Origin of the sequence: Lacipirellula sp. (genome assembly GCF_965279485.1) — a bacterium.
Classification (GTDB): Bacteria; Planctomycetota; Planctomycetia; order Pirellulales; family Lacipirellulaceae; genus Lacipirellula.
Genome location: NZ_CBDIIC010000002.1, coordinates 2877397 through 2932153, shown reverse-complemented (window position 1 = coordinate 2932153; position 54757 = coordinate 2877397). Strand labels below are relative to the sequence as shown.

General features: G+C 62.3%; 61 protein-coding genes (2 of these 61 running past the window's edge). 50 read left to right on the top strand and 11 right to left on the bottom strand.

The genetic code is table 11. The features are described 5' to 3' along the window. The 3 genes from rpsG to fusA form a co-directional block, all read left to right on the top strand. Nucleotides 1–354: the 3' portion of a 30S ribosomal protein S7 gene (gene rpsG, locus ACQY7R_RS19410; protein ID WP_152101586.1), read on the top strand. It extends 117 nt beyond the left edge of the window; only the last 354 of its 471 coding nucleotides appear in the window; its start codon lies beyond the left edge, outside the window; it ends in the stop codon at nt 352–354. Between the two features lie 105 nt (nt 355–459). Further along, on the top strand, nt 460–729 hold the full coding sequence (locus tag ACQY7R_RS19405; protein WP_428307208.1) for a hypothetical protein: 270 nt from the start codon (nt 460–462) through the stop codon (nt 727–729). Nucleotides 730–844: 115 nt separating this feature from the next. Then, nucleotides 845–2989: an elongation factor G gene (gene fusA, locus ACQY7R_RS19400; RefSeq protein WP_428307207.1), complete on the top strand. Its 2145-nt coding sequence runs from the start codon at nt 845–847 to the stop codon at nt 2987–2989. 664 nt (nt 2990–3653) lie between these two features. On the opposite strand, the gene ACQY7R_RS19395 is transcribed toward fusA, so the two are convergent. The 3 genes from ACQY7R_RS19395 to ACQY7R_RS19385 form a co-directional block, all read right to left on the bottom strand. After that, nucleotides 3654–5099, bottom strand: a complete 1446-nt coding sequence (locus ACQY7R_RS19395; protein WP_428307206.1) for a hypothetical protein — start codon at nt 5097–5099, stop codon at nt 3654–3656. 76 nt (nt 5100–5175) lie between these two features. Beyond that, nucleotides 5176–6063 carry an ABC transporter ATP-binding protein gene (locus ACQY7R_RS19390; RefSeq protein ID WP_428307205.1) on the bottom strand — a complete coding sequence of 296 codons (888 nt, stop codon included), beginning with the start codon at nt 6061–6063 and terminating at the stop codon, nt 5176–5178. A gap of 23 nt (nt 6064–6086) precedes the next feature. Next, nucleotides 6087–6518: a GntR family transcriptional regulator gene (locus ACQY7R_RS19385; RefSeq protein WP_428307204.1), complete on the bottom strand. Its 432-nt coding sequence runs from the start codon at nt 6516–6518 to the stop codon at nt 6087–6089. Between the two features lie 434 nt (nt 6519–6952). On the opposite strand from ACQY7R_RS19385, the gene rpsJ reads away from it, so the two are divergent. The 45 genes from rpsJ (at nt 6953) to ACQY7R_RS19160 (ending at nt 41579) form a co-directional block, all read left to right on the top strand. Further along, nucleotides 6953–7273, top strand: a complete 321-nt coding sequence (gene rpsJ / locus ACQY7R_RS19380; RefSeq protein WP_261344412.1) for a 30S ribosomal protein S10 — start codon at nt 6953–6955, stop codon at nt 7271–7273. Nucleotides 7274–7507: 234 nt separating this feature from the next. Further along, nucleotides 7508–8161 carry a 50S ribosomal protein L3 gene (gene rplC, locus ACQY7R_RS19375; protein WP_428308910.1) on the top strand — a complete coding sequence of 218 codons (654 nt, stop codon included), beginning with the start codon at nt 7508–7510 and terminating at the stop codon, nt 8159–8161. 92 nt (nt 8162–8253) lie between these two features. Beyond that, on the top strand, nt 8254–8904 hold the full coding sequence (gene rplD / locus ACQY7R_RS19370; protein WP_428307203.1) for a 50S ribosomal protein L4: 651 nt from the start codon (nt 8254–8256) through the stop codon (nt 8902–8904). A gap of 78 nt (nt 8905–8982) precedes the next feature. Then, entirely contained in the window at nt 8983–9297 is a 315-nt protein-coding gene (gene rplW, locus ACQY7R_RS19365; RefSeq protein WP_428307202.1) for a 50S ribosomal protein L23, read from the top strand. 105 nt (nt 9298–9402) lie between these two features. After that, nucleotides 9403–10266: a 50S ribosomal protein L2 gene (gene rplB / locus ACQY7R_RS19360; RefSeq protein ID WP_428307201.1), complete on the top strand. Its 864-nt coding sequence runs from the start codon at nt 9403–9405 to the stop codon at nt 10264–10266. 98 nt (nt 10267–10364) lie between these two features. After that, nucleotides 10365–10634, top strand: a complete 270-nt coding sequence (gene rpsS / locus ACQY7R_RS19355) for a 30S ribosomal protein S19 (protein WP_428307200.1) — start codon at nt 10365–10367, stop codon at nt 10632–10634. A gap of 18 nt (nt 10635–10652) precedes the next feature. Then, entirely contained in the window at nt 10653–10979 is a 327-nt protein-coding gene (gene rplV / locus ACQY7R_RS19350) for a 50S ribosomal protein L22 (RefSeq protein ID WP_152101575.1), read from the top strand. A gap of 91 nt (nt 10980–11070) precedes the next feature. After that, nucleotides 11071–11766, top strand: coding sequence for a 30S ribosomal protein S3 (gene rpsC, locus ACQY7R_RS19345; RefSeq protein ID WP_152101574.1), 696 nt, complete (start codon nt 11071–11073; stop codon nt 11764–11766). Next, on the top strand, nt 11705–12115 hold the full coding sequence (gene rplP, locus ACQY7R_RS19340) for a 50S ribosomal protein L16 (RefSeq protein WP_152101573.1): 411 nt from the start codon (nt 11705–11707) through the stop codon (nt 12113–12115). Before rpsC ends, rplP begins: the two co-directional genes overlap by 62 nt. A 92-nt stretch (nt 12116–12207) precedes the next feature. After that, nucleotides 12208–12414 carry a 50S ribosomal protein L29 gene (rpmC, locus tag ACQY7R_RS19335; RefSeq protein ID WP_152101572.1) on the top strand — a complete coding sequence of 69 codons (207 nt, stop codon included), beginning with the start codon at nt 12208–12210 and terminating at the stop codon, nt 12412–12414. Between the two features lie 95 nt (nt 12415–12509). Further along, nucleotides 12510–12815, top strand: a complete 306-nt coding sequence (gene rpsQ / locus ACQY7R_RS19330) for a 30S ribosomal protein S17 (RefSeq protein ID WP_152101571.1) — start codon at nt 12510–12512, stop codon at nt 12813–12815. Between the two features lie 89 nt (nt 12816–12904). Next, nucleotides 12905–13273 (top strand): 50S ribosomal protein L14, encoded by a 369-nt coding sequence (gene rplN / locus ACQY7R_RS19325; RefSeq protein WP_152101570.1) that lies wholly within the window; start codon nt 12905–12907, stop codon nt 13271–13273. Between the two features lie 122 nt (nt 13274–13395). Further along, entirely contained in the window at nt 13396–13743 is a 348-nt protein-coding gene (gene rplX / locus ACQY7R_RS19320) for a 50S ribosomal protein L24 (protein WP_428307199.1), read from the top strand. A gap of 70 nt (nt 13744–13813) precedes the next feature. After that, a complete protein-coding gene (gene rplE / locus ACQY7R_RS19315) occupies nt 13814–14419 on the top strand; it encodes a 50S ribosomal protein L5 (protein WP_428307198.1) in 606 nt (201 codons plus the stop codon). A gap of 50 nt (nt 14420–14469) precedes the next feature. Then, a complete protein-coding gene (locus tag ACQY7R_RS19310) occupies nt 14470–14655 on the top strand; it encodes a type Z 30S ribosomal protein S14 (RefSeq protein ID WP_152101567.1) in 186 nt (61 codons plus the stop codon). Between the two features lie 141 nt (nt 14656–14796). Next, entirely contained in the window at nt 14797–15198 is a 402-nt protein-coding gene (rpsH, locus tag ACQY7R_RS19305) for a 30S ribosomal protein S8 (protein WP_428307197.1), read from the top strand. 114 nt (nt 15199–15312) lie between these two features. After that, nucleotides 15313–15855 (top strand): 50S ribosomal protein L6, encoded by a 543-nt coding sequence (gene rplF / locus ACQY7R_RS19300; protein ID WP_152101565.1) that lies wholly within the window; start codon nt 15313–15315, stop codon nt 15853–15855. 71 nt (nt 15856–15926) lie between these two features. Further along, on the top strand, nt 15927–16295 hold the full coding sequence (gene rplR, locus ACQY7R_RS19295) for a 50S ribosomal protein L18 (protein ID WP_428307196.1): 369 nt from the start codon (nt 15927–15929) through the stop codon (nt 16293–16295). 96 nt (nt 16296–16391) lie between these two features. Continuing rightward, on the top strand, nt 16392–16940 hold the full coding sequence (gene rpsE, locus ACQY7R_RS19290) for a 30S ribosomal protein S5 (protein WP_428307195.1): 549 nt from the start codon (nt 16392–16394) through the stop codon (nt 16938–16940). 84 nt (nt 16941–17024) lie between these two features. Further along, the gene (rplO, locus tag ACQY7R_RS19285) at nt 17025–17546 is read left to right on the top strand and encodes a 50S ribosomal protein L15 (protein ID WP_152101563.1); all 522 of its coding nucleotides are present in this window, start codon (nt 17025–17027) and stop codon (nt 17544–17546) included. A 183-nt stretch (nt 17547–17729) separates the two neighbouring features. Then, complete coding sequence (gene secY / locus ACQY7R_RS19280; protein WP_428307194.1) at nt 17730–19091, top strand: preprotein translocase subunit SecY; 1362 nt, start codon at nt 17730–17732, stop codon at nt 19089–19091. A 140-nt stretch (nt 19092–19231) separates the two neighbouring features. Then, entirely contained in the window at nt 19232–19792 is a 561-nt protein-coding gene (locus ACQY7R_RS19275) for an adenylate kinase (RefSeq protein WP_428307193.1), read from the top strand. Nucleotides 19793–19833: 41 nt separating this feature from the next. Continuing rightward, nucleotides 19834–20628, top strand: coding sequence for a type I methionyl aminopeptidase (map, locus tag ACQY7R_RS19270; RefSeq protein ID WP_428307192.1), 795 nt, complete (start codon nt 19834–19836; stop codon nt 20626–20628). Between the two features lie 54 nt (nt 20629–20682). After that, nucleotides 20683–20880 carry a 50S ribosomal protein L36 gene (gene rpmJ, locus ACQY7R_RS19265; protein WP_428307191.1) on the top strand — a complete coding sequence of 66 codons (198 nt, stop codon included), beginning with the start codon at nt 20683–20685 and terminating at the stop codon, nt 20878–20880. 122 nt (nt 20881–21002) lie between these two features. Further along, the gene (gene rpsM, locus ACQY7R_RS19260) at nt 21003–21386 is read left to right on the top strand and encodes a 30S ribosomal protein S13 (protein ID WP_152101559.1); all 384 of its coding nucleotides are present in this window, start codon (nt 21003–21005) and stop codon (nt 21384–21386) included. 85 nt (nt 21387–21471) lie between these two features. Beyond that, complete coding sequence (rpsK, locus tag ACQY7R_RS19255; RefSeq protein ID WP_428307190.1) at nt 21472–21873, top strand: 30S ribosomal protein S11; 402 nt, start codon at nt 21472–21474, stop codon at nt 21871–21873. An 89-nt stretch (nt 21874–21962) separates the two neighbouring features. After that, nucleotides 21963–22589, top strand: a complete 627-nt coding sequence (rpsD, locus tag ACQY7R_RS19250; protein WP_152101557.1) for a 30S ribosomal protein S4 — start codon at nt 21963–21965, stop codon at nt 22587–22589. A gap of 86 nt (nt 22590–22675) precedes the next feature. Further along, a complete protein-coding gene (locus ACQY7R_RS19245) occupies nt 22676–23668 on the top strand; it encodes a DNA-directed RNA polymerase subunit alpha (protein WP_428307189.1) in 993 nt (330 codons plus the stop codon). A 74-nt stretch (nt 23669–23742) separates the two neighbouring features. Beyond that, complete coding sequence (locus tag ACQY7R_RS19240) at nt 23743–24318, top strand: bL17 family ribosomal protein (protein WP_428307188.1); 576 nt, start codon at nt 23743–23745, stop codon at nt 24316–24318. 99 nt (nt 24319–24417) lie between these two features. Further along, a complete protein-coding gene (locus ACQY7R_RS19235) occupies nt 24418–24999 on the top strand; it encodes a hypothetical protein (RefSeq protein ID WP_428307187.1) in 582 nt (193 codons plus the stop codon). Between the two features lie 264 nt (nt 25000–25263). Next, nucleotides 25264–26076, top strand: a complete 813-nt coding sequence (locus ACQY7R_RS19230; protein ID WP_428307186.1) for a hypothetical protein — start codon at nt 25264–25266, stop codon at nt 26074–26076. Nucleotides 26077–26602: 526 nt separating this feature from the next. Beyond that, complete coding sequence (gene fba / locus ACQY7R_RS19225; RefSeq protein WP_428307185.1) at nt 26603–27640, top strand: class II fructose-bisphosphate aldolase; 1038 nt, start codon at nt 26603–26605, stop codon at nt 27638–27640. Nucleotides 27641–27753: 113 nt separating this feature from the next. Then, the gene (locus ACQY7R_RS19220; protein ID WP_428307184.1) at nt 27754–28314 is read left to right on the top strand and encodes a Uma2 family endonuclease; all 561 of its coding nucleotides are present in this window, start codon (nt 27754–27756) and stop codon (nt 28312–28314) included. 46 nt (nt 28315–28360) lie between these two features. Then, entirely contained in the window at nt 28361–29197 is an 837-nt protein-coding gene (locus tag ACQY7R_RS19215; RefSeq protein WP_428307183.1) for a DUF3891 family protein, read from the top strand. A gap of 152 nt (nt 29198–29349) precedes the next feature. Next, nucleotides 29350–30168, top strand: coding sequence for an EF-hand domain-containing protein (locus ACQY7R_RS19210; protein ID WP_428307182.1), 819 nt, complete (start codon nt 29350–29352; stop codon nt 30166–30168). 362 nt (nt 30169–30530) lie between these two features. Further along, nucleotides 30531–31523, top strand: a complete 993-nt coding sequence (locus ACQY7R_RS19205) for a hypothetical protein (RefSeq protein ID WP_428307181.1) — start codon at nt 30531–30533, stop codon at nt 31521–31523. Nucleotides 31524–31642: 119 nt separating this feature from the next. Then, nucleotides 31643–31900 (top strand): 50S ribosomal protein L27, encoded by a 258-nt coding sequence (gene rpmA / locus ACQY7R_RS19200; RefSeq protein ID WP_428307180.1) that lies wholly within the window; start codon nt 31643–31645, stop codon nt 31898–31900. Between the two features lie 84 nt (nt 31901–31984). Beyond that, nucleotides 31985–33004 carry a GTPase ObgE gene (gene obgE / locus ACQY7R_RS19195; RefSeq protein ID WP_428307179.1) on the top strand — a complete coding sequence of 340 codons (1020 nt, stop codon included), beginning with the start codon at nt 31985–31987 and terminating at the stop codon, nt 33002–33004. Nucleotides 33005–33034: 30 nt separating this feature from the next. Beyond that, nucleotides 33035–33889: a type III pantothenate kinase gene (locus ACQY7R_RS19190; protein WP_428307178.1), complete on the top strand. Its 855-nt coding sequence runs from the start codon at nt 33035–33037 to the stop codon at nt 33887–33889. Continuing rightward, nucleotides 33886–35049: a GTPase gene (locus ACQY7R_RS19185; protein ID WP_428307177.1), complete on the top strand. Its 1164-nt coding sequence runs from the start codon at nt 33886–33888 to the stop codon at nt 35047–35049. Before ACQY7R_RS19190 ends, ACQY7R_RS19185 begins: the two co-directional genes overlap by 4 nt. Nucleotides 35050–35339: 290 nt before the next feature. Then, nucleotides 35340–37631 carry a hypothetical protein gene (locus tag ACQY7R_RS19180; RefSeq protein WP_428307176.1) on the top strand — a complete coding sequence of 764 codons (2292 nt, stop codon included), beginning with the start codon at nt 35340–35342 and terminating at the stop codon, nt 37629–37631. A gap of 106 nt (nt 37632–37737) precedes the next feature. Further along, nucleotides 37738–38301 (top strand): hypothetical protein, encoded by a 564-nt coding sequence (locus tag ACQY7R_RS19175; RefSeq protein WP_428307175.1) that lies wholly within the window; start codon nt 37738–37740, stop codon nt 38299–38301. A 301-nt stretch (nt 38302–38602) separates the two neighbouring features. Further along, a complete protein-coding gene (gene tpx / locus ACQY7R_RS19170) occupies nt 38603–39121 on the top strand; it encodes a thiol peroxidase (RefSeq protein WP_428308909.1) in 519 nt (172 codons plus the stop codon). A gap of 122 nt (nt 39122–39243) precedes the next feature. Further along, complete coding sequence (locus tag ACQY7R_RS19165; protein ID WP_428307174.1) at nt 39244–39846, top strand: peroxiredoxin; 603 nt, start codon at nt 39244–39246, stop codon at nt 39844–39846. A 95-nt stretch (nt 39847–39941) separates the two neighbouring features. After that, entirely contained in the window at nt 39942–41579 is a 1638-nt protein-coding gene (locus tag ACQY7R_RS19160) for a cytochrome-c peroxidase (protein WP_428307173.1), read from the top strand. Between the two features lie 114 nt (nt 41580–41693). Here the strand turns inward: ACQY7R_RS19160 and ACQY7R_RS19155 are convergent, their stop codons facing one another. Next, nucleotides 41694–42161, bottom strand: coding sequence for an FxsA family protein (locus ACQY7R_RS19155; protein WP_428307172.1), 468 nt, complete (start codon nt 42159–42161; stop codon nt 41694–41696). A gap of 225 nt (nt 42162–42386) precedes the next feature. On the opposite strand from ACQY7R_RS19155, the gene ACQY7R_RS19150 reads away from it, so the two are divergent. Then, nucleotides 42387–43526 (top strand): PA0069 family radical SAM protein, encoded by a 1140-nt coding sequence (locus ACQY7R_RS19150; RefSeq protein WP_428307171.1) that lies wholly within the window; start codon nt 42387–42389, stop codon nt 43524–43526. Between the two features lie 117 nt (nt 43527–43643). Here ACQY7R_RS19150 and ACQY7R_RS19145 read toward each other — a convergent pair whose 3' ends face one another. Continuing rightward, entirely contained in the window at nt 43644–44561 is a 918-nt protein-coding gene (locus tag ACQY7R_RS19145) for a M48 family metalloprotease (protein ID WP_428307170.1), read from the bottom strand. A 93-nt stretch (nt 44562–44654) separates the two neighbouring features. On the opposite strand from ACQY7R_RS19145, the gene ACQY7R_RS19140 reads away from it, so the two are divergent. Further along, nucleotides 44655–44936 carry a SelT/SelW/SelH family protein gene (locus tag ACQY7R_RS19140; RefSeq protein ID WP_428307169.1) on the top strand — a complete coding sequence of 94 codons (282 nt, stop codon included), beginning with the start codon at nt 44655–44657 and terminating at the stop codon, nt 44934–44936. A gap of 146 nt (nt 44937–45082) precedes the next feature. Here ACQY7R_RS19140 and ACQY7R_RS19135 read toward each other — a convergent pair whose 3' ends face one another. From ACQY7R_RS19135 to ACQY7R_RS19110, 6 genes are all read right to left on the bottom strand, one after another. Continuing rightward, nucleotides 45083–46381, bottom strand: coding sequence for an aminotransferase class V-fold PLP-dependent enzyme (locus ACQY7R_RS19135; protein ID WP_428307168.1), 1299 nt, complete (start codon nt 46379–46381; stop codon nt 45083–45085). 149 nt (nt 46382–46530) lie between these two features. Next, entirely contained in the window at nt 46531–46923 is a 393-nt protein-coding gene (gene sufU / locus ACQY7R_RS19130) for a Fe-S cluster assembly sulfur transfer protein SufU (protein ID WP_428307167.1), read from the bottom strand. Nucleotides 46924–47166: 243 nt separating this feature from the next. Further along, nucleotides 47167–48795 carry a phytoene desaturase family protein gene (locus ACQY7R_RS19125; protein ID WP_428307166.1) on the bottom strand — a complete coding sequence of 543 codons (1629 nt, stop codon included), beginning with the start codon at nt 48793–48795 and terminating at the stop codon, nt 47167–47169. A gap of 252 nt (nt 48796–49047) precedes the next feature. Continuing rightward, on the bottom strand, nt 49048–49536 hold the full coding sequence (locus tag ACQY7R_RS19120; protein ID WP_428307165.1) for a SixA phosphatase family protein: 489 nt from the start codon (nt 49534–49536) through the stop codon (nt 49048–49050). Between the two features lie 54 nt (nt 49537–49590). Then, nucleotides 49591–50790: a hypothetical protein gene (locus ACQY7R_RS19115; protein ID WP_428307164.1), complete on the bottom strand. Its 1200-nt coding sequence runs from the start codon at nt 50788–50790 to the stop codon at nt 49591–49593. A 423-nt stretch (nt 50791–51213) separates the two neighbouring features. Further along, nucleotides 51214–54757, bottom strand: the 3' portion of a protein-coding gene (locus ACQY7R_RS19110; protein WP_428307163.1) for a M56 family metallopeptidase. It continues 3452 nt past the right edge of the window; 3544 of the gene's 6996 nt are visible here — the last part of the coding sequence; its start codon lies beyond the right edge, outside the window; it ends in the stop codon at nt 51214–51216.

Sequence of the window (54757 nt, the reverse complement as noted above, 5' to 3'; positions counted from 1 at the left end):
GCCGTGTTCTACGATGCGATGGACCTGATCAAGGAGCGTCTGCCGGAAGCCGAGCCGATCGAAGTCTTCCAGCAAGCTCTGGAAAACGTGAAGCCGTCGATCGAAGTTCGCTCGAAGCGCGTCGGCGGCGCCGCCTACCAGGTGCCGATGCAGGTCAACCGCGTTCGTCAGCAATCGCTGGCGATTCGCTGGGTGCTCATCGCCATCCGCGAGAAGAAGGGCCGCGCCACCGCCCAGAAGCTGGCCGACGAATTGGTCGCCGCGTACAACCGCGAAGGCGCCGCCGTCAGCCGCCGCGAAAACGTCCACCGTATGGCCGACGCGAATAAGGCGTTCGCCCACTTCGGCTGGTAAGCGTTCATCGAGAACCAGGGGCTGAGGACGACGGCGCTGCGAGCGCCCTCGTCCGCGGCCCCTGGTTTTTTTATGCGCTATTAAAACAGCCAGCGAATTACGCGAATGAGCGCGAACAAGAAACACGCATTTGATCAGTGGGATGTCATTGGAGTTGTATACGAGGGTGATGGAATTGCGATCGGCGGTTTAAATCCGTGGGAGCATGAGTGGCGGGCATTGGGATACGAAGCGCTAGAGCTTGCTCATCCCAGCTATCCGCAGCAGCGTCATCGCATGTTTGTGTACGAAATTGAACACGAGAAAACCAAGGTCACGTTTGCGGCGGGGGAGCTTTCGGCGAATGTCTGGGGTTTTTATGTGCCGCGAGAATAGCCCTTCGTAGCAGTTGGCCATATTTGCGTGATTTGCGAGCGCATTCTCCTCGTAGATCTAACCCAATTCCCCCTTGGCGTCCTTGGCGTCCTTGGCGGTTAACTCCTAAACAGCCATGGCGACAGATCTCTCCAAAATTCGCAATATCGGCATCATCGCCCACATTGACGCCGGCAAAACGACGGTGACCGAGCGGATGCTGTTCGCTTCGGGCACGAAGCACCGCGCCGGCGAGGTCGATCGCGGCACGACGACCACTGACGATGACGCCGAAGAGGCTGAGCGCGGCATCACTATTTACAGCGCGTGCGTCGCGTTCCCGTGGAAGGTCGCGTCGAACCCCGGCATGCCGGTGAAGCAGGTCGAGGTCAACCTGATCGACACCCCGGGCCACGTCGACTTCACCGCCGAGGTCGAGCGCAGCCTGCGCGTGCTCGACGGCGCCGTGATCGTCTTCAGCGCCCGCGAAGGCGTTGAGGCGCAAAGCGAAACGGTCTGGCGGCAGGCCGACAAGTACCATGTGCCGCGGATCGCGTTTATCAACAAGCTCGATCGCGAAGGCGCCAACTTCGATACGCTCGTCGAGGAAATCCGCGACCGCCTCGGCGCCAACCCCGTCGCGCTGCAGATTCCGATGGGCCTCGGCCCCGCGCACGTCGCCAATCCGTTCAGCGGCGTGATCGATCTCATTCGCATGAAAGCCCTTACCTTTCCTGAGGGGAAGGAAGGCCGCAAGATCATCGAAGCGGAGATTCCCGCCGAGTTCGCCGTCGATGCGGCCCTTTGGCGCGATGATCTGCTGGAGAAGCTCTACAACTACAGCAACGAACTGATGGAGCTCGCACTCAGCGGCGAGCCAATTCCCGATCCGCTAATCCACAAAGTCGTCCGCGAGGCGACAGTTCAACAGCAGATTCAGCCGATCCTGTGCGGCTCAGCCCTGCACGGCATCGGGGTCCAGCCGTTGCTCGACGGCGTGGCGGCGTACCTGCCGAACCCGCTCGACATGCCGCCGGTCGAAGGCGTCGATCCAACGCAAAAGTCGCACGGTAAAAGCAAGAAGGCGAAGGAAGGCGAACCGGAGCTGGCGAAGATCAAGCGGAAGCCCGATCCGAAGGAGCCGTTCTGCGGCCTCGTCTTTAAGATTTTGCCGTACAAAACGGGCGACCTTTCGTGGGTTCGCGTTTACTCGGGCACGCTCGAAGGGAACAGCCGCGTGCTCAACCCCGGCAAGAATGCCAAGGAAAACGTCGCCCAGCTGTGGCGAATCCACGCCAGCAAGAAGGACGAGCAGCTCGAATCGGCCACGGCCGGCGACATCGTCGGCGTGATCGGACTCCGCGATTCGGTGACCGGCGACACGCTCTGCGACACCCGCGAGCCGATTTTGCTCGAGTCGATCGAGTTTCCGCAGACGGTTATCTCGATGGCGATCGAGCCAGAGAGCACGGCTGACAAAAAGAAGCTGTCGGAAACGCTCGACATGCTGCGTAAGCAAGATCCGACGTTCACGGCGAGCGAAAACGAAGAGACGGGCCAAACGCTCATCAGCGGCATGGGCGAGCTCCACCTTGAAGTGATTCAGCACCGCCTGCAGCGGGACTTTAAACTGAATGTAAAAGTTCACAATCCGCGCGTCAGCTACCGCGAGACGATTCGCACGGCGGCCGAAGCGGAAGGGGAATGCCGCCGGCTCATCAACGGCGTGCAGCATACGGGCGTCGTTCGCGTGAAGGTCGAACCGGCGCCGAACGCTGCCGAAATCGTTGTGCGGGCCGCGCCCGACCATGGCCTGCCGGGCGAGTACCTGGCGGTCGTGATGGAAGAACTCGAAAATGCCGCTCAGGGGGGCGGCGCGTTCGGCTTCCCGCTGATGTGGCTCAAGGTGACGCTGCTGGGCGGCGACGTCCACGAAACTGAAAGCAGTGAAATCGCCTTCCGCACCGCAGCCAACTTGGCGTTCGACGCGGCGGTGCGCGAAGCGGGCACGGTGCTGCTTGAGCCGATCATGAAGCTCGAAATCAGCACGCCCGACGAACATGTCGGCGACTTGGTGAGCGACCTACAGCAACGGCGGGCGATCATCAACCACACGCAATCGCGCGGGCATCTCACGGTGTTGCACGCCGAGGCGCCGCTCGAAAAGCTGTTCGGCTATTCGAGTGCGATGCGCAGCCTCAGTCAGGGACGAGCGAGCTGCTCGATGACGCCGAGCACGTATGCCGCGGCGCCGGACGAAGTGCTGAAGCGGTTTCTGTAGGTCGGCGCTTATCCCAACGGCTGTGCCGCGTCCCTAGCCCCGGGCTCTGCCCGGGGGTGGTGTTGCGCGTCGAGGCGACGTCGATCGTGATCGATGCCGACCCCCGGGCGGAGCCCGGGGCTAGGAGTAGGCGGGATTGTTCGCCGTTCTCCGTAGTGTAAACGAACTACGGAAAACGCTTGCTGCGAATGCGGCGAAACGAAACCGTGGACATTGCGGCCAAATCGCCCCGGAAATCAGCGAAAAAACGCCGTTCCGCAAACGCTTGCCGCGAGTCTGTGAGCTAGGCGCTAATTCGCGCGAAAGAAACCTGCATCCATCCAGAATCGCGGTCCCGTATGTCTGGTGTCGGCGAGTGCAGGACACCTCACTCGCAAGCCATCCTCGGGCACGGCTCTGCGACGCGACTCTATGCCGTTGGGACTCGACCCGCCAACGGTACAGCAGAGCCGTGCCTCTCTTTTTGTTGATAACTGACGACGCTTGAGCGTCGTCAACGAGATCGGTTAGAGCGAGCTTCGGTGAAACGCGGCGTCCGTCTGGCTGGGCCGTTCGTGGGAATGTAGAAGAGACTTAGCGAAGTATCAGGCTTGTTGCATCAGCCGCCGGATCCTTCGCATCGCTTAGCTGGGCGCTCCTAACGCCGGGTCCGCCGAAGCTCGCTCTAACCGAGCTCCATCTCACGCCAGCTGCGGCGTGCGTCGATGATCGCCCCTATCCCCAGGGCTGCAGCGATCGCCGCCATGAAGACTGCTCCGCCATTGCCTTCGCTCGGTAGTAGCTCCGACCAGTACCAAGGGAGTGCTACGGCGACGCAATAGACGGCAATTCCCGTCACAAGCAGCGAGACGAAATTAAGCCAAAACGCCATGGCCGCAGCAAATCCGAAAGCGAACAGCAATCCTGACAGGGAAATGAACCCGTAGGTCGCAATCGTCGCCGGTGACGCCGGCAGTGCAGTGCGCCAAGGAAGGAAGTACGTCGCGGCGAGAACTGTGGCGTGCGCGGAGATCCAAATCAGGGCCGATAGTCGCAACGTGTTGAACAGCAATGCATCGGCGTAGGTTTGGTTCGACATCGGCAGCATTCGCTCGAACGTCATGTGCGGTCGTCGCTTAACGACTTGCACCACTGGCATGATTGCCGCGATAAGCGTCGCAACTGGTAGAATCTTGAGCAATTCCACCCAGGACGCAGGTTCGAGAGTGAATGACGATTCCATTCGTCGCCACCACATGCCCGCAAACACCAGCGTCGTGACGATCGGCAGCAGTAGGTCCTTGGGAGCTGGAATCGGGGGCGTCATCGCGACGCGAAGTTTACCCGCATCGTTAGCCTGCTCGATTCGGCGCAAGCGTCGGTCCATTTGCGACGAAGTCCAACTGAGTTCCCCGGTCGTTGGGTAGCGGCGCCACTGGTCCAGATTGGCTCCGAGAGACCGTGCCGTGCAAATATTGTTGGCATCCCATGGGGCTGGGGACGACGCGGAGTGAGCCGAGTCCACGCGACCGTTGGACGATTGGAACAGCTTGTAGGCAGTGACTATCCAGCAACCGACAGTGAGCGCGACGTACAGCGGCAAACGAAAGCCTTCGGCGAGTAACCAAGGTTGCCAACGGCTCCAGTCAACTTTCTCCACCGCGTCCGGCATGAGTAGTGAAGGCAGCATGCAAGTGATCGGGATGGCGACTGCCGCAACCCAAGGAGCTTCAAAAATCGTGCAACCCAACGCTAGCGTTGCCCAAAGCAGCCAAGGCGAAACGGATAAGCCGTAGGCCATGGCCCAGGGAACAATCCCCATCGAGACGAAGGCGATGCCATACCAGATTGCCATATGGGCGGCGCGAAAATCGGGCGTTAGCGCCGCGCGCGGATGATCGAACTGGAAGCGGAGGTGACTGCGGCCGGCTGCGTAGGGAAGAATGCACAAGAGCTGAAGTTGAAAAAGCGCGGATGTGGGAAGCCCGCCGTTGGCGATTCTGGGGTTGCAAACGAGATAGATGAGGCTCGCAAGAAAGCCGGCGCCGACGGTCGAGACAACGATCCAGGTCGTTGCTTTTGGCCTTGTAACATAGGTGACGGCGACTTGTTGGAGTTGGTTTAGCGTCATGACGTCACGACTACGGTTGTCGTTCGTGAATTGAGTTGGATTGTTGAGGGTCGCGTCGGCTGCTTGTTACCTCCCATCACGCCGTGTGCATCTCGACGAAGATTTCCTCCAGGTTGAGATCGTGCACCGATACGTCCGCGTTCCAACGGCTCCGCATGTCGTCGACCAGTCGCTCGTCGAAATCATCGACGCTCACCGTCGCAATGGCGCCGGCGATCTCGCAGCGGAGTGAGCCGGGGACGGCGAAGGTCCGCGGCAGGTCGTGCGATGCGGCGATGCGGAGCCGCTTCACGCGGTCCTTTAGTTCATCGAGTTCGCCGTAGTAGGCGATGCGGCCTTCCTTGAGGATCGCCACGCGGTTGGCGACGCGTTCGAGGTCGCTCGTGATGTGCGTGCTGAACAATACCGTGCGGTCTGGCGACTCGACGACTTCGAGGATCGTCCGCAGGAACTCGCGGCGGGCGGCGGGGTCGAGGCTCGCGACCGGTTCATCGAGGATGAGCAGGTCGGGTTCGTGGCCGAGGGCCAGCACGATGGCGAGCGATTGGAGTTGGCCGACCGAAAGCGGGCCGACGCGCTCTTCGAGCGGCAGCCGCCAGCGCCGGCAAAGTTCGTCGACCAGTCGGTGGTTCCATGTTGGGTAAAACGCAGCCGTGTAGGCAATCACTTGCCGCACTTTCATCCACGGGTAACTCACCGCCTCCTGCGGTACGTAACCGATTCGCGCCTTCACGCCGGCGGAGAGGTCCCAAGCATCGTCGCCGAGCACGGTGACGCTACCACGCGTCGGACGGAGCAATCCGAGCGAGCATTTCAGCAGCGTGCTCTTGCCGCAGCCGTTTTGTCCCAGCAGGCCAAGCACCGTGCCCGACGGGATCGCGAGATTGATTCCGTCGAGGACGTCTTTGCCGTGCTCGTTGAATCGTTTGTGGAGGTTATTGCCTTGGATGACGGGGGAGGGCATCGTTAGGCCGGTGGTGTTGGTGGTCAGTGGTCGGTTTGTTCGGCGCTGTTCTCGGTTTGGAGGATCGCCTGGGCCTCGAGAAGTTGGTCGAGCGTTTCGCGGATCTGCTCTTCGCTGAGGCCGAGTTGAATCGCGCGGTGAATCGCCGGGACGGCGAGGTTGCGGAACTCTTGCTGCCGCTCGCTGAAGGGGCCGAGTGTCCCCGGTTCGAGAATTCGCATTCCCTGGCCGCGGACCCGTTCAACGACCCCTTCCAGTTCCAGTCGGGAGTAGGCCTTGCTGACGGTCATCGGGTTGACCTGGGCGGCTCGGGCAACTTCGCGAACGCTGGGAAGCATGTCGCCTGCCACAAGCCGACTTCCGGCAATTAGGGCGTGAACTTGATCGATAAGTTGCCGATAGATGGGTACCCCGGACGAGGGGTGAAGTTCGAAGAGTTCTGGACGAACGGTCATGTGTATTAGTATCGCAATACACTGGACTGCGTCAAGCTCGTGTTTTGAGTCTGGTAGCCGCGGCTCAACGAGCCGCCGGAGCGTCGTTCGATGGGTGTGGCTCTGACGATCGCCGCTCCGGCGGGTCGTTTACCGGCGGTCGTTTGGATAAATTAAGGGGTGTGGGGTGGGCGCTCTTTGTCGGCGAATTGCGTCATTTGGCTGCGTTAAAGCCGATCAAGAAAAATAGTGAGCGGAGTGGCGAGAGGCCCATTGACGGCTTTCCAAATTCGCCATAGAATCCGCGGTTCGTCCCTGCTTTTGGGGATGAACTATGGGTCTTTGAAACATTACTGTCGCACGAGGGGTCTCCCCTCGAGACGGAGTATGCCGGGGCTCCTTTTTCGGCTTTATCTGCCGAAATTTGAGTGGTCGGCCGATAAAGGGGCATCGCAGTGGCAGCGCGGGAAGTCATTCGGATTCGGATGGAAGCCTACGATCACTCGGTCTTGGATCAGAGTGCGGCAGAAATCGTTGATACGGCGAAGCGGACCAACTCCGAGGTTCACGGGCCGATTCCGTTGCCGACCCGGGTGGAGCGTTACACCGTTCTCTCCGGTCCGCACGTCGACAAGAAGGCTCGTCAGCAGTTCGAAATTCGGACTCACAAGCGGCTGATCGACATCGTCCAGGCGACTGCCAAGACGATCGAGGCGCTGAATAAGCTCAGCTTGCCGGCCGGCGTGGATATCAAGATCAAGGCGACGGCGGGCTGATTTTAGCCTGTCGGCCCGGGCGGGGGACCGTCCGGCTCGCTTAAGGCGAGCAAAGAGTTGTAACGGACACTGATCACCAGTCACCGATCACTAAGTAAATCACCCTATGCCGTGGAAGTTGAGTGGGTAAGCCGGGCTTCGCCCGAGTCTCCTGCCAACGAGCACCAGCTTTAGGATAACCAAACGATGGCCGCTGCTGAGCGCGTCCCGGGGATTCTGGGACGCAAGATTGGAATGACGCAGATTTACGACGAGCAAGGCAACGTCGTGCCGGTCACCGTCGTTCAGGCTGGCCCCTGCGATGTGTTGCAGGTGCGGACCTCGGAGCGAGATGGTTACGAAGCGGTGCAGCTAGGGTATCTCGACAAGCCGCGCCGTCTGGCCGGCCGCAGCGAGCGTGGGCATGTTGCCAAGCTCGACAGCAAGCGGAGCAAGGCTCGCGCAGCTGCCGGCGTTGAGGCTCTGGCGAAAGCTGGTTGCGAGCCCAAGCGTTTTGTCCGCGAAATTCGCGGCGGAGCCGGCGACCTGCAAGTCGGTTCGAAGATCGATGTTTCCGCCCTCGAGGGAATTGCTCGGGTGGACGTCGTCGCGACCAGCAAGGGTCGCGGTTTCTCTGGCGCCATGAAGCGTCACAACTTCAGTGGTCAGCGTGCCACCCACGGTGTGAAGAAGTGTCACCGTGCTCTCGGCGGCACCGGTGCCAGCGCGTTCCCAAGCCGTCTGTTCAAGGGCAAGAAGATGCCTGGTCAGTACGGTTCGGCTCGCTGCACCATCCGCAACCAAAAGTTGGTAAGCGTCGACGCCGAGCAGAATTTGCTGCTCATCCGCGGCGCCGTCCCGGGACCGAACGGCGGTTACGTCGTGATCCAACGCACGAACAAGATGTAATAGGAGGGTTCAGTCGTCAGGGGTCGGGGTTCAGTTATTGATCTGAGCCTCGCCGCCCCGAACCCCGAACCCCGAACCCTAAAGCCTTTCAAATGCCAAAGCTCAACGTACACGACGCCAAGGGTAACAAGGTCGGCACCTACAATATCGAGGTGGCTGATCTCGCTCCGCAGATCAACAAGCAATTGTTGCACGACGCGGTGGTGATGTACCAGTCCAACCTGCGTCAAGGCTCGCACAAGACCAAGAACCGGCACGAAGTCTCCGGTTCGACCAAGAAGATGTACCGCCAGAAGGGTACGGGCAATGCTCGCGCGGGTCACCGCAAGAGCGGCGTGCGTCGCGGCGGCGGTCACATGAAGCAAATCAACCCGCGCGATTACTCGTACTCGCTGCCTCGCAAGGCGCTGCAGTTGGCCACTCGCATGGCCCTGGCGTCGAAGGTGCAGGACGACGAAATCGTGTTGATCGACAAGTTGGCCTTCGCCGCGCCGAAGACCAAGGAAATGGCCGGCATCCTCAAGACCCTTGGCTGCGAAGGCAAGTCGGTCTTGGTGGCCACTGCCGGCTACGACGTCAACGTGTACAAGAGCGGCCGCAACATTGATCGCGTCAATGTCGCTCCGGCCGGTGATCTGAACGCCTTCTCGGTCCTGTCGGCCAAGCGGGTCGTGATGACCACGGAAGCGTTGGATGCGTTCAAGGCGAAGGCCGCTGCCAAGAGCAAGGTCGCAGCCAACTAGTGTATTGGAAACATTCGGACGGCCCGGCCGTCTGGAAGTGCGGGCGGTAAACCCGCAGTCAGCGATAAAAGGTAAGTCATGCCACGGCACGTACCAGCTTCGACGAGCATTGTTCTCGAACCGCACCAGGTGATCGTAAAGCCTTTGGTGACGGAAAAGGGGATGCACAAGTCGACTCGCAACAACGCTTACGCCTTCGAAATCAACCGTCTTGCCACGAAGGAAGACGTGAAGAAGGCCGTTGAGACGCTGTTCGAAGTCAAGGTGTTGAAGGTCGCGACGCAGAACCGTAAGGGGAAGGTTCGTCGCACCCGGTTCCGTCTCGGCATGACGAAGGATTGGAAGAAGGCGATCGTAACGCTCGACGCCGAGCACCGGATCAACTTCTTCTAAGAGAGCTGTCGGCTGTTGGCTATTAGCTAGCCCTCAGCCATGCAAGAAACTGAAAGTCACGCCGTTTACTGATAGTCGACGGCCGAAAGCTGAAAGCCAAGTACCATGGGCATTCGCAAATACAAGCCAGTGACCGCCGGCCGCCGCGGAGCGACGGTTAGCGATTTCGCTGAACTGACGCCAGGCGCCAAGCCGGAGAAGTCGCTTCTCCGTCCGAAGCCGAAGACCGGCGGCCGCAACAATCAAGGCAAGATCACCGCCCGTCATCGTGGCGGCGGTCACAAGCAGCAATACCGCTTGATCGATTTCCGTCGCAACAAGGACGGCATTCCGGCCAAGGTTGATTCGATCCAATACGATCCGAATCGCTCGGCCCGCATTGCGTTGCTGTTCTACGCTGACGGCGAGAAGCGTTACATCATCGCCCCCGGCAGCCTCAAGGCTGGCGATCAGGTGATGAGCGGCCCCGACGCCCCGGCGAAGGTGGGCAATTGCTTGCCGCTGACGAAGATTCCGCTCGGTACCGCGATCTTCAACATCGAACTACAGGCTGGCCGCGGCGGCGTGCTGTGCCGCAGTGCCGGTGCCAACGCCACGCTGATGGCTCGCGAAGCCGAGTGGGCTCAGATTTCGCTGCCGAGCGGTGAAATTCGCCGTATTCCGTCCGCCTGCCGCGCGACGATCGGCGAAGCGAGCAACTCCGATCACTTCGGCATCGTGTTGGGCAAGGCTGGTCGCAGCCGTTGGATGGGGCGTCGTCCTCATGTCCGCGGCACTGCGATGAACCCGATCGACCATCCGCACGGTGGTGGTGAAGGTCGTACCAAGGGTGGTCGTCACCCGGTGAGCCCGCAAGGCAAGAGTGCCAAGGGTGGTGCGACGCGTCAACGGCGGAAGCCTTCGAACAAGGCAATCGTTCGCCGTCGTCGTAGCCGCCGTTACGGCGTGCAGAAGTTGGTCACGAAGTAAAGAAGCTGTCGGCTGTCGGTTATTAGCTGACAGCCAGAGATCGAATTGAAACCAAGTCGTTTGGCCAAAAGCCGACGGCTGATAGCTGAGAGCTCCACATGGGACGTTCAACGAAAAAGGGTCCTTACGTCGACCCGAAGCTGTACATGAAGGTCGAGAAGCTCAACGAAGTGGGCCGTAAGGATCCGCTGACGACTTGGGCTCGGGCCTGCACGATCATCCCGGAGTTCGTTGGCCACACGTTCATGGTCCACAACGGCAAGGCTCACTTGAAGGTCTTCGTCACGGAAGACATGGTGGGGCACCGTTTGGGCGAGTTCTCGCCGACCCGCAACTTCCGCGGTCACGGCGGCAAGGCGAAGAAGTAAAGAAGCTGAAGGCTAACCATGGCTTACACTGCAACACACCGGCATGCCCAGATCAGCGCCCGCAAGGTGCGCCCGCTGGCCGACTTGATTCGCGGGAAGCGCGTCGATGAGGCTCTGGCCCTGCTGAAGTACCAGCCGCAACGCGGCGCCCGGTTGATCGAGAAGGTGCTGCAAAGCGCCCTCGGCAACGCGGATGATCGTCGTGCCCCGAACTTGGGCGGCCTGCGGGTCGTCGACGCCCGCATTGATGGCGGTCCGATGGTGAAGCGGGTTCGTCCCGGCGCCCGCGGCATGGCTCACATCATCAAGAAGCGGATGTCGCACATCAAGATTTCGATCGAATAGGCAGTATTGAGTGGGGCGGTGGCGAGCAGTTTCGCTCGTCTCGTCGCAACGCCAACGCACGCTAAGTAACTACGAACACTGAGACCATCCTATGGGTCAAAAAGTCAATCCAGTTGGTTTCCGCACCGGCATCATGCTCGGCTGGAAGAGCCGCTGGTATGCGTCGAAGAAGGAATTCGCCGATCTGCTGATGGAAGATCAGAAGATCCGCAAGTTCATTCACAAGAAGTACAAGTTCGCCGGCATCCCCAAGGTGGAAATCGAGCGGACTCGCGACGAAGTGAAGGTGATCCTGCACGCGGCTCGTCCCGGCGTGATCATCGGTCGCAAGGGCCAAGAAGTTGAGCAACTGCAAGACGAACTGCAAAAGCTCGTCGGCCGTCGCATCAACATCAAGATCGAAGAAGTCAATCGCCCCGAGCTGATGGCTCAATTGGTGGCGGAAGATATTGGCGAGCAGCTCAGCAAGCGGGCGAGCTTCCGCCGGACGATGAAGCGTTCGGTGGAGCAGACCATGGAAGCTGGCGCCAAGGGAATCAAGGTGCAGCTGGCCGGCCGTCTCGGCGGTTCGGAAATGGCTCGCCGCGAAAAGCAGATTGCAGGGTCGATTCCGCTCAGCACCTTGCGGGCGAACATCGACTACGGAATTACGGAAGCCATGACCGCGCAAGGTCATATCGGCATCCAAGTGTGGATCAACCAAGGCATGTTTGAGGACCAGACCGATGGCGCTGATGCCCAAGAGGGTCAAGCACAGAAAAAGCCAAAGAGGGCGTATAAGAGGTAACGCCACGCGCGGCAATCGCGTCGTCTTTGGCGAGTATGGCTTGCAGGCCGAACAAGGCGGCTGGCTAAGCGCTCAGACGATCGAAGCCGGGCGTATCGCTGCCCAGCAATACATCCGCGGCGAAGGCAAGTTGTACATCCGCGTGTTTCCGCAGAAGTCGGTTACGTCCATTCCGCTCGAAACCCGTATGGGTAAGGGCAAGGGCGAACCCGAATACTGGGCGGCGGTGATTAAGCCGGGCACGATCCTGTACGAGCTGAGCGGCGTGGGCGAAGCGGCGGCGAAGTTGTGCCTCGCGCGGTTGGCTCACAAGATGCCGGTCCGCGTTCGCATGGTAAAGAGAACATAATAGGGCTGTACGCGATAAACCGCGTGCCGTCAGTCAGAAATGACGCCGGCGACAAGGTTTAGAGCTTACGGCTTCTAGCTGAGAGCTTAACAATGAGCAAAGCCAAAGAACTTCGGGATATGAGCGACGAACAGCTCGATCTGACCGTGAAAGAAGCGGTCGATAAGCTGTTTCGCGCCCGGGTCCAGTCGCAGACTGAACGTCTCGACGCCCCGAGCGAGCTGAAGCGTCAGCGTCGTTTGATTGCCCGTGCGAAGACCATTCAAGGCGAGCGGCAACGAGCAGCCGCAGCGAAGTAACAAAAGAGCAGTCAGCGGTCAGCAGTCAGCGTTCAACGAATAGTTGAACGCAAGGTCTGGCTGAAAGCTGATGGCTGAGAGCTGAGAGCTTAAGAATGCCCAAGAAGCAACTAACCGGCGTCGTGGTGAGCGACAAGTGTGCGAAGACTCGGCGCGTCGAGATCGACCGTCTGGTTCCGCACTCCAAGTATGGCAAGTTCATTCGTCGCAAGACGGTGTGCCACGTTCACGACGAGAACAACGAGTCGGGGATCGGCGACACGGTGGAAATCATCGAGTGCCCGCCGAAGTCCCGTCTGAAGCGTTGGGACCTGGTCCGGGTGGTTGAGAAGTCGAGCGCGGTCGACATCGCGGCCATGCGTGCTGCTGCGAAGCAGGCCGCCGCGGACGGCGAAGGTTGAGGGCAGGCGCCTGATCGCTTCGGTCAGCGAACACCATCCAAGTAAGCGGGCGACGGAACGATTCGACGCCCTGTGAGTGAGAGTCAGCCATGATTCAAATGGAAAGCCGCCTTGCCGTCGCCGACAACACGGGCGCCAAGGAAGTGATGTGCATCAAGGTGTTGGGCGGCAGCCGTCGTCGTTTCGCCAATCTTGGCGATGTGATCGTCTGCAGCGTGAAGAGCGTCATACCGGGCAGCGACGTCAAGAAGAAGGCCGTCGTTCGCGGCGTGATCGTTCGCTTGCGTTCGCCGACCCGTCGTGACGACGGCAGCTACGTGCGGTTCGACAACAACGCCGTGGTGCTGATCGACAAAGACAACAACCCGCGTGGAACGCGTATTTTCGGCGCCGTCGCTCGCGAGCTTCGCGACCGTCGCTTCATGAAGATCGTCAGCCTCGCGAATGAAGTGGTTTAGTTAGGACAACGAGTCCAGTTGGACAAAGGGGCGTAGCCAGTTTCCCGCGCCGGCGAATGCGGGGATTCGAGAGCTCGCCGCGGTTTTTGAAATTCGTCAATCGCCAAACGGCAGTTTGAATCATGTTGATCAAGACAGGCGACACAGTTGAAGTCATCGCCGGCGCCAGCAAGGGCAAGCAGAGCCGCGTTATCGAGGTGCTGCGGGCCGAAGGCAAGGCGTTGGTCGAGGGAGTCGCGAAGGTTTACAAGCACGTCCGCCGCAGCCAGAAGCACCCGCAAGGGGGCCGTCTGAGCAAAGAGGCGCCGATTCAACTTTCGAATCTGGCGTACTTCTGCAGTGCGTGCAGCAAGGCGACCCGCCTTGGAGCCCGGTTCACGAACGACGGTTCCAAAGAGCGGTTCTGCAAGAAGTGCGGAGCCTCGGCCGGCGAGCTCGCTCCCGCCAAGAAGGCCCACGCGAAGAAGTAAGAAGTTAAAAATGGGTGGATAGTCGGGACTGAGACAGCCCGGCTCGCCCGCAATGTGAAAGCTGACAGCGATGGCTAAAGCCGCAACCAAACCAGCAAAGAGCGAAGGCGGAGCTCCGGTCCCGCGCCTCAAGGAACGCTTCGAGAGCGAGATTCTTCCGGCGATGCGGGAGAAGTTCGGTCGTCAGAACCGCTTGGCCTTGCCGCGGATCGAGAAGATCGTCGTGAGCATGGGCGTCGGCAGCGCGATGAGCGATAAGAAGCACATCGAAGAAGCCGCCTCGGCCATGACCGATCTGACGGGCCAAAAGGCTCTGATCTGCAAGGCTCGCAAGTCGATCGCCAACTTCCGTCTTCGCGAAGGCGTGGCGATTGGTTGCAAGGTGACCCTTCGCGGCGCCCGGATGTACGAGTTCCTCGACCGTCTCATCGCGATCGCGCTTCCGCGTGTTCGCGACTTCCGCGGCCTGAAGCTCGATGCGTTCGATGGCCACGGCAACTACAGCTTGGGCCTGACCGAACAGTTGGTGTTCCCTGAACTGAACCCCGACAAGTACCTCCGCCCGCAAGGGATGAACATCGCGATTTGCATCGCCGGCGATTCGGACGACGAATCCCGCGAGCTGCTGCGGTTGTTCGGTCTGCCGTTCAGAAATCCTGATGAAGTCGCAGCCTAGGACGTTGTTCTAAGGGTCTCGTCGCTTCAAGTAATTTGAGAGAGTAATCAGTGGCTAGCAAATCAAAGATCGCGAAGGCTAACCGGACGCCGAAGTTCTCGTCGCGCCGGGAGTCGCGTTGCAAGCTGTGCGGCCGTCCCCGCGCGGTGTATCGCAAGTTCGGCACCTGCCGGATCTGCTTCCGCAACTTGGCGGACAAGGGCCTGATCCCTGGCGTGAAGAAGGCCAGCTGGTAACCGAAATATCGAGTCACCGATTGGTAAGCTAGGCAGTAGCGCGGGCGTCATCCGCTGGCTATCCTAGAACTCCCAGTCGCACAAGCGTAAGCCGGTCAAATAACCGGTTCGCTACGAGAAGTAAGTAGGAACTACAACCCTATGATGACCGACCCAATTGCCGACATGCTTACCCGCATCCGCAACGCTGTCCGCGTCGAGCGGCCTGTCGTGGAGATGCCGCTTTCGAAAGTGAAGCGGGGCGTGGCGGAAGTACTGAAGCGTGAAGGCTACATCTGGGACTTCCACGAAGAAGCCGCCGAAGGCAATCCCCAGAAGCAGCTCTTCATCGACCTGAAGTACGGTCCGAATGGCGAGCGCGTCATCCGCCACATCAAGCGGGTGAGCAAGCCTGGTCGTCGCGTCTACAGCCGCTCGTCGGACTTGCGTCCGATCTTGAACGGGTTGGGGATTTCGATCATCAGCACGAGCCGCGGCGTGATCAGCGATCGCGAAGCCCGGCAGAAGAAGCTCGGCGGCGAAGTGCTGTGCGAGTTGTGGTAAGCGGGATGTTGGCTGTTGGCCACCGGCTGTCAGCCAGACAAGAAGCGAAGTAAGAGACAGAAAACCAAAAGTCTGGCCGAAAGCTGACGGCCGATAGCTGAGAGCTAGAAAACAATGTCGCGTATTGGCAAGAAACCGGTTTCGATTGTTGATGGCGTTAAAGTGAACGTCGCCAATCGTGAAGTCACCGTCGAAGGTAAGCTCGGCAAGTTAGTCTGGACGCATCGTCCGGAAGTGACGGTCGAGGTCGATGCCGGTGCGAAGGAAATCGTCGTCACTCGCAAGAACGACGATCGCCTCCCCCGCGCCCTCCACGGCCTGACCCGCGCCTTGATCCGCAACATGGTCGAAGGCGTGTCGACCGGGTACGAGAAGAAGCTCGAAATTCAGGGTGTCGGTTATCTGGCCGCGATCGCAGGCGACACGCTCCAATTGCGGGTCGGCTTCGCCAACGAAATCCACAAGAAGATTCCCGCCGGTCTGACCGTGACCTGCCCCGACCAGACGCACATTTCGATCAAGGGCGCCGACCGTCAAAAAGTTGGTCAGTTCGCCGCCGAAGTGCGTGCCGTTCGCAAGCCTGAACCTTACAAGGGCAAGGGCGTGCGTTACGAAGGCGAGCAAGTCCGTCGTAAGGCTGGTAAGACCGCGAAGTAGTTTAGAACATTGGGCTGCCGAGGGGCCGAAGCCCTATCGAACAATCGCCCGCTTAGCTGGATAAGAGAACAATGGAACATCAAAAGGCACTCGGCAAGCAACGGCAGCGGCGGACGTTTCGCGTTCGCAAGCGCCTGAAGGGCGATGCCGAACGTCCCCGACTGACGATTTGCCGGACGCTGCGCAACATCACCGCCCAGGTGATCGACGACACCATCGGCAAGACGTTGGCTTCGGCCTCAACGGCTGACAAGGAATTGGCGAAGGCGATCAAGTACGGCGGCAACAAGGCTGCTGCGGAAGCGATCGGCAAGGCGATTGCCGAGCGTGCTGCGAAGGCTGGCGTGACGAAGGTCCGTTTCGACCGCGGCGCCTGCAAGTTCCATGGTCGCGTCGCGGCCCTGGCTGAAGCGGCTCGTGCCGGTGGATTGGAATTCTAGTAGAAACAAACAAGCTGCGGCTCTCACGCCGTGGCGAGTCGCGGGGCAACCTGCGGCGACCTGCCGTTACGGCGAACTGAAAGCGGAGTAATACTCGTGTCGACCGGAAGCCAAGACAGACAGCGCGGTGGCAAGTCCCGCGACGGACAACGCAATGCGGCTCCTAAAGAGAAGATCCGCGGCGAGTTGCAAGAAAACGTCGTGAAGATCAAGCGGTGCGCCGCGGTGGTCAAGGGTGGTCGTCGCTTTAGCTTCGCGGCGATGGTCGTGGTCGGCAACGGCGACGGCAAGGTCGGCTGGGGCTATGGCAAGGCCAACGAAGTGCCGCCGAGCGTCGAGAAGGCCGTCAAGGAAGGCATGCGTCAACAGATCGTCGTCGCCCGCGATGGCAGCACGATTCCCCACTTGGTGAAGGGCCGTTACGGCGCCGCCAAGGTGGTGTTGGCTCCGGCTGGTCCCGGTACGGGCGTCATCGCCGGCGCCGCGGTGCGTGCCGTTTGCGAAGCCGCCGGCATCCACGACATTCTCACGAAGAGCTTCGGCTCGAACAATCCCGTCTCGCTGGTCAAAGCGACGATGGCGGCCCTAGAACAGCTTCGCCCGAAGAACGACGTCGAGCGTCTCCGCGGCGTGCACCTGTCGTAACGCACTGCGTTGAGCGTTCACGACCACTACGAACAAATCACAGCGTAACGAGCGATTCCCGGACGAACGGGCTTCGACACGACCATGAATATTGACGACGTCAATCGCGGCATTGTTAAGAACAAGAAGCGCAAGCGGATTGGCCGCGGCATCGGTTCGGGCCACGGCAAGACCGCCGGCCGCGGTCACAAGGGCGCCGGTTCGCGTAACGGCAACAGCACCCGCGTCACCTTCACCGGCGGCAACATGCCGCTCGTGCAGCGCATTCCGAAGCGCGGCTTCAACAACCGTTGGGGCTTGAAGGTCGTCGTCGTGAACCTCGGCCAGATCGAGGAAGCGTATGCCGCTGGCGAAGAAGTCACGCTCGACACCCTAGCTGCGAAGAACCTGGCCCGTGGCCGGTTCGACGTGCTCAAGGTTCTGGGCGACGGCGATTTGAAGAAGAAGCTGAAGATCTCGGCCCATCGCTTCAGCGAATCGGCCGCCGAGAAGATCAAGCAAGCTGGCGGCGAAATGATCTTGCTGCCAGGCCGGGCTTCGGTGGAAGATTACAAGGCGGAGAAGAAGGCAGAAAAGAAGGCCGCTGCCGCCAAAGCGAAGGCTTAATCGCCTGAGCAGGCCTCGACATGGAACACGCTAGCACGGCTGTCGTCAATCGGCTGTCAGTTTTCGGTCAGCGAGAAAAAGCTGATCGAAAGGTTGCAGCCGAGTGTCGGCAGCTTTTGCGTGTTGGTACTTTTAGCGTTTTGTAGACAAGCTTCCCGCGCGTACGCGTGACAGGATGATGCTATGTGGGAAAAGCTTCGCGTCGTTTGGCAGATCCCTGAGCTGCGGAAGAAGATTCTGCTGACGCTCGGGCTGCTGGCGGTCTATCGGCTTGGCTTCCAGATTCCGCTGCCGATCGTCGATCCGAATAAGGTGGAGACCTTTTCGCGCGGCGGCGGCATGGCCGACATCTTGAAGCAGGTCGCTGTTTTCAGCGCCAGCCAGCTCGACCAGGTGACGATCTTCGGCCTCGGCATCATGCCGTACATCTCCGCCTCGATTATCTTCCAGCTCTTGGGCAGCGTGTACCCGCCGCTCGAAGCGCTGCAGAAGGAAGGCGAAGCGGGCCGCAAGAAGATCAACGAATATACCCGTTACGCCACGGTTCTCATCTGCATTATCCAAAGCTGGGTCTATGTGAAGTCGATCGTGCCGGGTCTCGCGTACGATTCGTTCGTCGTCGATCCGACGGCGCCGACCCGCACTTTGATGTTCAGCTGGACTGTCGTTGCGGTGCTGACGATGACCGCCGGCACTGTCTTCCTGATGTGGATCGGCGAGCAAATCGACGAGTTCGGCATCGGCAACGGCATTAGCTTGTTGATCATGGCCGGCATTTTGTCCGCCATGCCTGGCGCCGGTATGCAACTCATTGAGAAGTCGTCGCTCGAGCTGACTGGCGGCGGCGGCGAACTTGGCATTGAGCAGTTAGTGATCCTCGCGCTTATGTTTGTCGCAGTCATCGTTGGCGTCGTGTTCATCACGATGGGCCAACGCCAGATTCCGATGCAAAGCGCCAAGCACGTCCGCGGGCGCCGTGTGATGGGCGGCACTCGTCAGTATCTGCCGCTGAAGGTGAATCAGGCTGGCGTCATGCCGATCATTTTCGCCAGCAGCTTGCTGATGTTGCCGGCAATCGTCTTCGGCGGGCTGGCGAAGCTGTTTGACGCCAACGGGACGTGGGGCATGACCTTCGACGGCATCGCGAACTTGTTCAACGGTCGCGGTTTCGTTTACGCCATCACGAACATCGCGCTCATTTTCTTCTTCTGCTTCTTCTGGACCGCGATCACCTTCAACCCGAAGGACGTGGCCGACAACTTGAAGAACTACGGCTCGTTCATTCCGGGGTATCGCCCCGGCAAGCGGACGGCCGACTATTTGGAAAAGGTCATGTTCCGGATCACCTACGTCGGCGCCGGCTTCCTGGCGCTCGTGGCGATCGTGCCGAGCATGATTTCAGGCTCGCTCGATGTTCCGCTGCTGGTCGCCAATTTCTATGGCGGCACTAGTTTGCTGATCGCGGTGAGCGTCGCGTTTGATTTGGTTCAGAAGATTGACAGTCATTTGGTGATGCGGAACTACAAGGGATTGTTGGAGTCCTAATCGCTAGGACAAACCGCGCAGGCACGGGCACGATATTCGGGTTGGCATTGCGGATGGTGAAAGTTCGATAGTCGGTCGCGAGCGGAGCTGCGAGCGATTGGCCGGTTGGACTTCCTCGTCGTCGCTTGGGTGGTTTCGTCATGCGTATCGTGCTAATCGGACCTCCCGGCGCCGGCAAAGGGACGCAGGCCAAGCGGCTCACCGAGCGATTGCAGGTCCCCCACCTGTCGACCGGCGACATGCTGCGTGAAGCCATGCGGCAAGGAACCGAAGTAGGTCATCAGGCGGAACCGTTCATGAAGACGGGACGGCTGGTGCCGGACGAGTTAGTGCACCAGCTGGTGATTGATCGAGTGGCTCGCGAGGATTGCGGAGGGGGATATCTCCTCGACGGTTTCCCGCGCACGGCCGCTCAGGCGATCATGCTCGACAAGATGCTGGCGGAACGGAAGACGCCGCTCGACTTGGCCGTGCAGATCCACGTCCCGAAAGAAATTTTGCTGGAACGCCTCGCCGGCCGCGGTCGTCAGGACGACGACGAACTGGTGATCGTGAAGCGTTTGGAACAATACGACGAGCTGACCCACCCGATGGCGGCCTATTACCAAGGTCGGGGAACCCTTCGCGAAATCGACGGGCTCGGGTCGCCGGACGATGTATTTGCGAGAATTGAAGTGGAGTTGAACGGCGCCCGCGCCTAGCGCGGTTTCCGGTCAAAGCGGCGATGGTGAATCTTAAGTCGATGCGTGAGATCGGTCTGATGCGGCGAGCTGGGCTCGCCGTTTGGCAGGCCCATCAGATCGCAGCGCAAATGGTTCGCCCCGGCGTGACGACGGTGGAAATCGACGATGCCATCGCCGATCACTTCGCCCAACTCGGCGCCGAGCCGTTGTTTAAGAACTATCCCAACAGCATTCGCAACAAGCCCGCGTTTCCCGCGGTTTGTTGCATGAGCGTCAACGAGGCCGTGGTCCACGGCATTCCGACGAACAAGCCGTTGGTGGAAGGCGATATCCTGAGTCTCGATACGGGCTGCCGACTGAATGGTTGGTGCGGCGATGCAGCGTTTACCTATCCGGTTGGCGCCATCTCCCCCCAGGTTCAGCGGTTGCTCGACGCGACGCACGGAGTGTTGAAGCTGTCGATCGAGTTGATGAGCTCCAAGAGTTATTGGAGCGCCATCGCTCGGGAAATGGCGACGTACATTGGCGATCACGGTTTCTCGACGGTGGAGTGCTTCGTTGGGCACGGCATCGGTAGGGAAATGCACGAAGAGCCGCAGGTGCCGAATTTTGCCAGCCGGTCGCTACGCGGCAGCGGCGATTTTCGGATTGAGCCCGGGCTGGTGATCGCGGTCGAGCCGATGGTGAATATGGGAACGAAGCGGGTCAAAATGCTCGCCGATACCTGGACTCAGGTCACGGCGGACGGCAAGCCCAGCGCCCATTTTGAACATACGGTGGCGATCACTCCGGACGGGCCGGTGCTGCTGACGGTGGCGCCAACGCCGGCGGAGATGGAAAACTCAGCGGTTTAAGCGTTTTATACCCCGTTCCGCGGTGGGATGGGGGATTAGGTATTTTTCCGCGAGATGGAGGCCTTGAAGGGTCGGCTGTCAAGCGGCTATATTGCACCGTTTCCCCAGAAACGGTTGCGGTCGAGAAGGGCGCGTGCGATGAAGGTTAGGGCTAGCGTCAAGCGAATTTGCGATAAGTGCAAGGTGGTCCGCCGCCAAGGCGTGGTCCGCGTTGTCTGCAGCAATCCGCGGCACAAGCAGCGGCAGGGTTAACAAAACAAGCTTAGGGAACAGCGAAGCCGTCTGATTCAGATCGTTGAATCCGGCCCCCTGAACCCTTTTCGGTTGTCCGGCGCAGGTGCGCCGGCATCCCGTTTAGTTGGAGTATTGAGAATATGCCTCGTTTGCTCGGCGTCGACATTCCGAATGACCGCCAAGTGGTGATTTCCCTCACCTACCTCTACGGCGTGGGGCCGAAGATCGCCCGTGAGTTGTGCCACAAGGCGGGCATCGACCCGGCTGGCAAGGCTCGCGACCTTGGCGAAGACGAAGTCGCCCGCATCGCGGCGCTGCTCGACAAGGACTACACCGTCGAAGGTCAGCTTCGTCGGCAAGTAAGCCAAAATATTTCGCGCCTTCGCGACATCGCTTGCTATCGCGGCATGCGTCATCGCCGGGGCTTGCCGGTTCGCGGCCAGCGGACGAAGACGAACGCTCGTACTCGCAAGGGACCGAAGAAGACGGTCGCCGGCAAGAAGGGCGTCAAGGATCTGCGCTAGTCGCGCAGCCTGAGTTAGTTCATTCACCGTTAGTTCGCCGCGACGCGCTCGCCGACCGCGGCCCCAAGTTTGGAGTAATCGACCAGTGGCCAAGCAGACCAAAGCCGCAGCAGCCCCGAAGCCCAAGAAGGTGCGTCGCAACGTCACCGTTGGCATCGCCTACATCACGGCGACGTTCAACAACACCACCGTGACGATCACCGACACCAAGGGCGACACCCTCTGCTGGGCCAGCGCCGGGACGAGCGGCTTCAAGGGAAGCCGTAAAAGCACCCCGTTCGCCGGTCAGATGGCCGCTCAGCAAGCCGCTGAAAAGGCTCGCAAGTACGGCATGAAGGACGTCGAAGTCCGCGTGAAGGGCCCGGGTAGCGGTCGCGAAAGCGCCATCACCGCCCTGGAAGCCGCCGGCCTCAAGGTGAAGTCGATCGAAGACGTCACCCCGCTGCCGCACAACGGCTGCCGTCCCCGCAAGAAGCGTCGCGTCTAGTCTAGGCCTGCGACGCGCCAGAGTCGGGCGCCCCGGCTCACGCCAATACATTACCAGTCACTGATCACCAGTCACCGATCACTTAATTCATGGCACGTTACACCGGACCTGTTTGTCGTCTCTGTCGCCGCGACGGGATGAAGCTGTTTCTCAAGGGCACGCGCTGCGATACGCCGAAGTGCGGCATCGAACGTCGCGACACCCCCCCGGGCCAGCAGCAAAGCCGTCGCGGCAAGCTGACCGACTACGGCGTCCACCTTCGCGAAAAGCAGAAGGTCAAGCATTATTACGGCGTGCTTGAGCGTCAGTTCCGCAAATACTACCAGCGTGCGGAAGCGACCAAGGGCAACACCGGCGACGTGCTGATGAGCTTGCTCGAGCGTCGTCTCGACAACGTCGTGCATCGCCTCGGCTTCGGCTTGAGCCGTTCGGCGGCTCGCCAGCTGGTGTGCCACGGTCACGTGACGGTCAACGGCAAGCGTTGCGACATTTCCAGCTATCTGGTGCAAGTCGGCGACGTGATCCGCGTGAAGAACCGTTCGAAGAGCCTCGATTTGGCCAAGGGCCACATGGCCGAGAATTCGCGTCAAACCCCCGACTTCCTGTCGGTCACTGGCTCGGACGTTCCGGAAGGGATCGTCGGCCGGTTGCCCGCTTCGGACGACGTGTCGATCCCGGTGCAAACGCAGTTGATCGTCGAATTGTGCTCGCGGTAACGCTTCGAGCTGCGGCCCTCCCCGGGCCACGACGCATTCGCCGCCTTCCCCAGGCGGCCGGTACACAGAGACGGTGGAGATAAACGATGCATATTCGATGGCGTGGACTTGAACTGCCCAGTCAGGTGATTTGCGACGCGTCGACCCTCACGCGGACGTACGGCAAGTTTATTGCCGAGCCGTTCGAGCGTGGCTTCGGCACGACGGTCGGCAACGGTCTGCGGCGGATCTTGCTGTCGAGCCTCGAAGGCAGCGCAGTCACGCAAATCAAAGTTCACAACGCCCAGCACGAGTTCACCACGATGGAAGGCGTCCTCGAAGACGTCACCGACATCGTGTTGAACATCAAGTCGCTCGTCGTGAAGAACCACAGCGACTCGACCAAGGTTCTGCGCGTCGAGCGCAAGACCGCCGGTGAAGTCCGTGCGTCGGACATCGAAACGGATGAATCGGTCGAGATCATCAACAAGGATCTCCTGATCGCTACCCTGACGACCGACGTCCCCTTCGTCGTCGAAATGGTCGTGGAAAACGGTCGTGGCTACGTCTCGGCGACTGAGCAAGCTGAGCAAGTTCACGAGATCGGCATCATCCCGATCGACGCCGTCTTCAGCCCCGTCACTCGCGTTCGTTACGACGTCGAAGAAACCCGCGTCGGTCAGAAGACGAACTACGACAAGCTGACGATCGAAATCTGGACCGACGGTTCGGTTGGCCCGGAAATGGCGATCGTCGAATCGGCCAAGATTCTCCGCAAGCATCTCACGCCGTTCGTGCAGTACACCCACCTCGGCCCGCAGGTTCACGCCGCGGCTCGCGGCGGTCAGCCGACGGGCGATGCAGCCCTCGAGTCGAAGCTCAACATGCCGTTGGCCGACCTCAACCTGTCGGTTCGGGCGAGCAACTGCCTCGAGTCCGAGAACATCATGACGGTTCGCGACCTAGTGGTCCGCACCGAAGATCAGCTGCTGGAAGTCCGCAACTTCGGCGAGACGACCCTGGCTGAAGTCCAACAAAAGCTTCGCGACCTCAACCTGCACCTCGGGATGCGGGTGGCGAGCGCCGCGGGCAGTTTTTAATTTAAGTCCAATCTGTTTTCTCCCAACGAGCTGAGCAATCGCTTCGCGGGGGACACCGTTAGGTAGTTAGAGCCATGCGTCATCGTAGAGCCGGTCGTAAATTAGGGCGTAACCCCAGTCATCAACGCGCTCTGTTGCGTTTCTTGGCGAGCGCGCTGTTCCTCACTGAACGGGATGCGGAGTTCGATTCGAACGCGCCCAAGGTGAAGGGGCGCATCACGACGACCGTGCCGAAGGCGAAGGAAGTTCGCCCGCTGGTCGAGAAGTGCATCACCATCGCGAAGAAGTCGCTGGTGGCTGAAGAAGCCGCCGCGAAGCACGGCACCGATGCCGAGCGCAACAGCGAACAGTGGAAGGCTTGGCGTCAAAGCCCGAAGTGGAACGCCTGGGCCGCCGCGATTGCTCCGTCGGTCACTGCTCGTCGCCGCTGTCTGCAGTTGCTGGGCGACAAGCAAGCCGTCAGCGTGCTGTTTAGCGAAATCGCTGGCCGTTTTGCCGACCGCGATGGCGGCTACACCCGCATCGTCCGCTTGCCGAACGTCCGCCTCGGCGACGCCGGCGAGCAAGCCATTCTGGAACTCGTCGGCGTGCGTGATCGCGTCGTGCAGAAGAGCCAGAAGCCGTCGTTCGACGACGCCGCGGCGAAGTAAGCCTCACGGCTGAGATTATCGTTCAGGCCTAAAAGCCACTCGCCTTGCGGGTGGCTTTTAGCTTAGGTGCGTTTCGTTTGGCATCTACGGCGATCCGCTATGTCACGTCGGTCGAATGGATTCGACTTCACCGCAGCCATGCGATTGGTCTGCGCTGATATTTCGCAGCGCCTGCAGGAGATGGCCCACGTCGAGATGGAACGCGTTGCGATCGGCGTCTGCCAGACTCGCAATCGGGCGATGCACGGCGTCTTTGCGACGCTCACGCCGCTCCGCTTCGCCGGCGGCAGCGTCGAACGCAAATACCGCGGCCGTATGCTCCGCATACAGCCGCTCGTCGACGGGGCAGGGCACGAGTATCTCTACCTCCTCAATTTCTATTTGCCGCGGTTCATGAACCTGCCGCTCGAGGAGAAGCTCTCGACGATCGTCCACGAGCTGTGGCACATCGGCCCCGATTTCGACGGCGACCTGCGGCGGCATGAAGGCCGTTGCTACGCCCATGGTTCCTCGCAGAAGAAGTACGACGAATTGATGGACCGCATGACGCGCAAGTGGCTGGCGAGCGATCCGCCGCCGCATTTGTACGAGTTTCTGGAAGGAGACTTCGATCAACTCGCCGCGGAGCACGGCGGCATCCGCGGGCAGCGCTGGCCTGCGCCGAAGATGATTCCCTCGTGATCGCGAGGGCTGCTGAGCCCAGCTCCGCACTTTGCCCACGGCATGGAGCCCGCGTCTGACTGGTCGCTTAAGCGACCAGTCCAGCGTCACGCAAAGCTCGACGCGGAGCCTCGCATGCTAGCACCCACTCGCCGTTGACGCCGTCTGTCGCAATTTGTAACGTCCGCCAGCTTCTCGCTCCGTCACCGGCTGGTTCTCACGGCACACATGTCTTCGCCCTCGCGATCAATCTGTTGCAATGCCTGGCTTCTCAGCTGCGCAGCGATGATTGCGCTCGGCTGCCAGGTCTTCGACAAGCCGCCGGAGCAGGCATTCGACTCGCTGTTGAAGCCCGTCAAAACATCGGCCGACAGTGTTACGCTCGAAATCTTCCAGGCTCGCATTCCGCTAGACCAGGAGAAGAAGGCCGACGCCCTGTGGGAGCGGATCGACGAGCAAGAGTTCGACGCCGACCTGCGGCGAAAACTGATTTCCAACGGCCTCCGCGTCGGCGTCGTTGGCGGGACATTGCCGGAAGACCTTTCCAAGCTCCTCGCCCTGAAGAGCGACGCTGAGGAAGAATCCGCCTCGCGGGTCATTACCAATCAGACTGCGATGCCGCGCGTCACCCGCCGCGTTGTGCAGGTGAAGCGTCGCGAGCCGACCTCGATCCAGGTTTCGGAACTCCGCGACGAGGCGCAGGTGCTCATCAGCAGCGGCAGTTCGATCGGCGGCAAAACATTCCGCCAGATGCAGGGCGTTTACGCGCTGGAGGCCGAGTCGATTCCGGGGCAGCAGGTTCGCGTGCGGCTGATTCCCGAGCTCCACCACGGCGACATGAAGCAGCGCTACGCTGGCAGCGATCAGGGAATCTTCATGTCGATCCCCTCGCGGGAACGCGAAGTCTTCAACGACCTGGCGATGGAGGCGAATCTGGCCCCGGGCGAGTTGCTCGTCGTCGGCTGTCTTCCCGACGCCAAGGCGAGCCTGGGCGGCGTCTTCCACACCGCCAGCGCCGCCGGCCGCGACGAGCGCAAGCTCATTCTCATCCGCCTGATGCAGGTGCCGCCGAGCGAAATTCTTACCGAGAAGAAGTAGCGGCGCATCCAGCCGGGCGCCAGCTGGCCGAAACTGCCGGCTGCAATCATCGATCCCGCGGCGATAGGTTTAGGATTGGGCCTAGCGCTGTGCCCTGACGGCGGCTGATTCCGGCGGATGACATTCTCGATAGTTTGTTTGCTACGGCGTCGGGAATACGATCCTGCCGAAGATAGCGACTTTTGCACGGTTGGCGCGGAGGCGAAAAACGCAAAAGTCCTCGTGCCGGGTGCCTCGAAAAACAGCGAAAACGTCGACAAATCGCGGGCGAATCACGATTCGTCCGACGGCGGCGAACCGACTTTTGCACTGTTTTAATGGGGCCCCCCGAAGTGACGCAAAACTCAAAAGTCATTGAGCGAAGGATAGGCCGAAATCAGGGCGTTCGGCGGGAGAAGCGGCCGCTTCCGACCCCCTCTTGGAGCGTCTAGCAAGTTGCTAGAATGGGGGGCTTTCGGCGGCAAAGCGGTCGGCTATTTGGGCCGGCCCGATGGTTCGACGAGCCTAACGATTCGAGGAGTTTGATATGCCCCTAGTACCCCTGCGTCTGCTTTTGGATCACGCCGCCGAGAACAACTACGGTCTGGCCGCCTTCAATGTGAACAACATGGAGCAGATCCAGTCGATCATGGAAGCTGCCCGCGAGACCGAATCGCCGGTCATCGTCCAGGCGAGCCGCGGCGCCCGCTCCTACTCGCAAGACAACTACCTCCGCCACCTCATGCTCGCCGCCGCGGAACTCTACCCCGGCATCCCGATGGCGATGCACCAAGATCACGGCAACAGCCCCGACACCTGCAAGAGCGCCATCGAGAACGGCTTCACCAGCGTCATGATGGACGGCTCGCTGCAAGCTGACGGCAAGTCGCCCGCCGACTACGCCTACAACGTGAAGGTCACCAGCGAAGTGACGAAGATGGCCCACGCCGTCGGCGTTTCGGTGGAAGGCGAACTCGGCTGCCTCGGTTCGCTCGTCAGCGGCGAAGGCGAGCAAGAAGACGGCCACGGCGCCACCGGCGTCCTGTCGCACGATCAGCTGCTGACCGATCCGGCCGAAGCGGAGCAGTTCGTGAAGGACACGAAGGTCGACGCCTTGGCCGTCGCCATCGGCACCAGCCACGGCGCCTACAAGTTCACCTCGGCCCCGACCGGCGAAGTGCTGGCGATGGACCGCATCGTCGAGATTCACAAGCGTTTGCCGAACTGCCACCTCGTCATGCACGGCAGCAGCAGCGTGCCGAAGGAACTGCAGGACATCATGAATAAGTACGGCGGCCACCTGAAGCCGACGTGGGGCGTGCCGGTAGAAGAGATTCAACGCGGCATCAAGCACGGCGTTCGCAAGATCAACGTCGACACCGACAACCGCCTCGCGATCACCGGCGCCATCCGCAAGGTCTTCGCCGAATCGCCGGAGAAATTCGATCCCCGCGACTACATGAAGCCGGCCCGCGACGCGATGAAGCAAGTCTGCATCGACCGCATGGTCGCCTTCGGCCAGGCGGGCCATGCTCCGAAGATTAAGCCAGTCTCGACCGAGCAATTCGCGAGCTACTACAAGTAAGCAAATCGGTTGGTTCGAGAGACAAGATCCCACGCCCAGCGGGCGGTCGCGCAACGTCGCGACCGCCCGTTTGGCTTTGAATTCCCGCCAACGGAATGAGGTATAATGCCGGTATGAGTACAGCTGCGCATTTGCTGACTGCGGACGATCTGTTCCGTATGCCGTCTGATGAGTCGCGTTGGTGCGAGCTTGTCGAGGGGGAGATTGTTCATATGTCGCCGCCCGGAGCCGCACACGGTTTGGTTACTCAAACCCTTTCATTCCTTTTGGGGCAGTTTGTTGCAGAGCAGCGGCTCGGTTTGACGTTCGCTGCCGAAACCGGCTTCGTTGTTGCACGCAATCCAGATTCTGTGCTGGGGCCTGACGGCAGCTTCGTGCGACGCGAGCGAATCGACTCACTCGGCGTTCCTGTGACTTACTTCCCCGAAGCGCCAGATATGGTGTTCGAGGTTTTGTCGCCAGGCGATACGGTGCGTGAAGTTGGTTTGAAAATGCGTCGATGGCTTCAAGCGGGCGTCGAACTAGCGTGGGTTGTTGATCCAGCGAATCGAACTGCGATGGTCTATCAAGCCGTTGACGACATCCAAGTCCTAACCGAAAAGGACATGCTCACCGGCGGCAGCGTCTTGCCTGGCTTCAAGTGCCGCGTCGCCGATCTCTTCGCGGGGCTGTAGGCACGAACCGCGGCTGAATGCACGTCACGCACGGAGAAGTTGAGCGATGATCCGGCGAGACGTGCAACTGGCAGACGGTTCCCCCGGCTGGGCGCTCATCTCGCAAATCGAGCACGCCCGTATCAGCGCACAACTCGCATCGCACTGCCGCGGCCAGTTCGGCGCGGAGATCGCCTCGCTCATTCGCGACGAAGTCCTCGTCGCGATCGCTGCGCACGACGATGGCTGGCGCGAATGGGAAGAGGCCCCGCGGCTCGACGCCAAGCTTGGTCGCCCCCTTTCGTTCATGGAACTGGAAGTCGGCGATGCGACGATAATCTGGTCGCGGTCGATCGCGGCGGCCAAAGAAATCGGCCCGCTTGCCGCCTGGATGATCAGCGGCCACTTCATTCGGTTGCTGGAGCACTCCGAGCACGCGCGGTTCGAGCCGCGCGCCCAGGCGTGGCTGGCTGAACTTGCGCCGCGTCGCGAGGCGTGGTTCTCCGAATGGAAATCGTACGATCCGGACGCTCGCGATCACGCGGTCGCAGACGAAGCGTTGAAGTGGCTGTGGGGCTTCGACGAGGCGAGTCTCTGGTTTTGCTGCCGCTGCCCGACGGGCGGAGAGGCGCGATCGGACGCGAAGAATCCGTACGTCGCCGGCCGCGGAACGCCCGTCGAAATGGCGCTCTCGGGCGTAGGCCTCGCTGTGGCGGACCAGCCCGATCGAGGCGTCGCACACGCCGCGCCTTGGCGTTTCGACGTGGCCGCAATTGAGATCGAAGCGGACGCTTTGCTCGCCCCGGCGCAATGCTATGGTTCGCCGCGGGATTTGCTAGCCGCGGGCCGGCCGGAGACGCTCCGTTGGCGCCTGGCGACCGATCCTGCGCTTCGCCACGTTTGAGGCGAGGTTCTTTACCGAATTCGGTCGAGAAAACTTTCTTTTTCGCTTCGAAACCTCTCCATCAGGATGGAGTTAATTGTCTTAGCGGTCACGTGTCTTGCGGGCCGCAGGAATAGTAGAAGACTCCCCTTATCCCAGGCGTGAGGTGAACCATGAGATTCCTACGATACGGCTGCGCGACGTTGATGTTGGCGTCGCTAGCGAGCGTTGCCCAAGCCGATGACGAGACCGAAAAGCCAGCCGACAAGCCGCCGAAAGCCGAGCGCGCCGAACGCCCCAGCCGCGAAGAGATGCGCGAGCGGATGCTCAAGCGTTTCGACGAAGACGGCGATGGCGAATTGAGCGACAGCGAACGCGAGAAGGCCCGCGAATTCCGTCGCGAGCAATTTGGCGAGCGCGGCCCCCGCGAGGGTCGTGGTCCTAGCGGGCGTGGTCCGGAAGGACGCGGACCTGGATCGCGTGGCCCTGAGGGACGCGGTCCAGATGGTCCCGGTCCCGGCGGTCCGCCAGATGGGCGTCGTGGGGAAGGTCGCGGTCCCGAAGGTCGCGGACCGGGCGGTCCTGGTGGCCCCGGCGGTCCCGGACGCGGCCCGCGTGGCCCTGAAGGCCCCGGCCCTGGTCCCGGCTTCCGCCCGATGGGCCCGCCGCCGGCTGAACTGTTCAAGGAGTTCGACGCCGACAAGAACGACCAACTGAGCGTCGAAGAGTTCGAGACGCTGATGCGGACGTTGCACGAGCGAATCGTTGCCCGCGGCCCGCGTGGCTTCGGCGGTCCTGGCGGCCCCGGCGGCCCGGAAGGTCGTCCGCCGCGTGGCGAAGGTGAGCGTCGTGGCCGTGGTCGCGGCGACCGTGAAGAATCTGCCTCGAGCAAGACCGAGAAGGCTGACGCCAAGTCGGATAAGGCCGACAAGAAGAAGGGCGACAAAGAGGAAAAGAAAGAGGCCGAGTCGGCTGACGAAAAGTCGGCGTAACGGCGAACTTGCTTGGACGCCATCGGGGCCAATTGGGCGGCCCCCGGTGGGCGGTCCAAGTCGAAGATAGTGACACCGCGTATTGCCCCGTGGATTGCCGACTTGGTTGGGCGTCCACGGGGTATCGTCGTTTTCCGGCGGTAGATCTGCGGATTGTGCGGTCTCGGCGGCTCTTTGCTCGTTTCCACCGAGAAAACCGCGAAAAACGGGCCGCGGGAAGGCTGGGGCGACGGGGCGAAGTTTGCTGCTGCGGGGCCGGGCATTTATACTGCAGGGACGTCTAAAGTCTGGATCCTTCTCGCCTTGCATAGGATGGCTCGTGCGGCGACGGACGTTACGTCAGTTTCCCGGAACAGCATCTCATGCTCAGCGATCGACTTTCCCGTTCTTTGGCACTCATGTGCGCGCTGGCGCCGCTCGCTTGCGGAGTCGCCGCGGTTAGCGCCCAAGAACCTGCTCAAGTGACGGCCAACGTCGCTCCCGCTCCCGGCGAATTCGCCCCGGGCGTGCTGACGACGATTCCGCCGTCGGTCGATCGCGCGGATGTGATCAGCACGCACGATATTCCGGAGATCCTCTCCGAAACAAGCTTGCAGTGGGAACCAGCGTCGACGACCACTAAGAGCCGCACGCTCTTCGAGATGGCCAAAGACGCGGTCTTCATCAACGACGTTTGGTGCCTGGAATTCGCCTTCAAACCGCTGCGGATGATCGAAGTCGACGTGCCGCAGCCGAGCGGCCGCGTTCAGCGCAAGCAAATCTGGTACATGGTCTACCGTGTGCGGAACACCGGCGCTGGCCTCACCGGCAAGGCGAACCCCGACGGCAACTTCGAGACCGTCGCGAAGAGCACCGACGAGATTCGCTTCATCCCCGAACTCGTGCTGACGAGCAACGACCGCTCCGGCGGCCAGCGAGTACGGAAGGCCTACCTCGACCGAATCGTGCCGACAGCGCTCGGCCCGATTCAACAGCGGGAATTGCCGCGGGGGACGCTCTACAACAGCGTCGACTTGGCTCAGCAACTCCTAAAGGTCGAAGCGGGCCGAACTCAGGAAGGGGCTTGGGGCGTGGCGATGTGGGAAGACGTCGACCCGCAAATCGACTTCTTCTCGATCTACGTCCGGGGGCTATCGAACGGCCTGGCCTGGACCGATCCCAAGGGGGCCTTCAAGAAGGGGGATGCCCCCGGAACCGGCCGGAAATTCACCTACAAGACGCTCCAGCTTAACTTTTGGCGTCCTGGCGACGATATCGGCCAGAATGAGCGGGAAGTTCGCTTCGGAACCGCCCCCCAGCGGGCCGATTTCTATGACTCCGGCGAAGGCGTTGCCTATCGCTGGGTTTACCGGTAGAATCGCCGGACTCGGAATCTCGGGCTGTGGACTAATCGTCCGTAGGCTGGAGGTCAGCGACCTCGCCGCGGCATCGATTTTTTCATCAAGCCTAACGTTTACAGTCGAAGGTCTTTGCAATGGCACATAAGAAGGGTCAAGGTTCGAGCCGCAACGGTCGCGATTCGAATGGTCAACGTCGCGGCGTCAAGCGCTTCGGCGGTCAACTCGTGACGGCTGGCAGCATCATTGTTCGCCAACTCGGCACCAAGTTCCACGCTGGCAAGAACGTCGGCCAGGGTAAGGATTATACCCTGTTCGCGCTGACCGAAGGTCGCGTGAAGTTCGACCAAGAAGGTCGCCGCGTGAACATCGTTCCGGAACCGTCGGCCAACTAGTCGGCTGACGCGTCGCGTTGTTTGATTAGATTTCGCCAGGGATGCGCCGGTGGGTGCATCCCTGTTTTTTTTTTGAGTCGTTCCATGTTCGTTGATCGCGTTACTGTCGATGTTGAAGCGGGCCGCGGCGGCGACGGTTGCATGAGCTTCCGGCGTGAAAAGTACGTCCCGCGCGGCGGGCCGGACGGCGGCGACGGCGGCGACGGCGGCAGCGTCATCGTGATCGCCGAACCGGGCGTCGACAGCCTCTCGGAGCTGGTGCACCGCAAGCACTGGCGAGCGAAGTCGGGCGCTCACGGCCAAGGCTCGAAGTGCCACGGTCGCAAGGCCGAGGATCTCATCATCCGCGTTCCGCCCGGCACGGTCTTGATCGACGCCGAGGGCGACTTCGTGCTGAAGGATCTTTCGGAGCCAGGCGCAGAGGTCTACGCCGCTCGCGGCGGCGCCGGCGGGAAGGGGAACACCCGGTTCAAGTCGGCCACTAATCAGGCCCCACGCGAGTTCACTGCCGGCGGGCTGGGCGAGAAGCGGAGGATCACCTTCGAACTGAAGGTAATCGCCGACGTCGGCCTGCTCGGCAAACCGAACGCCGGCAAGAGCACGCTGCTCAGCCGCGTCTCGCGGGCTCGTCCCGAAATCGCCGACTACCCGTTCACGACGAAGATCCCCAACCTTGGCATCGTGCAGATCGACATGGATCGGACGATGGTGATCGCCGACATCCCGGGGTTGATCGAAGGCGCCCACGCCGGCGCCGGGTTGGGGCACGAGTTCCTTCGCCACGTCGAGCGAACCCGCGTGCTAATCCACCTCGTCGAGCCGGCGCCGGTCGACGGAACCGACCCGCTGGAGAACTATCGGACGATTCGTGGCGAACTTGAGCAGTACGACGTCGATTTGGCTGATCGCCCCGAATTGATCGCGGTGAGCAAAGGGGAACTTCCTGGCGCCCACGAAGTGCGCGACAAGCTCGCGGCCGAAACGGGACGCGAGGTGTTACTCTTCTCGTCGGTGACCGGCGAAGGGTTGAACGCGCTCATGCAGCGGACCTACGCGACGCTGGTTGAATCGCGCAAGGCCGAGCAGGCCGCATCGAACGGTTAACCGCTGACGCCGCCGCTCAGCGCAGATCACATGGCGAACGATACGAACATTCTGGCCATCGACGTCGGCAGCAGCTGCATCAAGCTCGGCTGGTTTCCCGCGGCCGGGGCGTGTGCGAGCGACAAACCGGCGTCGCTGCCGATCGCTGCGACGCCGCTAGCGACTCCCGCGGAAGTCTTTCGCGTCGATCACCGGGATCGTTTGGCAGAACAATGGACCGCCGCCGTCGACGCCTGCTTAAGCGAATTGCCGTCGAGCGAAGAAATGGAGTGCATTGTTGCCTCGGTCCATCGCGGCGTTGCCGAGAAACTGCTCACTCGGTTGCAGCTTCGGCCGTGGCGGCGACTGGCGAGTTTGCGTGCCGCCGATTTGGCTCTCACCGTCCGCGTGGCTGAGCCGGAAAAGGTCGGCATCGACCGGCTCCTTAGCGTGTTCGCGATTAACCAGCTGCGTCGTCCTGAGTCGCCGGCCGTGGCGATCGACATCGGCACGGCAACGACGGTCGATCTCGTGGGCGCCGACGGAGCGTTTGAAGGGGGAGCGATCGTCGCCGGGCCGACGTTGACGCTTTCTGCCCTTCATGCGGGGACGGCGTCGTTACCGCAGCTTGATGCGCAGGTGCTCGCTTCGCCGCCGCCGGTCGTCGGCAAGTCGACGATCGAAGCGATGGCCTCGGGCGCCTATTGGGGCGCCGTGGGGGCGATTCGCGAGCTCACGAAGCAGCTCGCTCGCCAGTGTGCGACGCCTCCGCAGGTCTTCCTCACCGGGGGCGGGGCTGACGGGTTCGCGCCGCTCGTCGGGCTGGGGGACCAGCCGGCTCGCCATTTGCCGCACCTAGTGCTTTCCGGCATTCGCTTAGCGGCCGATCGGCTTGTCGTCATATGACTGGCGAGCGTGCGAGCTGTGCGTCTCTGCTGACGCCCACTGGGCGGGGCGCCGTCGCCGTCATCGCGGCGGAAGGGCCTGGGGCGACGGCCGCGATCGACGCCGCTTTCCGTGCGGCGAACGGGCGCTCAGCGGCGGAGCAGACTATTGATCGCATCGCGTTCGGCGAGTGGGGCGCGGGCGAGCATCGTGAAGAAGTGATCGTTATCCGCGGCGGCGACGCAGCATTCGAGATTCACTGCCACGGCGGCGTCGCAGCGGCCGAGCGGATCCTCGCCGCACTTGCGGCAGCGGGGTGCATCATTCAGTCGCGGGACGATTGGGCGAAGCAGCGCTCTGCATCGTTGATTGAAGCGGAGGCCGACAGGGCGCTGGCGCAGGCGACAACCCGCCGCACCGCCGAACTTCTGTTGAACCAACGGAACGGCGCCCTGCAACTCGCGGTTAGCGCGGCTCGAGATGCATTCAACGCCGGGGAAATCGACGCGGCGCGCGAGCAGCTCGCACGGCTGCTGGAACGGGCGCCGCTGGGCCGTCACCTAGTCGAGCCGTGGCTCGTCGCCATCGCGGGCCGCCCGAACGTCGGCAAGAGCAGCCTCATCAACGCGATCGTCGGCTACCAGCGAGCGATCGTTTTCGACCAGCCGGGAACGACCCGCGACGTGCTCACTGCCGAGACGGCGATCGACGGTTGGCCAGTGCGGCTGGCCGATGCGGCCGGAATCCGCCAGACGAACGACCCGCTCGAGGCTGAGGGCGTGACGCGGGCCCGCCAACAACTGCAGCGGGCCGACCTTGTGCTGTGGGTTCTGGATGGCGCCGAGTTGCAGGACGAACCGCAAGCCGTCGCCATCCGGCAGTGGCAAGCGGAGCTTGGCGTCGACCGCATCGAGAACGCGCTGCTCGTGGTGAATAAGGCGGATCGCATTACCGCCGATCGGCGCCCGGCGAGCGACGTTGGCGCGGCGTATGTCTCGGCGCTCACCGGAGACGGACTCCCCGCTTTGCTGGCTGAGATTTCGCGGCGGCTCGTGCCGACGCCTCCCGAACGCGTGGCGATTCCGTTCACAACTCGGCAAGTTGAGTTGCTGCAGGCAGCGCTCGACGCCGCGAGCCGCGCGGTCGCCGCCGATGCGCGGGCACTGCTAGCGCAACTCTAAGCGACCGGCAACTCCACGTTCCGAATTCAGTTGCCAGCACTGTCGCTGAAGGGTTTACCTGCGTCGGTTTCTGTGACTAATCGGACTATTTTCCGCAACGCGACTAACCGTATCGGCCGATAGATGCTCATGGAGACGCGACGCCGCGCGAGATTGGACGCGCTGCGTTGCGATAAGAGACGGCCGGCTTGCCGTCTCGCCGAGACCCGACTCACGAGGCTCAAGATTTCGCATCTTGAAGCGGCCGGGGCCAGGATGGCCCAGCGCCCACAGCGCAGGAGGATGTTGCAATGTCAGGGGGGAATCTCGCCAGGCCACGCCTGCGCTTTGCGCGGCGGTGGGCCATACTCTCATTCTCCGGCCTCCTGACCGCCTTCGGCGGTTCCGCTCTCGCCTGCGCGGAAGAGGCGTCGTCGCTCGACGTCGCCTTCGCCGTCGCGGCCGATCGAGCGCCGCGACCGGGCGAACGCTCGATCATCGTCACCGGACGCAGCGCGGCGACGGTCGACCCTGACGTTGAGCTCGCCACCGATCAGTCGGACGACGCGCCGCTTGAGCCGATCGCCGACGTTTCTGAGTACGAATCACAGTTCGAGCCAGACCTGGCCGAACCCGCCGCTGGCAGCGCCGAACCGACGCTGGCTGAACCGCCCGGCGACTCTCAAGGTTCGGTCGCAACCGACGAAGCGGTCATCGACGAGTTTCCGTCCGACGAACCGATGGCGTTCGCCGAAGATGCGCCCGCCGCTACGCAAAGCCCATCGGAACTACAAACCGCCAGCTTCAACGGCGCCACGCCCGGGGTTACCACCCGCGCTCAACTGATCAAGTTGTGGGGCGAGCCGCTCGACGACGATATGGCGGCGGAAACGCTCTCGTTTGAACTCCCTGGATTTCCGCAAACGATCGTCGATTTCGACGGCGAACGCATCGCCTCGATTCGCGTGGAACTGTCTGAGGTGATCGCCGCGGAAGATCTCAGCGGCAGGTTGGGCCTTACCGAGTTCCGTTCGGCGACGATGCTCGATGACATGGGCTCGCTCGTTTCGACGACGTACCCCGAGCGTGGCGTCACGTATCATCACAGCCCGAACCTTGGCGAGATGGCGAGCGACGACAGCGCCGAGAGCGACATCGAGCCTACCCCGGTCGACGCCGTGTGCGAAATCGTCATTCGGGCCGTCGGCCCTGAGGCGTTCATCGACCGCGCTCACAGCTCGCCGGCGAAAGATTACACGCACCAGATCGCCGATCTCGAAACGGCGTTGAAGCTCGATCCGACCAACACAGACTGCCGTTACTATCTGTCGTCGGTCAAGCTGCACGTCGGCGCTCTCGCCGAGGCGGAACAATTGGCCGCGAAGGCCGTTGAAGCCGATCCGGCGAACGACGAGTATCGTTTGCAGTGGGCGAAGTGCCTCACGCGACTCGCCCGCTACAACGACGCGGTCGAACAGACTCGCCACATCCTCGAAGGGAAGACGGCGCCCGATCTCGTTCGCGCCGCGGCTCTCGAAGAGATGGGCCAACTGGCGAGCCTCGGTTCGAAAGAAGTTCAGGAGCGGGCGATCTCGCTCCACAACAAAGCGATTGAACTGGCTGACAAGCTCGCGGCCGACAACGACGTGATGGTCCAGGCCTCGGCTCACGAGGTGTTGCTCGCCGCCCACTTAGCGGTCGCTGAACGGATCTCCGCCGGCGATTGGCAGCAGAAGGATGAGTTCGTCGGGCAGTGGATCACGCGGGCCTCGGGCATTGCCGAGCAGATGATCGCCGCCGGCGAGGCCGACGTGGCCGTTCGCCTGCAAGTCGCTCAGAGCGCGCTGATGGCTGGCGGGCGTCTCTCGCCGCCGATCGATCCGAAACTGTGGGTCGCCGAAGCCGAACAAGCGGTGACCGAACTGACGCCGACGCTCACCGACGACGCGGCTCGCAAAGAACTGAACTGGGAACTTGGCCTCGCCTACTTCCACGCAGCGGAGATTCAACATCGCCGCGGCGAGTCGGACCTGGCCGTGAAGTACGGCGAACAAGCGCAAAGCTTACTCACCGCGGCTTCGGCTACTCGTGCAGAGTATCCCGACACCGACTATGTGATGGGCCGCGTTTGCTTCCAACTCGGCGCCGTCCACGCCGTCCACCGCAACGACCATCGCACCGCTTGCAAGTGGTACGACAAAGCCTGCAAGCCGCTGCTGAAGCCGGCGCCGATGACGCCGCTCGCCACGCCGGGCCACCATGGCGACGCCTTGGTGAGCATGGGCGTCTCCTACTGGGAGATCGGGCTGCGTGAAAAAGCGTACGACCTCACCGAAGCGGGCTTGGAACTGATTGAGCAAGGCGTGAGCGAAGGCATCTTGGCCAACGACGCAACGCTCGTCGCCCAAGGGAACCTGACCGCGATGGGCCAGGCGCTTGGCAAGGTGGAACTTTCCACTCCCGAGCCGCGGATGAGCGAATCGACCGTCGCTGAACAGCGGCGGACTTCGCCCGCCGTTCAGGAGGGTCGTACGAACGGCCAACGCCAACAAACGAACGTCGCCCGCCGTTCGAACGGCGAAACGAACGTCCGCCGTCGCTAGAAACGCTTTGACCCAGGCCGTCATGAGTTGACGGTGAGCGAAGCCTCTCCGAGACTGGTACGTCGCAGCCCGCACTGCGACGCACCACTCGGAATGAGGCAACGCGATGGACACCTTCGACCCCGCGGCGTACGGACCGGCGTTCACGCCGCTGTTGTCAGGCGATCGGCTCCGATCCCTAGGCGGAGGCCGCGGCGACGCCAACTCACGACGCACGCTGCAGGGGGTGACGCTCGCCACCGCGTTTCGTGACGCCCATCTCGCCGATCTCGACATGGCCCGCTGCTGCCTCGCGGGCCTCTGGCTGCTCCACGACTTCCTCGACGAGTCGCACTCGATCAGCCAGCAGATCGAAACGCCGAGCGGCAGCTTTTGGCATGGCGTGATGCATCGCCGCGAAGGCGATTTCTCCAACGCCAAGTACTGGTTCCGCCACGTGGGGCAGCATGAAGTCTTCGGCGAGCTGGGGTCGGCGATCGCGCAGCTCGGGCTGAGCGACAGCAAGGCGGTGCAGCGCGTGACGGCGAGCGGGGCGTTCGATCCGTACGCGTTCGTCGATGCGTGCGAAGCGGCGGTGCGCAGCGGCGACGATCTTGCGTGCCGCGAGATCCAGCGGCTGGAGTGGGAGCATCTGTTCGACCATTGCTACCGCACGGCGACGGGGGCGTGACGTCGTGATTCGCCACAGAGCCCACGGCGTCCAGAGGGGGTGCCACTGCTGGCTCGTCCAGCAGTGCGCGCCGGGTACACGCTTCGCACTGCTGGACAAGCCAGCAGTGGCACGCAACCGTCTCCTTCTTTCGCCAAATAGGCGGCAATTCTACCAGCGATAGACCTCCCCTATACTGGCCGTTGCGACGCCCTGAAACCCTTGTCTTGGCTCGCCAAAAGCAGACAATAAGTGTCCCTGCAGCGCGTCCCGCCATGCAGGTTGCATCACGCTCACTGCCTTCATGCTGAAAGGTCAAGATATGGGTCGCTCAGGCGCCGTCACGTTTAAGGGAACCCCGCTCACGCTGGCTGGCAAGGCGCTCGCTGTCGGCGACGCGGCTCCCGACTTCAAGCTTCACTACTACAAAGACGGCCTGAAGGAATTGACGTTGGCCGACCTCAAGGGCAAGCCGACGCTGCTGAGCGTCGTCCCCTCGCTCGATACGCCGGTCTGCGCGATCCAAACGAAGAAGTTCAACGAGTCGGTCGCCGCGCTCGGCGACAAGATCAACGCCGTGACGGTCAGCCTCGACCTGCCGTTCGCCCAAGCCCGCTTCTGCGGCGCCGAGGGGATCACGAACATGCGGGTCGGCAGCGACTACCAAGATCGTAACTTCGGCAACAGCTACGGCACGCTGATTGAAGAGCTGAAGATTCTGTCCCGCGCGATCTTCGTGCTCGACGGCGCCGGCAAGGTTGCTTACGTCGAATACGTCCCCGAAGTCGCCAGCGAGCCGAACTACGAACCCGCGCTCGCCGCCGTGAAGTCGCTAGCGTAGCGCCGCCCTCCAAGGTTTGGTTGAAGAATGAATCGAAGGAACGATTCTCGTCCAGACAATTCGTTTTTCCCGCCGGCACATCCGCCACTGCCATTTACCACAGATCGTTGAGAGAATTCGCCATGTCATCGCTCGTGCAAAAGACCGCCCCGTCGTTCTCGTGTCAGGCCGTCATGGCCGACGGCACGTTCCAAGAAGTGAAGCTCGAAGATTACCGCGGCAAGTACGTGCTGCTGTTCTTCTACCCGCTCGACTTCACCTTCGTCTGCCCGACCGAGATCATCGCCTTCTCGGATGCGAACGCCGAGTTCGCGAAGCGCGGCGTTCAGCTGCTGAGCTGCTCGATCGATAGCCACTTCACCCACCTCGCGTGGCGTCAACGTACCCGCTCGGAGGGGGGCCTCGGTGACATCGCTTATCCGATGCTCGCTGACCTCAACCGCAAGATCGGCGAAGAGTACGGCGTCCTCACCGACGACGGCATCGCCCTCCGCGGCCTGTTCCTGATGGACAAGGAAGGCGTCGTTCGCCACCAAGTCGTCAACGACTTGCCGCTCGGCCGCAGCGTCGACGAAGCCCTCCGCATGGTCGACGCGCTGCAGTTCTTCGAAAAGAACGGCGAAGTTTGCCCGGCCAACTGGAAGCAAGGTAGCCTCACCATCAAGCCAGATCCCGAGAAGAGTCTCGAGTACTTCGAAAAGGCGAACCTGCAAACCGCAGGCTAGTCGCCGGAAGGATCCAGCCGGCCGCGGCAGCCAAAAGGGCGCCGCGGCCGGTTCTTTATCTCAAGCTTTTGACCCCAAGCTCGGAGAGTTGACGCATGGCGCGGTTCATCGTCGTTGTTGTCGTTCTGGTCGCGATCGCCTTGCTGGCGAACAAGTATCTGTTGGGCGACGGCGACGCGCCGCCGGCGAAGGGGAAGGCGGCTGCGAAGCAGGATGACGCGAAGGGTGCTGATGCGAAGGGTGCTGATGCGAAGGCGGACGCCGTGGTCGAAGACGCCGAAGAACTCGCCGTCGATGCGGCCGCCGAGAAAGCCGCAGCGGGCGGTCCTGCTCCTGAGTTCCCTGCGGAAGATGCGGGCGAAGAAGCCGCTGCCGACGCCGTCGCCTCGGCCGACGTCGACACCGATCTGGAGCAAGAGCCGGGCATTGAGCCGAAGCTCGACGCGGCCGCTGATCTCCCCGCCCCCGGCGAGAAAATCACGAAGATGCTCCCCGCCGAAACGGTCCAGCTGAGCGATCCCTCGCTGACGGCCGGCATCCCTGGCGAAGGCGAGATTACGCTTGAGGAAATGGAAGTCTGGCTCGCCGAACCGAAGAACCACGTCGTGCTGAAGCCCGAACTGCCGCTCGGCCTCAAGGCAGGCGAAGCGGAGATGAAGGGGCTCGACGAGAACCCGCTCACTCGCGCGAAGATTGAACTCGGCCGGCAACTCTACTTCGATCCGCGGCTCTCGTCCGATGCATCGGTCAGCTGTGCAAGCTGCCACGCCCCCGAGACTGGCTATGCCGCGGCGACGAAGTTCGGCGTCGGCGTCGAAGGGCAGGAGGGGAATCGCAACTCGCCCACCGCGTACAACCGCATCCTTAGCGGGGCCCAATTCTGGGATGGCCGGGCCGCGTCGCTTGAAGAGCAGGCGAAGGGCCCGATCGCGAATCCGATTGAGATGTCAAACACTCACGAAGCCTGCATCGAGTGCCTCCGCGGCATTCCCGGCTACGTGAAGCAGTTCAACCTGGTGTTCGAAGACGGCCTGACGATCGACAACGTCGCCAAGGCGATCGCGTCGTTCGAGCGGACTCTCGTCACCGGCCCGGCGCCGTGGGATTACTACACGGAGCTCGACAACTTCCAGCAGCAGTACGCCGCCGACATCGAAGACCTCGACGCGCTGAAGGAAGAGGACGAAGAGCTGTACGACGAATACATGGCCCTGAAGAAGGCCTCCGACGATCATCCGATCAGCGAGAGCGCCATCCGCGGCGGCAAGCTCTTCTTCAGCGAGCAGGCGGGCTGCACCGCATGCCATCTCGGCGCCAACTTTACCGACGAGAAGTACCACAACCTCGGCGTCGGCATGGATGCGAAGGAACCCGATCTCGGCCGCTTCGTGATCTCGAACGAAGAAATCGACAAGGGCGCCTTCAAGACGCCGACCTGCCGCAACGTGGCGCAGACCGCTCCGTACATGCACGATGGCTCGCAAGCGACGCTCGAAGAGGTCGTCGAGTGGTACGCCAAGGGTGGCCATCCGAATGCGTGGCTGAGCGAGAAGGTGAAGAAGCTAGAACTGAGCGATCAAGACAAGGCCGACCTCGTCGCCTTCATGAAGGAAGGTCTCACCGGCGAGCTGCCGCAGGTCGAGGAAGACCGCCTGCTGCCTGACGCGGAGGTGGCGAAGGAGAAGGCGGAAGAGGAGCTGAAGGAAGAGAAGGCCGAAGCCAAAGCGGCGTGAGCTTCCCTAGCCCCGGGCTCCGCCCGGGGGTGGGTTTCCATTCCGTTTGGCAACGTCGCGCGATGTGGCGGCCGACCCCCGGGCGGAGCCCGGGGCTAGAATCGCGTCGGCGTTCTACTCCTCAACCACCCGCGTCTCAATCACGCGGGCGTCAATAATCTGATCCCCGCGCGGCGTGTGCACCGCCCGCCCGCTCTCGTCGACCGTAAAACGGCTGAACGTCGCCGCTTTGCCGAACTTCGCCGCTAGCGAGCGGCGAATGAACGCCCGCGTCGGCGGCAGCAGCAGGGCGATGCCGATAATGTCGCCGAGCACGCCGGGGATGATCAGCAGCACCGCGGCCAGGCCGATCAGCAGGCCGTCGGTCAGTTCCGCGGCGGGCATCGCGCCGGCCGCCATCTGGCTCCGCATCCGCAGCGCGGACCGCAGCCCCTCGCGTCGCGCGAGCCAAGCTCCCAGGAACCCGGCGCCTAAAACGATCAGCAATGTCGGAACCAATCCTAGCGCCCTTCCCAGCGAAATGAGCAGAATCATCTCCACGATGATGTAGCCGAACACAAAGAGTACCAGCGTGCGAAGCATCGGGGGAGCGTTGGTCCTTTCGGAAGCGAAACGGCGAGGCGGTGATCACGGGGGGGCGGCTGCTCGATGGCGCCCCATAGGGACTTCGTCGGCAGGCCGCGAATCTTCCGCGGCCACGGTGTTAGCCGCGACCTCATCAATAGTATGCGCCGGCCGCGATCCTTGGAAACGCCGGTTTGTGGAACTAGGGTTGACGTGATTGTGTACATGTGTACACAATCGACGGTGCGGCCTCGATTCGCCGCATGGTTCGACGCTTCCAGCCATGGCACGATGATGAGCGGCGCCAATTCACGACCGAACATTCGCGGCCGGGCCGCGGGGGTGCAGCCGGACAATCCGTACCTCCACACGCGGCAGGTCGACGATTTCGAGCACGTCGCCGAGGACGAGGAGTACCTCGACGCGCTCGACCGCCCGCCGACGCAGTACCTCGACGATGAGTCGCAGTCGATCGTCGCCACGAATGACAGCCCAGACGTTTCCTTCAACTACAGCGTGAACCCATACCGCGGCTGCAGCCACGGGTGCAGCTACTGCTACGCTCGTCCCGGGCACGAGTACCTCGGCATGAGCGCGGGGATCGACTTCGAAACGAAGATTCTCGTCAAACGCCGCGCCCCCGAACTGCTGCGGGCGTTCCTCGCGCGGCCGAAGTGGACGGCCGAGACGATCGTCTTCTCCGGCGTGACCGACTGCTATCAGCCGGCGGAGCGAGAGTTCAAGCTGACGCGCGGCTGCCTGGAGGTGCTCGCCGAGTGTCGTCAGCCGGTCGGTCTCATCACCAAGAACGCGCTCATCACGCGCGACGTCGACTTACTGCAGGAGTTGGCCGCTCATCAGGCAGTGCGCGTGGCGATCAGCGTCACCACGCTCGACCAGTCGCTCGTCCGCGTGATGGAACCGCGAACCAGCGCCCCGACGGCGCGACTGCGGGCGATCGAAACGCTTGCCAAGGCCGGGGTGCCGACGAACGTGATGATCGGCCCAATCATCCCCGGACTGACCGACAGCGAAGTCCCTGCGATTCTCAAGGCCGCCAGCGAAGCGGGAGCGATCGGCGTCCATCACACGATCCTGCGGCTCCCTACGACGGTGAAAGACGTCTTCCTCGACTGGATCGCCCGGCAGCGGCCGAATCACGCCGCGAAGGTCGAAGCCTTCGTTCGCGCCGCCCGTGGCGGCAAGCTGAATACGCCTGAGTTCGGCAAACGGATGCGCGGCACGGGGCCTCTGGCGGATCAGATCGAACAGACGCTGCGCGTATTCACCAAGCGGTACGGGCTCGACGGCAAGTCGCCGCCGCTGAGCAACAAAGCGTTCCGCCCGCCGCGGATCAGCGGCGAGCAGTTGCCGCTGTTTTGAGAGCTCTAGCCCCGGGCTCCGCCCGGGGGTGAGTTTCCATTCCGTTTGGCAACGTCGGCGATGTGGCGGTCGACCCCCGGGCGGAGCCCGGGGCTAGAAGGCGGACGAGCTTGCGGGTTACTTCTCTAAACCCTCGGGTACGCCGTTGGGGAACTCTTCGGCAATCACCCGCTTGATGTACTCCACCCGATTCGCCGGCTTCGGGTGCGTGCTGAGGAACTCCGGCGGGCCGCCCGCGCCGCCGCTTGCTTCGTCGAGGATCTGCATCACGTCGATCATCGCCCGCGGGTCGTAGCCAGCCATCGCCATCAGGCGGACGCCCCACTTGTCGCTTTCAAGTTCGGCGTCGCGGCCGTAGCTGGTGCTTAGGACCGACGAAACCATCTGGCCCATTTGAGCGCTGTTCATGTCGCCGCCGAGCACGCCGACGGCGCCGGCGATCCCTTGGAACATTCCCTGTCGCGCCATTTGCTTATTGGCGTGGCGGGAGAGGACGTGGCCGATCTCGTGGCCGAGCACGCCGGCGAGTTGGCCCTTCGTCGTGAACTTGTCGTAGAGCGCCTGGGTGATGAAGACCGGCCCGCCAGGCAGGGCGAAGGCGTTCACCGTTTGCGGATCGGCGAGCAGCGTGAAGCGGAAGGCGTCACGATATGGGTTGTGGCGATCGTGTTGCTTGAGGTCGCGGTCGAGCGCATCGAGCAGTTGGTTGCCGACGATGTTTACCGCCTGCTGCCCGCCGCGATCGCGCGACTGGCCGCCATGCATGTCGACCATTTCGGGGGCGGCTTGCAAGCCGAGCTGGATCTCTTCCTCGGGATCGATCAGCGCGACGCGTTCGACTTCGCCGGTGACTTCGTTCATGTCACCGGGCTTGAGATAGTAGCTCAGCACGGCGAAGCCGACGATGGCGAGCGCGATGAGCAGCCGGGCCTTGAGGCCGTTCGACCGCCCGTCCGACGAACCGCCGAAGGGGGACCGCCCGCCGGAGCTGCGCGACCGTTGTTGGGGAAACGGAAAGGGGCTGGGCAATCGCATGGCGACGGTTCCGCGGTTTTGCAAGAGAAGTGGCCGGTAGTACTATAGCAGGCGGCCGAAGCTGAGGAAAATTCGGCGTTATCAGGAGCCGCTATGAACCGTTCGCCCCGAGTCGAGATCGTGTACTGCACCCAATGCCGCTGGCTGCTGCGCGCTGCGTGGATGGGGCAGGAACTGCTGTCGACGTTCGCCGAGGAACTGGGCGAGGTGGCCTTGGCGCCGGGGACGGGGGGCGTGTTTCAGATTCGCGTGAACGAGGAGCTCGTGTGGGATCGCGCGGAGCGAGAGGGGTTTCCGGATATCAAGGAGTTGAAGCAGTTGATAAGAGATCGGATTGCGCCGGAGAAGGAGCTCGGCCACAGCGAGAAGAAGTGATCTCGTTCCCACGCTTCGCGTAGGTCAGGCTTTCAGCCTGACGACGCACCGAATGGTTCTGCTGGGGGGAGTGTTACGCGCACCGACGTCCAGCGGAATGGAAGCCGACCCCCGGGCGGAGCCCGGGGCTAGAAGTGTGGGCACGCTCACTCATCCGGCTTGCGGCGCTTGCGTTGCCGGCCTTGCGGGGCGAACATCCGCTGCACGGCTTGCACGCCTTCGATCAGCCGATCGACTTCTTCCAGCGTGTTGTACAGATAAAAGCTCGCCCGCGTGCTGGCGGCGATGCCGAGGTGGGCGTGCAGCGGCTGCGTGCAGTGGTGGCCCGCTCGCACGGCGACGCCGAACTGGTCGTTCAGCACCTGGGCGAACTCATGGGCGTGCACTTTCTCGAAGGCGAAGCTCACCAAGCCCGCGCGATGTTCCGGCGCTGGGCCGAGGATCCGCAGGCCTTCGATTTGCGAGAGGGCGTCGTAGGCGTAGCGGGTCAGTTCGAACTCGTGGCGGTGGATCGCGTCGAGGCCGATCGATTGCAGGTAGTCGATCGCCGCGCTCATGCCGATCGCGGGAACGATCGGCGGCGTGCCGGCCTCGAACTTCGCGGGGAGCGCCGCGGGGGTGAAGCTGTCGAGCTTCACTTCGTTGATCATGCTGCCGCCGCCGAGGAAGGGGGGCATCGCGTCGAGCAGTGATTCTTTGCCGTAGAGGACGCCGACGCCCGACGGGCCGAGCATCTTGTGGCCGCTGAACGCGAGGAAGTCGATGTCGAGCGCCTGCACGTCGACCGCGAGATGCGGCACGCTTTGCGCCGCGTCGATCAGTACGAGCGCTCCGGCAGCGTGAGCCTTGGCGACGATTTCGGCGACGGGGTTGATCGTGCCGAGCGTGTTCGACACGGCGGCGACGGCGACGAGCTTCGTGCGTTCGTTAAGTAGCTGCTCGAACGCCGGCATGTCGAGCCGGCCGTCCTCGGTGAGCGGAATATGCCGCAGCACGGTGCCGGTTCGCTGGGCGAGTTGCTGCCAGGGGACGAGGTTCGAGTGATGCTCCATCACCGAGAGGATGATCTCGTCGCCGGCGCGGAGGTTGGCGTCGCCCCAACTGCGGGCGACGGTGTTGATCGACGCGGTGGTCCCTGAGGTGAAGATCACTTCGTGGAACTCGCGGGCGTTGATCAGCTGCTGGACGCTGCGGCGGGCGGTCTCGTACTGCTCGGTGCTGAGCTCGCTGAGCGTGTGAATGCCGCGATGGACGTTGGCGTAAGTGCGCTCGTAGACGCCGCTGATGGCGTCGATCACCTGCCGCGGCCGCTGGGTGCTGGCGGCGTTGTCGAGAAACGCAAGCGGCTGATGGTGGCCGACTTCTTCGCTGAGGATCGGGAAGTCGTTGCGCAGCGCGACCGGCAGCAGGGCGGTGCGATCGATCGCGGCGGTCGTTGGTGGCATTTTTTATTTCTTGGGGGAGCTAACCACGAAGGCTCTAAGGCACTAAGAGAAGCACGAAGAAGACTGAATGGTTGGGTTCGTTGCTAAACAGTCGCTTGGGATTTCTTCGTGTGTTCTTTGCGCCGTCGTGTCTTGGTGGTTAGTCTTTTTCAGTTGTCGGTCGTTAGCGGCGAGTGGACGGCCGATTGCAGGACCTTCCAGGAGAGGAGGCAGCACTTTTGGCGGTTCGGCGTGAGCCGCGGACCGTAGAGGGCGAGCATTTGCTCGGCAGTGAATGATTTGATGTCGTCGACGGTCTTACCGTACATCTCTTCGATGAGCATCGAGGCCGAGGCTTGGCTGATGACGCAGCCGTCGCCGTTGAAGTAGACGTTCTTGATCTTGCCGTCGTCGTCGAGGGCGAGCTCGATCCGCACCACGTCGCCGCAGAGGGGGTTCTTGTCTTCGTGAGCGTGCGTCGCCTCGGCGAGATGCCCGCGATGGAACGGATCCTCGTAATGGTCGAGGATGTGCTCCTGATAGAATTCTTCTTCGGAAGGCATGTGCGAAGGTAGCTAGGCGCTAGTTGGAAGGCGCGAGGCGCTAGGAATCGAAAGCGAGCCGCGGGGCTTGTCCCCGCGGTCTTGGCGGCGTTATTCCCCAGGCAGGGATAGCGCAGCCGTGATCCGATCCCTCATTATAAGAGGGGGGGAATTGAGGGGCTAGGTTCGCGGGAGCGGGGCGTGGTACACGGTCCGGGGGCGGGGACGCCTCGGCTCGCTTCTCTTACTGAACCCTGAACCCTTTTACCACGCTTTATCGCGGAGGATTTCCGTTGCGGCGTTTTTGCCGCAGGAGCCCATCACGCCGCCGCCGGGGTGGCTGGCGGCGCCGCACAGGTAGAGGCCCGGCACCGGGGTGCGGTGATCCGCCCAGCCGGCGACCGGCCGGAAGCAGTAGAGCTGATGCGGAGACATCGCCCCCTGCATGATGTTGCCGCCGGTGATGCCGTAGACCCGTTCGAGGTCGAGCGGGCTGAGCACTTGCCGATGCTCGATCGCCTTCGGCACGTTCGGGGCGTACTGGGCCAGCACCTCGATGCAGCGGTCGGCGAACGCTTCTTTGCGTTCGTCCCACGTGCCGCTCGCGAGCTTGTACGGGGCATATTGGACGAACATCGACAAGATGTGCTTGCCGGGCGGGGCGAGCGTTTCGTCGACGCTGGTGGCCATCGTCATCTCGAGGATCGGGCTGCTGCTCGGTTCGCCGTACTTCGCTTCATCGTAAGCGCGGTCGAGGTAGTCGAGCGTCGGGCCGATGTGCATCGTGCCGTGATGGTGCGGCATGACGCCGGTGCCGGGCAGCGCGGTGAACTGCGGCGGCTCGGAGAGGGCAACGTTGATCTTCGCCGACGCGCTGGCGTAGTCGATCCGCGAGACGGCGGTGCGGAACTCCTCGGGCAGCACTTGCGGATCGAGCAGTTTCTCGAAGGTGACGTGAGCGTCGGCGCTCGACGCGACGACGCGGGCTTCGAGCTGCGTGCCGTCTTCGAGCCCTACGCCGCAGGCGCCGTGGCGATCGGTTTGAATCGAGTTGACGGGCGACTCGCGGCGGACGTCGACGCCGAGATCGCGGCAGGCCTTTTCGAGGGCCGTCGCGAGGCCGCCCATGCCGCCGCGGACGTAACCCCACACGCCGCGAGCGCCGCCGGCTTCGCCCATCACGTGATGGAGCAGCACGTACGCGCTGCCGGGCGAGCTGATGCCGGTGAAGGCGCCGATGATCGCGTCTGTGGCGAGGGTGGCTTTGAGGATCTCGCTCTCGAACCAGCGCTCAAGGATCGGCCGCGCGGCGCCGGTGAGGATTTCGACCGCTTCGGGAAGATCGGCGCCGAGGGCCTTCAGCGCGCCGTGGAGTTGCCACAGCTTCTTGCCGTCGCGGAGCCGCTTGCCCATGCCGATCTTGCGCCAGTGTTCCGGCAGCGGCAGCGGATCGGGGGCGGTTTCGTTGAGCGCCGGTTCGAGCGTCGCGGCGATCCGTTCGAGCAGCGCGTTGTAGCGCGGGTACGCGGTTGCATCGCGGATGCTGAACTTGCTGATCTCGCGCTCGGCCATCGCCGCGTCGGGGCCGAGCGTGAGGCTGCGGCCATCGGGGAGCGGCGTGAACGACGAGGGATTGCGCGGCAGAATCTCGAGCCCGTACTGCGGCAGCCGCAGTTCGCGGAGGATGCCCATTTGAAACAGGCTGATCACATACGCGGCGGTCGAAACTTTGTAGCCGGGCCACAGCTCTTCGGTGGTCGCGCAGCCGCCAAGGACGTGGCGGCGTTCGAGGACGCACACGCTGCGGCCCGCTTTGGCGAGGTACGCGGCGCAGACGAGGCCGTTGTGGCCGCCGCCGATGATGATGCAATCAAACTTGCCATGCTGAGCCATGCCCACACCGCTTCCTTGCTAGCAGTCTCGTGAGAGACGACTGTGAATCACGCTATGATCGCGTCTCCCTAGCATCGGTTATCTCGCGCTGGTGACATGATTTCTAGATCGCTGCGGTCATTCTCGCTGTGTTGCTTCTAGCCCCGGGCTTTGCCCGGGGGTGGGTTTCTATTCTGTTTGGCTACGTCGCGCGGTGTGGTAACCGACCCCCCGGGCGGAGCCCGGGGCTAGGGGAAACAAATGCCGAGCGTTTTAGACTCCTAGAAGCTTCGCGGTGGCGTGCCACTCAAGTTCGCCGCAGCCGGCGCCGAGCGGGGGGGCGATGCGGAGCGATGCCACCGAACCTTTCGCGAAGCGAATGAGTGCGTCGCCGTCGCCGATGAGGGCGGCCGTGAGCAGGCTGACATCGGGGGCGTGGCCGACCCAGGCGATCGAATCGACCTGTTGCTGGCGGGTCCAGGCGATGAGTTCGGCGAAGTCGCTACCAGGCTGCAATGCGTCGAGTTCGGTAATCTGCGGCGACTGCGTGGAGTGTGCGGCGGCGATCTCGGCGGTTTGTCGACAGCGGACATAGGGGCTCGTGGCGATCGCTTGCGGGGCGAAACCGCGTTCGCCGAGGAGTTCGACGACGCGGGCGAAGCGCTCGACGCCTGCATCTTCAAGGGGCCGCTGCGAATCGTCGGGCCACCGCGGGTCGCCATGCTCGTAGGCCCAGGCGTGACGGATGATGTAGAGGTGCATAGGCGTGGTGATCGGTTACTGGTGATCGGTCATTGGTAGGAGCGAATTGGCCGGCTATCGATTTCGCCAGATGAGGCGATCGTCGATCTTCAATTTGCGTTGCAGGTGCTCGATCTCCGCGCGAAATCGTTTCGCATCGTTTGGGTAGCCCGCGGTTGGTTTCAGGCCGGGGAGACGAGTCGTCCAAAAATCGTTGAACGCTCGCATCGCGAGTTCGCGGTGGTACTTGGCGGTCATCGAGGCGAGAGCAGTCGGCAGTTGCTCTTCGCCGCCGACGCGGAAGGTCGCTTCGATCGGGGCGTCGCGATGCGTCCAGCGGTAGCGGCTGGCGGCGCGGCCTTCGTCGAGCGTTTCGATCCAGCTGTCGGGGAAGTGGTGTTGGAGGATCGCCGCGTAGCGATTGCGGCCGCCGTGTTTGTCTAGAGTGAGGTGGCAGGGTTCGGGGTTCAGGGGTCGGGGGGGAGGGGAGGCGGTAGGGGTCGAGGTTTGGAACTCAGGGGGGAAGAGCGTGGCTTGGGTTTGGGAGCGATTGCGAGCGGAGGCGTTCGCAGAACGGCGAGCCGGAGGGTTTATCCTTCCGGTCATCAGCGCCGCGTCGACTGTTTCACGCACCAGTTCCAGGGTGAGATGCGACAGCGCCGCTCCCTTCGTGCCGTGCTGGTCGACGAGGTCGTTGAACTCAGCGGGATAAATCAGCTTCGCGCGAACGCTGAGCAACGCGACGCCATTGGCGGCGGCGACTTCGCGGAAGAGGGCGGCTGCCGTGCAGATTTCCTCGGCGACCGCATCGAGTGGCAGCGGCAGGTCGTCGCCGGCGTGGCAGGCGGGTTCGTGGCGACGCGATTTTTGATCGGCGAGCGTGGCGGCGAGCAGTGCCTTCACGTGTTCAACGCATGTTTCGTGCGGCGTCGGCGACGCGTTCATGAGGGCCGCGAGGACGCCGCGTTCGAGATGGCGGATGCCGAGGCCTGGTTTGTAGAGCTGTTTTGAATCGGCGATGGCGATTCGTTCGGGGCACTCTTGGGGGGAGCGGACGACTGATTTTTTTAGGAGTTTGTAGAGGTCGATTGCTGGGGGGCGTTTGGCGGTTTTGGTTGAGGAGGCCGGGGGCGAGGACGCCCCGGCTCGCTGTTTCGTTTTTGCTGAACCCTGACGGCTGAACCCTTCCTCAACTCGCCAAGCGGTGGCGGCGATCGCTAGCGGGCCGTAGTTCGGTCCGTAGCCGGCTTCGTCGACGCCGATGAGGATGGGCATGAGTTGGCCGTACGGACGGAGTGGTTGCTGGATTGGTGTCGTGTCGCGTCGCTGCCTGTCGTGAATGCGATTTTAGGCGACACTAAGTTGGCGGGATTAAGTTGTTTAGCAGTAACGCGTTAGGGTCATTTGTCGTGTCCTTAGTGTCGCATTTGAGGCGACACGACGTCGCTTGGAGTCGTGTGCGATCGCCACCGTGCCGCGAGCGGATCGGGCGTCGGCGGCGCGCAGCGGTTCCTGGGCGCCGGTAGATCGAACCTAACGGTTTAGGGCGGGGATTTCCACAACGATTCTCGGCCACCCCGTGCGGCGGGGCGGTGGGCGCGCGGGATGGGGAGCGCATTGGACTGGTCGCTGAAGCGACCAGTCCGGAGTGGGGAGGGGGCTGCGTTAGAAGTGGCGCCGGCCGAGGGGCGCGCGGGGTTAGTAGGCGTTGAGTTCCTCGTTAAGGCGAGTTTGGTCGATCCCCTGCAACTGCACGATCAGCTCCGCAGGAATATCTTCCCTCTCCGCGAGCTTTCTGATGACCTCATCGGCGCCGCGTCCCATGTAAGCGGAAAGCGTGGCCAGCGTTGCGGGCTGCAGTTCGGAAGGCATATCGGGAAGAATCGCGATGAGGTCTTCAGCAATCTTGCGACGCGGTTCCGCCAGTTGGCTGTGCCCAAATCCGGGCGCCATCGTTTTCAACGCCCGCAGGGTGCCGAGATGATCTTGCGATCGGTCTTTGGAGCGGAGAATCGCGAGCAGCGGCTTTTGCATTTCGAGAACGGCCAGATTGTCGACCACGCCAGGTCCCCGCAGTTGTCCCCGCTCGCGGGAATTTCTTACGAAGACATCGATAATTTCGGGAACCTTGTCGACATGGCGAAAGCCAATGGTCGTGATGCTGATGCGAGGCGGATCGGCTTGCAGAGCACGGCGAACGGTCTCGACCGTGACCGGCTGAGAGAGTTCCTGGTCGCCTCGGTAGAAATAGTACGCCGTCCTGCCGAGCAGTTCGTCGTCTGGGATTTGCAAGAACTTCACAGCCAGCGCGCGGGCGGATTCGCTCGTGTCCCGCGTCGAGCTCAAGAGCCTCCCTGCGAGACGAATCCAATGCTTCTTCTCCGGCTCTGCGGCGGCGGCGATTCGCTCTTGCACCTGCGGCATCCAGTGTTCGGCTGAGATACGAGCGATCGCCTCCTCGACGGCATCCATCAGCCTCCCTTCAGCAGAAGTGTTCAAATAATCCTCAGGGTACTCGGCGGCGACGGCGAGGATGGCGTCGGTTGCTTCCTGGGCGTAGCCGGCGCGGGCGAAGGCGGCCAGGGCGTTGATCGCTTCGATGCGGCGTTCGGTTTTTAGTTCGTTCTTCCAGAGGTCGCGCCACTGTTCGAAGGTTTTGCCGTCGTAGAGGAAGGTGGGCCCGCTGGCGGCGTCGGGCGGTGATGTGGGCGTTGCGTTGGCCTCAGCTGCGGATTCCGGCGGGGCCTGCATCGAGGTGATGAAGGCGTTGATGATTGCTTGGAGGAGAATGTCATTGCCTGGGATTTTTTCATCCCCTTTCAGTTCCAGCTGAAGGATCTCGCCATCGCCCGGGAAGGAGGCGCTCAAGCGTTCTTGCAGTTGTTCGACGGCGTCGTCGCTCCAGGCGATGGTGAAGTTTTTGGGCGTGACGGCATTCAGAGCCGCTCGCAGGACTGTGGGGCTTTCGACGAGCGTCAGGCAGTTCATGGCGTAGCGCTGGATCTCTCGCGGCGTGGTTCGCCCGCCAGCGCTGGCCAATGCGCCGGGGCGGCGGTCGAAATTCAGTTTGAGGTACGCCGTTGTCGTGGTTTCGCCCGTGAGACCCGTCTTCTGCGTGGTTGGAGCTTGTATTATGGAGATCGGTTCGAAGTCGCTCGAGGACATGATGACGTTGGCAGGGAGGCTCCCTGGGGCTGCGCCATCAGGGCCACCCGCGAGGAGAGTCGGATCTACTCTGAAGCGGCCGGCGACGATCTGGTCGTTTGTGGCCTGCTGCTTCCCGAAAGGATTCGTCGCCGTGTTCCGAACGACGTAGTACTTGAGCGGATTCAGTTCGCCGAGGTCGCCGCGATTGAGAACTTCGTCGAGCGACTTGAGATCGTTGATCGGCCAAGCGTGGAGGCCGACGAAGAGGTCGTCCGAGTGGATACCCGCCATACCGGCCATGGCGTCCGCGCGAGTGACGCGGAGGCCGCCGTTGTAACCGAGCTTCTTCACACGTTCGAGTTCTTCGGGCGTGAGCGGATCGAGTTCGAGGCCGAGGAGTTTGTAGGCGTGGTCGGCGAGTCGTTGGTGTTCGAGCGTGGGGAAGGGGGGCGATTGCGGCGGTGCGGCCGTTGGCGCCGACGGTTGCGGTGGTTCGCCGCTCGTCGAGCGCAGGATGCCGAGATTCATGAGCGCGGCCATTAGCTGCTCGTGAGCTTCTTTCGGGCCGCGGGCGACGAGGTTCGGGGCTTCGTTGGGCTCGGCAATGTGGTAGCTCAGGCCGTGGGAGGGGTGCTCGGCGAACCACGCCTCGACGATCGGACGCGAGCCTTTGCGGAGTTCGTAAGTTGTTTTGCGATGGCGCCCCGTGATCGCCTGGAGGTCGAGGTTGGATGGCGGATTCGTCGTGTCTTCGGTGCTGAGCCACTGCAGATAGCGTTGGACGTCCGCGTGGAGGTTGGCCGGGCCGTAGACGTGGAGGGTGGTGAAGGCCTCGTCCCAAGTGATGGATCCGTCGTATTTATTCTTGGCCGCGTTGGCGAGGCCGTTGAAGTCAGCGGGAATGCCGCCGTTGGTGGCGTAGTTGGCGTGGTAGGGAGGCGCGAAGGGGGATGTTTGGGCGACGTCTGCGTAAGGGCCCGTGGTGTTTTGGTTCCATGCCGAAGATGCGCGCGCGCGCTGGTTCGTGGGCTCCGGAACGATTTGCGGGTTGATCGCGGAAGAGACGGAAACATCGGTGGGCTGCGGCGCAGCATGGCTCCCCCATGGATTGCTTGCCGGGTCGATGGGAGCGAGGCTAGGGACGGGAGCACTCGATGCCGCGGGTGCGCTCAAGTTCCAATCGCTAGAGGGGGTTGGGCGCGGCTGAGGAGCGGGAGCGGCGGTGTTGGCCGACGGGGCGTTCTGGTTTGGCGAGCTAGAGCCGGCCGCGTTAGCGAACAGCGCCTCCGGCGGCGGCGAGGCGCCGGTAGGTGGGGTTGGCGACGAGCCGAGAGTTGGAGCGTCTTGATTCCCTGCTGGCGATGCGTCAGCGGGTTGAGCGAGCGGCGATTCGGCTTCGTTGATGATTCGCAGCGTCTTTTCGCCGTTGCCATTTGTTTCCCAGACTGGTTTCGCTTGCCAGGTTTGGGGAACTAACACGCTGAGGCAGGGGATCGGCCTTGTCCGGTCCCTATTGGCGGCGGACGACCTCGTCCGGGGTTTGCGCGTCGTGATCGTCGCGCTCAAGCCAGTCGCTTTGATTTCTTGGAGGATGCGCTGGTGATCTTCCTTCGAGAGTTCGGGGAGGAAGTTGATCAGGATTTCTTTGACCAGGCCGGGCGATTTCTGCTTGGGCGCGGCCAGTTCGGCTTTGAGCAGCTCGCCGGAGAAGAACGTGTCGAAGAACTCCCGATGCGCTTGCACTGGAGCGGTGATCGTCATGTGCCGCTTGTCGGCGGTTGTTTCGTGCTCGAAGGCGAGCTGCGGGCCGTAGGGATCTAGCTTCATGCCGTCGAACATGTCGCTCCACTGATCTTCGTATTGCTCCGGGGGGAGTTGATCGAGCGCGTAGCAAACGGTGAGCGTGGGGTTGTCGGGGCGGGATTCGAAGGCTTTCTTGAGCGTGGCTTCGTCGGAAATGCCAACGGCCTTCGATGGCGTCCGACTGGCTGACGGCTGCGGCTGAGCAGGGGCGTTACCGACGCCGAGTTGCGAGAGCTTCTGGCGAGCGGCATCCAGTTCTTGCTGGTGCTTAGTTAGCCTCTCGTCGGCAACT

Coding starts and splice junctions, on each gene's coding strand:
- ACQY7R_RS19405 (WP_428307208.1), top strand. CDS start 460: ATGAGCGCGAACAAGAAACACGCATTTGATCAGTGGGATGTCATTGGA.
- fusA (WP_428307207.1), top strand. CDS start 845: ATGGCGACAGATCTCTCCAAAATTCGCAATATCGGCATCATCGCCCAC.
- ACQY7R_RS19395 (WP_428307206.1), bottom strand. CDS start 5,099: ATGACGCTAAACCAACTCCAACAAGTCGCCGTCACCTATGTTACAAGG.
- ACQY7R_RS19390 (WP_428307205.1), bottom strand. CDS start 6,063: ATGCCCTCCCCCGTCATCCAAGGCAATAACCTCCACAAACGATTCAAC.
- ACQY7R_RS19385 (WP_428307204.1), bottom strand. CDS start 6,518: ATGACCGTTCGTCCAGAACTCTTCGAACTTCACCCCTCGTCCGGGGTA.
- rplC (WP_428308910.1), top strand. CDS start 7,508: ATGACGCAGATTTACGACGAGCAAGGCAACGTCGTGCCGGTCACCGTC.
- rplD (WP_428307203.1), top strand. CDS start 8,254: ATGCCAAAGCTCAACGTACACGACGCCAAGGGTAACAAGGTCGGCACC.
- rplW (WP_428307202.1), top strand. CDS start 8,983: ATGCCACGGCACGTACCAGCTTCGACGAGCATTGTTCTCGAACCGCAC.
- rplB (WP_428307201.1), top strand. CDS start 9,403: ATGGGCATTCGCAAATACAAGCCAGTGACCGCCGGCCGCCGCGGAGCG.
- rpsS (WP_428307200.1), top strand. CDS start 10,365: ATGGGACGTTCAACGAAAAAGGGTCCTTACGTCGACCCGAAGCTGTAC.
- rplV (WP_152101575.1), top strand. CDS start 10,653: ATGGCTTACACTGCAACACACCGGCATGCCCAGATCAGCGCCCGCAAG.
- rpsC (WP_152101574.1), top strand. CDS start 11,071: ATGGGTCAAAAAGTCAATCCAGTTGGTTTCCGCACCGGCATCATGCTC.
- rplP (WP_152101573.1), top strand. CDS start 11,705: ATGGCGCTGATGCCCAAGAGGGTCAAGCACAGAAAAAGCCAAAGAGGG.
- rpmC (WP_152101572.1), top strand. CDS start 12,208: ATGAGCAAAGCCAAAGAACTTCGGGATATGAGCGACGAACAGCTCGAT.
- rpsQ (WP_152101571.1), top strand. CDS start 12,510: ATGCCCAAGAAGCAACTAACCGGCGTCGTGGTGAGCGACAAGTGTGCG.
- rplN (WP_152101570.1), top strand. CDS start 12,905: ATGATTCAAATGGAAAGCCGCCTTGCCGTCGCCGACAACACGGGCGCC.
- rplX (WP_428307199.1), top strand. CDS start 13,396: ATGTTGATCAAGACAGGCGACACAGTTGAAGTCATCGCCGGCGCCAGC.
- rplE (WP_428307198.1), top strand. CDS start 13,814: ATGGCTAAAGCCGCAACCAAACCAGCAAAGAGCGAAGGCGGAGCTCCG.
- rpsH (WP_428307197.1), top strand. CDS start 14,797: ATGATGACCGACCCAATTGCCGACATGCTTACCCGCATCCGCAACGCT.
- rplF (WP_152101565.1), top strand. CDS start 15,313: ATGTCGCGTATTGGCAAGAAACCGGTTTCGATTGTTGATGGCGTTAAA.
- rplR (WP_428307196.1), top strand. CDS start 15,927: ATGGAACATCAAAAGGCACTCGGCAAGCAACGGCAGCGGCGGACGTTT.
- rplO (WP_152101563.1), top strand. CDS start 17,025: ATGAATATTGACGACGTCAATCGCGGCATTGTTAAGAACAAGAAGCGC.
- secY (WP_428307194.1), top strand. CDS start 17,730: ATGTGGGAAAAGCTTCGCGTCGTTTGGCAGATCCCTGAGCTGCGGAAG.
- ACQY7R_RS19275 (WP_428307193.1), top strand. CDS start 19,232: ATGCGTATCGTGCTAATCGGACCTCCCGGCGCCGGCAAAGGGACGCAG.
- map (WP_428307192.1), top strand. CDS start 19,834: ATGCGTGAGATCGGTCTGATGCGGCGAGCTGGGCTCGCCGTTTGGCAG.
- rpmJ (WP_428307191.1), top strand. CDS start 20,683: ATGGAGGCCTTGAAGGGTCGGCTGTCAAGCGGCTATATTGCACCGTTT.
- rpsM (WP_152101559.1), top strand. CDS start 21,003: ATGCCTCGTTTGCTCGGCGTCGACATTCCGAATGACCGCCAAGTGGTG.
- rpsD (WP_152101557.1), top strand. CDS start 21,963: ATGGCACGTTACACCGGACCTGTTTGTCGTCTCTGTCGCCGCGACGGG.
- ACQY7R_RS19245 (WP_428307189.1), top strand. CDS start 22,676: ATGCATATTCGATGGCGTGGACTTGAACTGCCCAGTCAGGTGATTTGC.
- ACQY7R_RS19240 (WP_428307188.1), top strand. CDS start 23,743: ATGCGTCATCGTAGAGCCGGTCGTAAATTAGGGCGTAACCCCAGTCAT.
- ACQY7R_RS19235 (WP_428307187.1), top strand. CDS start 24,418: ATGTCACGTCGGTCGAATGGATTCGACTTCACCGCAGCCATGCGATTG.
- ACQY7R_RS19230 (WP_428307186.1), top strand. CDS start 25,264: ATGATTGCGCTCGGCTGCCAGGTCTTCGACAAGCCGCCGGAGCAGGCA.
- fba (WP_428307185.1), top strand. CDS start 26,603: ATGCCCCTAGTACCCCTGCGTCTGCTTTTGGATCACGCCGCCGAGAAC.
- ACQY7R_RS19220 (WP_428307184.1), top strand. CDS start 27,754: ATGAGTACAGCTGCGCATTTGCTGACTGCGGACGATCTGTTCCGTATG.
- ACQY7R_RS19215 (WP_428307183.1), top strand. CDS start 28,361: ATGATCCGGCGAGACGTGCAACTGGCAGACGGTTCCCCCGGCTGGGCG.
- ACQY7R_RS19210 (WP_428307182.1), top strand. CDS start 29,350: ATGAGATTCCTACGATACGGCTGCGCGACGTTGATGTTGGCGTCGCTA.
- ACQY7R_RS19205 (WP_428307181.1), top strand. CDS start 30,531: ATGCTCAGCGATCGACTTTCCCGTTCTTTGGCACTCATGTGCGCGCTG.
- rpmA (WP_428307180.1), top strand. CDS start 31,643: ATGGCACATAAGAAGGGTCAAGGTTCGAGCCGCAACGGTCGCGATTCG.
- obgE (WP_428307179.1), top strand. CDS start 31,985: ATGTTCGTTGATCGCGTTACTGTCGATGTTGAAGCGGGCCGCGGCGGC.
- ACQY7R_RS19190 (WP_428307178.1), top strand. CDS start 33,035: ATGGCGAACGATACGAACATTCTGGCCATCGACGTCGGCAGCAGCTGC.
- ACQY7R_RS19185 (WP_428307177.1), top strand. CDS start 33,886: ATGACTGGCGAGCGTGCGAGCTGTGCGTCTCTGCTGACGCCCACTGGG.
- ACQY7R_RS19180 (WP_428307176.1), top strand. CDS start 35,340: ATGTCAGGGGGGAATCTCGCCAGGCCACGCCTGCGCTTTGCGCGGCGG.
- ACQY7R_RS19175 (WP_428307175.1), top strand. CDS start 37,738: ATGGACACCTTCGACCCCGCGGCGTACGGACCGGCGTTCACGCCGCTG.
- tpx (WP_428308909.1), top strand. CDS start 38,603: ATGGGTCGCTCAGGCGCCGTCACGTTTAAGGGAACCCCGCTCACGCTG.
- ACQY7R_RS19165 (WP_428307174.1), top strand. CDS start 39,244: ATGTCATCGCTCGTGCAAAAGACCGCCCCGTCGTTCTCGTGTCAGGCC.
- ACQY7R_RS19160 (WP_428307173.1), top strand. CDS start 39,942: ATGGCGCGGTTCATCGTCGTTGTTGTCGTTCTGGTCGCGATCGCCTTG.
- ACQY7R_RS19155 (WP_428307172.1), bottom strand. CDS start 42,161: ATGCTTCGCACGCTGGTACTCTTTGTGTTCGGCTACATCATCGTGGAG.
- ACQY7R_RS19145 (WP_428307170.1), bottom strand. CDS start 44,561: ATGCGATTGCCCAGCCCCTTTCCGTTTCCCCAACAACGGTCGCGCAGC.
- ACQY7R_RS19140 (WP_428307169.1), top strand. CDS start 44,655: ATGAACCGTTCGCCCCGAGTCGAGATCGTGTACTGCACCCAATGCCGC.
- ACQY7R_RS19135 (WP_428307168.1), bottom strand. CDS start 46,381: ATGCCACCAACGACCGCCGCGATCGATCGCACCGCCCTGCTGCCGGTC.
- sufU (WP_428307167.1), bottom strand. CDS start 46,923: ATGCCTTCCGAAGAAGAATTCTATCAGGAGCACATCCTCGACCATTAC.
- ACQY7R_RS19125 (WP_428307166.1), bottom strand. CDS start 48,795: ATGGCTCAGCATGGCAAGTTTGATTGCATCATCATCGGCGGCGGCCAC.
- ACQY7R_RS19120 (WP_428307165.1), bottom strand. CDS start 49,536: ATGCACCTCTACATCATCCGTCACGCCTGGGCCTACGAGCATGGCGAC.
- ACQY7R_RS19115 (WP_428307164.1), bottom strand. CDS start 50,790: ATGCCCATCCTCATCGGCGTCGACGAAGCCGGCTACGGACCGAACTAC.